Genomic DNA, 56,025 nt, shown 5'->3' with positions numbered 1-56,025 from the left:
TGGCGGGCGAAAGCGAGACCATCGCGGCGGCCAACATGCAGCGGCGCATCCGCGGGCTGGTCGAGACCGCGGGCGGACAGGTCTTCTCGTCGCAGTTGCTGATGAAGTCGGAGGGCGACACGGCGGACCGGCGCATCGAGCTGCAACTTGTGTTCGAAGGCCGGATGGAGGCCGTCCAGGCGGCCCTGTTCGAGATCGAGACCGGTGCGCCGTTCGGCTTCGTCGACGAACTGGCCCTGGCGCCGGCGCGCAGCGAACAGGTCGGCGATCCGGCGGAGGCCGGCCGCGTTCTGCGCACCACGCTGACGGTCAGCGCCTACTGGCGGAAACCGTCATGAGCCGGGGCCGCCACCCGCTGCCGGCGCTGTCGGTCGTGGTCCTGCTGGCCGCGATGATCCCGGCCGCACCCGGCTGGGCGATCTCGATCGAGACGCTGACCCTCGATGGCCTGTCGGCGACGCGCGACCGGCCGCTGTTCGTGCCGAGCCGGCGGCCACCGCCGCCGCCGCCTCCCGCGGTCGTCGCGCCGCCGCCGGTCGCCGTGCTGCCGGCCGATCCGGGCCCGCCCGCGCCGGAGCCGGTGGTGCCGCCGACCGCCGTGCTGACCGGCGTGATTGTCGGCGGCGAGACCCGCATAGCCGTGTTTCGCGGCGATGACGGCAAGCCGCTGACCGTGCGCCAGGGCGAGGAGATCCAGGGCTGGACGGTCGCCGAGATCCAGGCGCGCTCGATCACGCTCGAGCAGAATGGCGAGCAGCTGGAACTGGCCCTGAAGCCTCCGGGCGAGGCGCCATAGCGCGGCGCGGGACCGCGCCGGTCCCCAGTCAGTCGATCGGCGGGGCGACGAGGCGCCGGTAGAGGTGCCAGGTCGTATGCCCGAGCACCGGCAGGGTCAGCAGCAGACCGAGAAAGCCCGGCAGGATCGAAAGGGCCAGCAGCGCGACCACCACGGCCGCCCAGGTCAGCATGGGCACCGGATTGGTGGTGACGGTGCGGACGCTCGTGATCATCGCGGTGATGAAGTCGAGATCCCGGTCGAGCAGGAGCGGAAAGGCCACCACGGTGAGCGAGAAGAGCACCACGGAGAGCACCGCGCCGACGGCATGGCCGACCGCGAGGAACATCAGCCCCTCCGGCGTGGTCAGCACCACGTCGAGGAATTCGTGCAACGATGCGAAGGACTTGAAGCCCAGGAACAAGGCCAGCAGCATGCGCACCTGGTACATCCAGACCAGGAACACGAACAGCGTGACGAAGGCCATCCAGCCGAGCTCGCGCCGGTGCTGGTCGTAGACGACGCCGAGCACGGACCCGAACGAAAGGGCCGTTCCCGCCTCGCGGCGCCGGCTGACCTCGTAGAGCCCGACGGCCACGAAGGGGCCGATCAGGGCGAAGCCGGCCGCGATCGGATAGGGCAGCCAGCCGATGCCGAAGGCGAAGGCCGCGGTGACGATGCCGATCCCGCCGAAGGCATAGATCGCCCCGAAGAACAGCCCGTAGAGCGGCGCCGCCTGGAAGTCGCGCAGGCCGAGCGCGAGGGCTTCGAAAATGTCGGACAATGCGATCCTGCGCACGATCGGGTCGCGCCGGATCGGTCCGGCCTCGCTTTCGCCGGGTACATCGGACATGGCGGGCCCCTCCCGTGACGCTGCCTCCGGCGCCACTGTCGGCCTTCGCGCGGCACCCGGCAAGTCCGGGTCGATCGGGACGGCAAGACTACGCAAGACCGGCCCGACGGCGACGGGACCGCACGCAAAAAAGAACCGGGGCTTTCGCCCCGGTCGAGTTTGCCTCCGCTGGGAGGGATGGTCGGGGCACCCGGCACCGGCCTGGGAGGGGTTGCGGTACCGGGTCCCGTCAGATCTCGGGTCTCACTCGGCGGCGAGACGGCCGGTGTCGCCGAGCGCGCCCGAGGCCTTGATCTCGTCGATCGCCTTGGGGTCGAACTTCAGCACCTGCGTCAGGACCTCCTCGGTGTGCTCGCCGAGCAGCGGCGAACGCACGACCTCGGTCGGGCTGTCCGACAGCTTGATCGGGTTGCCGACCGACAGATACTTGCCGCGCACGGGGTGATCGACCTCGACGATGGTGCCGGTGGCGCGCAGCGACTCGTCCTCGGCCAATTCCTTCATCGACAGGATCGGGCCGCAGGGGATGTCGTACTGGTTCAGGATCTCCATGGCCTCGAACTTGGTCTTGGACATGGTCCAATGCTCGATGCGCTCGAAGATCTGGTTGAGCCGCGGCAGGCGCGCCTTCGGCTTGGCGAAGAGCGGATCGGTCTTCCAGCCGGGTTCGCCGATCACGTCGCAGATCGCCTCCCAGACCGGGGCCTGGGTGATGAAGTAGATGTAGGCGTTCGGGTCGGTCTCCCAGCCCTTGCACTTCAGGATGCGGCCCGGCTGGCCGCCGCCCGAATCGTTGCCGGCGCGCGGCACCGCATCGCCGAACGGGATGCCCTCGCCGAACTGGCTGTATTCCTCGAGCGGGCCGTGGTCGAGGCGCTGCTGGTCGCGCAGCTTGACGCGGCACAGGTTGAGAACGCCGTCCTGCATCGCGCAGGTGACCTTCTGGCCGCGGCCGGTATGGGTGCGCTGGTAGAGCGCCGTCACGATGCCGAGGGCGAGATGCAGGCCGGTGCCGCTGTCACCGATCTGGGCGCCGGTGACCAGCGGCAGGCCGTCGCGGAAGCCGGTCGTCGAGGCCGAGCCGCCGGTGCACTGGGCGACGTTCTCGTAGACCTTGCAATCCTCGTAGGGGCCCGGGCCGAAGCCCTTGATCGAGGCCACGATCATGCGCGGATTGAGTTCCTGGATGCGTTCCCAGGTGAAGCCCATGCGGTCGAGCACGCCGGGGGCGAAGTTCTCGACCATCACGTCGCAGGTCTTGACCATCTCCTCCAGGACGCGCTTGCCCTGCGGGTTCTTGGTGTCGAGCGTGATCGAACGCTTGTTGTGGTTCAGCATCGTGAAATAGAGGCTGTCCGCACCGGGCACGTCGATCAGCTGGCCGCGGGTGATGTCGCCGGAGCCGGGCCGCTCGACCTTGATCACGTCGGCGCCGAACCAGGCCAGCAGCTGCGTGCAGGTCGGACCCGACTGCACATGGGTGAAATCCAGAATCTTGACGCCTTCCAGGGCTTTGACCATGGGAACCTCCCGGTTCGTGTCGCTGTCGGTAGGGCCGAGGCTCTTCGGCCTCGTTGCGGCCGCCTCATCTGACATAAGGTATACCACCCATGTCGGAACGGCCAGGGACGAAGACCGGCGCCCGATTGTCTCAGGCGGGCCGGTATGGGCGGACGGGTCGCCCGCCCGTCGGCGCGTCGGCGCCGGAACCGGGCAGTCGGCCGGGTCGCGCCGTGCGGCGACCCGGCCGTTGCGTCACTTGTACATGGTCTGGTTCTTGGTGCCCGGCGCGTACTCGTTCGGGTCGACCCAGATGTTGACCACCGCCGAGCGGCCGGTGCGGGCGATCGCCTCGCGGGCGCGGCGCAGGGCCGGCTGGATCTCGGAGGCCTCGCGGACCTCCTCGCCATGGTTGCCGAGCATGTGGGCGAACTTGGAGAATTCCACGTCGCCGAGCTTGTTGCCGACATTGCCGCGCTGCTCGCCATATTTGGCGATCTGGCCGTAGCGGATCTGGTTCATGGCCGAGTTGTTGCCGATCACGGCCAGATAGGGCGCGTTGAACCGGTCGCAGCTCTCCATGTCGAAGGCGGTCATCGAGAAGGCGCCGTCGCCGTAGTAGCAGAGCACTTCCTTGTTCGGATTGGCCAGCTTGGCGGCCAGCGCGAAGCCGGTGCCGACGCCGAGTGAGCCGAGCGCACCCGGATCCATCCACTGGCCGGGGCCGCGCGGACGCACCGCCTGGGCCGAGATGGTGACCACGTCGCCGCCGTCGCCGATATAGATGGTGTCCTCGCCGAGGAACTCGTTCAGTTCGTAGGCGACCCGGTAGGGATGGATCGGGCTCTGGTCCGACTTCAGAAGCGGGAGCACCTTCTGGTAGGCGACCTCTTCCTGCTCGGCGAGCATCTTCATCCACTGCTGCCGCGCCTGGCGCTTGTCGTTCTTGATCCGGCCCGAGCAGGCCTCGAGCACCGCCTTGCAGACCGCGCCCGGATCGCCGGCGATGCCGAGATCGATATCGCGGTTCTTGCCGACCATGTTGTAGCCCTGGTCGATCTGAACGAGCGTCGGCACGTTGATGCGCTTGCCGTAGCCCATGCGGAAGTCGAACGGGGTGCCGATGATGACGACCACGTCGGCCTTGGAGAAGGCCAGCGTGCGGGTGCGGTCGAAATGGTGGGGGTCGCCGGGCGGCAGCAGGCCGCGCGAGGCGCCGTTGAAGTAGCCCGGGATGTCGAGGCCGCGGATCAGCGCGATGGCCTCGTCCTGGCCGCGGGCGGCCCAGACCTGCTGACCGAACAGGATCGCCGGACGCTCGGCATTGACCAGGATGTCGGCGAGCCGCTCGATGTCGGCCGGGTCGCCGATCGAGCGGACCGAGGCGCGGTAGTGGCCGGGCTTCGGCAGGACGGCGCGCTCGTTGGGGATTTCCCGGTCGAGCACGTCGCGCGGGATTTCCAGATAGGACGGTCCGTAGGCGCCGGCGAAGCATTCGCGCGCGGCCATGGAGACCATGTCGGCGATGCGCTCGGTCGACATGACCGTCGAGGCGAACTTGGTGATCGGCTTCATCATGTCGACATGGGGCAGGTCCTGCAGGCCCTGCATCTTCCACTGCGACAGGGCCGACTGGCCGCCGATATGCAGCACCGGGCTCTCGGACCGGAACGCGGTGGCGACGCCGGTGACCGCATTGGTGCAGCCCGGGCCGGCGGTGGTGACGACGCAGCCGAGCTTGCCGGTCTGGCGGGCATAGCCGTCGGCCGCATGGGCGGCAACCTGCTCGTGGCGCACGTCGACGATGCGGATGCCCTCGTCGAGGCAGCCGTCATAGATGTCGATGATGTGGCCGCCGCACAGCGTGAAGATCGTGTCGACGCCCTCGGCCTTCAGCGCCTTGGCGACCAGATGGCCGCCCGAGATGACGCTGCCGTCCTTGGTCTTGGCCTTCAGGGTGTCGTCGGCCGTGGACATGCCGACCGCGGTCGGCATCGTAGCGATGGTGGCCATGAGCGTTCTTCCTCCGATATGTCGTGCCGGCCCGCCTTCTTGTCGGTCGGGTCCCTGGCGGCGCTCAAGTCTGGTCAGGAGCGACTTCCCCCGCTTCCGTCGCACCGGCTCGCGGGGCGACCTGTCCCCTTCGGGGATCGGCGGCAGGGGCGTCACTTTGCCGCTTCCGAGGCGTTTTGTGGCATGCCAGATGCCAAGTGTCAACGAAGGCTGTGCGAAATGCATTGCAGCAATGTTTGTGCATTGCAGAAACGCATGGTCAGGCTTGCGGCATCCCGGCTGGCTCGGTGGTATCTGGCATGCCAATATTCAGCATGTTCACGACGACGCCGCCTGAACCGACGCCGTCCAACAGGAGCCGAACGCCATGTCGACCATTGCCACCCTGGGCTATCGTCATCCGTCGCTCGCCGACCGCGCGGTCGCGGGTTTCCATGCCTTCCTCAAGGCGATCGCCGCCGCCGACCAGCGCACCGGCCGGACCGTGCCGTTCGGCCTCTGATCGGCCCGTTCTCTGTTCCGCCCGTCCTCCCCGGGCAGACGACCGCAATCTTCTTCCTCCCCGACTTGATGGCCTCGGACAGTGTGTCTCACTGTCCGGGGCTTTTCTTTGCCCGAACCGACGATAAGGTCCGGGACCGACATGGGAATCCGTGATTTCGACGGCTTCGGCGGGCGACCGTGCCGGCGCCTGTGGTGCCTGATATTGTGAAAATGCATATCAGACATGCAAAAATAGACATGCCACCAAAACTGCGCGCAGCGCCGGGGCCTTAAGGCCCCGCGCACCCGGCTCGGCACTCCAATCGTTTGAATTTTTCCAGGACCGGATTGCGGTCGGCGTCTCCGACCCCATTGCAACGCTGGCATACATCATACCAAGATGCCGCCGAGCGGACGGCAGAAGACCGTCCAGCACCAGAACAAATCGACAAACACGAGGGACGGACATGCCCATATCGGCACAGGGAGAGGCCGCGTCCGCGCGCGTCAGCGACGGATTCCGGTGGACCCAACTCGTCATCGGCGTGGTCTGCATGACCATGATCGCCAACCTTCAGTATGGTTGGACCTTCTTCGTACCCGACATCCAGAAGCAGTTCGGCTGGAACCGCGATGCGATCCAGTGGGCCTTCACGCTGTTCGTGCTGTTCGAGACCTGGCTGGTGCCGGTCGAAGGCTGGTTCGTCGACAAATACGGCCCGCGGGTCGTCGTGGTCTTCGGCGGCGTGCTCTGCGCCGTCGGCTGGGTGATCAATTCCTATGCGACCACGCTGACCATGTTCTATGTCGGCCAGGTCGTCGCCGGCATCGGTGCGGGCGGCGTCTACGGCACCTGCGTCGGCAACGCGCTGAAGTGGTTCCCGGACAAGCGCGGCCTCGCCGCCGGCATCACGGCCGCCGGCTTCGGCGCCGGCTCCGCGCTGACGGTCGCCCCGATCCAGGCGATGATCGCCGACAAGGGCTTCCAGGCGGCGTTCTTCTCCTTCGGCATCGGCCAGGGCGTCATCGTGGTGATCATGGCGATGTTCCTCCTGTCGCCGAAGGCCGGCCAGGTGCCGCCGCCGGTGGTCAACGCCGCCGTCGTGCAGACCCGCCGCAACTATTCGCCGGCCGAGGTGCTGCGCCAGCCGATCTTCTGGCTGATGTATTTCATGTTCGTCATCGTCGGCGCCGGCGGCCTGATGGTCACCGCCAACCTGAAGCCGATCGCCGCCGACCTGCATATCGACAAGACCCCGGTCACCCTGATGGGTGTCACCATGGCGGCCGTGACCTTCGCGGCGACGCTCGACCGCATTCTGAACGGCCTGACCCGTCCCTTCTTCGGCTGGGTCTCGGACAAGATCGGCCGCGAGAACACGATGTTCATCGCCTTCGGCATGGAAGGCATCGGCATCTACCTGCTCTATCTCTGGGGCCACGATCCGGTCTGGTTCGTGCTCCTGTCGGGCTTTGTGTTCTTCGCCTGGGGCGAGATCTACTCGCTGTTCCCGTCGACCTGCACGGATACCTTCGGCTCGAAATTCGCCGCCACCAATGCCGGCCTGCTCTATACCGCCAAGGGGACGGCCGCCCTGCTGGTACCCTTCGCCAATGCCATGCAGCAGAGCCACGGCACCTGGGATGCGGTCTTCCTGATCGCCGCCGGCGCCAACATCCTGGCCTCGCTCCTGGCGATCGCCGTGCTGAAGCCCTGGCGGGCGGGCGTCATCCGCAAGGGGCAGGCCGAAATGGGTCCGATCGGCGCCGCCGCCTGATCGCCGTCCCGGCATGAAGGTCCCCGGAAGCCCGTCGTCCTCCGGACGGCGGGCTTTCGTGCCTGCTGGCTTTCGTGCCTGCGGGGCTCCTGCCCTGCGTCGAGCCCCGCGACTGCGGTCGCGCCGGACGGTCCGTCCCTTCTGTCAGCCATGAGAATACCTGATGGCGTGGCCGCCACGGGCGGTATGCGCCGTCCCCGGCGGTACATGCCCATGTCCGGCCGATTGCCTCGACTTCGCGACGACTTGCCGCGGTGCAGCAACGAAAGTGCGACAAAGCGGCACTTCCAGGCTTGACTTTGCGCGTATCTGGCATGCCAAATGCCAATCGATCATCACCAAGAGCCCGGAACGGGACCTTGTCCCGAATTCGGCGGATCGCTCGACCCATAGCGCCGAGTCATGCCTCGGCCGCCTCGAGGGAGGAACATCATGAACATGCAGCCGAAACTGTCCGATGCGCAGAACGCGACCGTCCGCGCCGTGCTCGACCAGGTGAAGGCCTCCGGCCGCACCGCGCTGACCGCTCCGGAAGGCAAGGTCGTGTGCGACGCCTACGGCATCGCGGTGCCGCAGGAAGGCGTCGCCACGTCAGCCGACGAGGCCGTCGCGCTGGCGACCCGGATGGGCCTGCCGGTCGTCCTGAAGATCGTCTCGCCCGACATCCTGCACAAGACCGAGGCCGGCGGCGTGCTGGTCGGCGTCAAGTCGGCCGAGGAAGTCCGCGCCGGCTACGACAGGATTCTCGCCAACGCCAAGGCCTACAAGGCCGACGCCCGCATCGACGGCATCCAGGTGCAGCAGATGCTGACCGGCGGCACCGAGGTGATCATCGGCTCGATCACCGACGGCTCCTTCGGCAAGCTGGTCGCCTTCGGCCTCGGCGGCGTGCTGGTCGAGGTCCTCAAGGACATCACCTTCCGCCTGGCGCCGGCCACCAAGGCCGATGCGCTCTCGATGCTCGACGGCATCCAGGCGGCCGAGATGCTGCACGGCGTGCGCGGCGGCGATCCGGTCGACCGCGAGGCGCTGTCCGACATGATCGTGCGCGTGTCGCAGCTGGTCACCGACTTCCCCGAAATCGTCGAGCTCGACCTCAACCCGGTCTTCGCGACCAAGTCCGGCGCCATCGCGGCCGACGTGCGCATCGTGGTCGATTTCGATCCGGCCCCGGCGCGGCATCGTCCGAGCCAGGACGAGATCGTCACGTCGATGAACCGGATCATGAAGCCGGAAGCCGTGGCGGTGATCGGCGCCTCCTCGGAGGACGGCAAGATCGGCAACTCCGTGATGAAGAACCTCATCAACGGCGGCTACAAGGGCCAGATCTACCCGATCCATCCGAAGGCCGACGAGATCCTCGGCTACAAGGCCTACCGGTCGGTCAAGGACGTGCCGGGCGTCATCGACGCCGCCGTCTTCGCCATTCCGGCCAAGTTCGTCGCCGCCGCCCTGATCGAATGCGGCGAGAAGGCCATCCCGGGCGCCGTCCTGATCCCGTCGGGCTTTGCCGAGACCGGCAACGAGGAAGGCCAGCGCGAGATCCAGGAGATCGGGCGCAAGTACAACATCCGCCTGATGGGGCCGAACATCTACGGCTTCTACTACACGCCGGCCAATCTCTGCGCGACCTTCTGCACCGCCTATGACGTGAAGGGCTCCGCCGCCCTGTCGTCCCAGTCGGGCGGCATCGGCATGGCGATCATCGGCTTCTCGCGCTCGGCCAAGATGGGCGTCTCGGCGATCGTCGGCCTCGGCAACAAGTCGGACCTCGACGAGGACGATCTGCTCACCTTCTTCGAGCAGGACGACAACACCAAGATCATCGCGCAGCATTGCGAGGATCTGAAGGACGGCCGCTCCTTCGCGGAGGTCGCACGCCGCGTCTCCAAGAAGAAGCCGGTCGTGGTGCTCAAGGCCGGCCGCACCTCGGCGGGCGCCAAGGCCGCCTCGTCGCATACCGGCGCGCTCGCCGGCAACGACAAGATCTACGAGGACGTGTTCAAGCAGGTCGGCGTCATCCGCGCCCGCTCCCTGCGCCAGCTGCTCGAATTCGCCCGCGGCGTGCCGGTCATGCCGACCCCGAAGGGCGAGAACGTGGTCATCATCACCGGTGCCGGCGGCTCGGGCGTGCTGCTCTCCGACGCCTGCGTCGACAACGGCTTGCAGCTCATGTCGATGCCGGACGATCTGGACGCGGCCTTCCGCAAGTTCATCCCGCCCTTCGGCGCGGCCGGCAACCCGGTCGACATCACCGGCGGCGAGCCGCCGACCACCTACAAGAACACCATCAAGCTCGGCCTGCAGGACGACCGGATCCACTCGATCATCCTGGGCTACTGGCACACGATCATCACCCCGCCGATGGTCTTCGCGAAGCTCGTCGTCGAGGTGAAGGAGGAGATGAAGGCGCTCGGCATCGAGAAGCCGATCGTCGCCTCGCTCGCCGGCGACGTGCAGGTCGAGGAAGCGGCCGAATATCTCTACGCCCATGGCGTGCCGGCCTATGCCTACTCGACCGAGCTGCCGGTCGAGGTGCTGGGCGCCAAGTACAAGTGGGCCCGCGGCGCCGGTCTGCTCTGAGCCCTGACGGTTGGCCGGACGCTCCGAAAGCGGCGTCCGGTCGCCGGGCCGGAACTAGGTGGCAGCGGCGGATCGGGTTCAGTCGCCGCAACTGCCGCCGTCACCGCTCCCGCAGTCGCCACCGCCGCCGTCTCCGCAATCGCTGCCGCCGCCCCAGCCATCGCTCCAAACGCCCGTGCCCGTGCCGACACCGTTCCAGAGCGCGACGGCCACGGCGACAAGCGCCAGAAAGATCAGGAAATCGGTCGAGAGCGTCACGGCGAGGTCACTCCGCGCCGGCCGAAGCCGCGGGTTGCAGGTCCGGTCATCGGCGGCGCCGGAGGGGCGGGCGTCCGCTGCCAGGTCTCGGCTTCGGTCGCGGGCTCGGTCTCGGAGTGGAACCAGCCGTAGCGGAGGGCAGCCCAGCCGAGGCCGAACAGGATCAGGGCGAAGTTCAGTCCAAACTGGAGATAAAGGACCGGCAGCCGGGTCGGCAGCGACGTCACCGCGAGATCGGGCGCGACCAGGCCGGCATCGCCGCGCGAGCGCCACATCTGCTGCGGCCGGGCGCCCTCGTGCGGCACATACATCTGGTAGGTCTCGATCTCTCCGCCGGCGACCGGGCGATACGAGACCGTGCAATCGAGCTTCTGCGTCGAGCGCCGGCCCGCCCGGCACGCGGTCTCGACGATGACCAGATCGTCGGCCGCGATCCAGCCGCCGCGCGCCGTCCAGATCCGGAGCGTGTTCCATTGGACCACGAATCCGACGCTCACCACCACCGTGAGTGCCAGAAGGAACTTGTGAAAAGGGGCCATCGAAACCTCGTCGCCGCGCCATCCTGACGCGCGAGGATTTCAGCTTCGATGAAGATCCGACCACCGGCACGCGCATCGTGACGGCTTGGTTGACCGAAGGATAATGCCGGTCCGTCGCGTCCGGCAGGGGAGGATCGCAACGATGAACATCCACGAATACCAGGCCAAGGCGGTGCTGAAGGCATTCGGCGTGCCGGTGCCGACCGGCTATCCGGTGCTCGCAGCCGGGGAGGCCGGTTCGGCCGCGGCGCAGCTCGGCGGGCCGATCTGGGTCGTCAAGGCACAGATCCATGCCGGCGGGCGCGGCAAGGGCAGCTTCAAGGAGGCGGCCGCAGGCGAGAAGGGCGGCGTCCGGCTCGCCAAATCGGCCGCCGAGGCGGAGGCCTACGTGCACCAGATGCTCGGCAACACGCTGGTCACCGTGCAGACCGGCCCGGCCGGCAAGCAGGTCAACCGGCTCTATATCGAGGAGGGCTCCGCGATCGAGAAGGAGTTCTACCTCTCCATGCTGGTCGATCGCGCCACCGCGCGCGTCGCCTTCGTGGTCTCGACCGAAGGCGGCATGAATATCGAGGATGTCGCCCACGACACGCCCGAGAAGATCGTGACCTTCTCGGTCGATCCGGCGACCGGCATCCTGCCGCAGCACGGCCGGCGCGTCGCCGATGCGCTGAAGCTCTCCGGCGACCTTGCGAAACAGGCCGAGCGCCTGGTGGCGAAGCTCTACGCGGCCTTCGTCGCCAAGGACATGAGCATGCTGGAGATCAACCCGCTGATCGTCACCAAGGACGGCCAGCTGCGCTGCCTCGACGCCAAGATCGCCTTCGACGGCAACGCGATCTACCGCCATCCCGACATCGCCGCGCTGCGCGACGAGACCGAGGAGGACGCCAAGGAGATCGAGGCCTCCAAATACGATCTCAACTACATCACCCTCGACGGCACTATCGGCTGCATGGTCAATGGCGCCGGCCTCGCCATGGCGACCATGGACATCATCAAGCTCTACGGCGCCGCGCCGGCCAACTTTCTCGACGTGGGCGGCGGCGCGACCAAGGAGAAGGTGACGGCGGCGTTCAAGATCATCACCGCCGACCCGAACGTGAAGGGCATCCTGGTCAACATCTTCGGCGGCATCATGCGCTGCGACGTGATCGCCGAGGGGGTGATCGCCGCCGTGCGCGATGTCGGCCTGGCCGTGCCGCTGGTGGTGCGCCTCGAAGGCACCAATGTCGATCTCGGCAAGACGATCATCCGCGAGTCCGGCCTCAACGTGATCCCCGCCGACGATCTCGACGACGCCGCGCAGAAGATCGTTGCCGCCGTCGGCGGTGCCGCCGTTGCCACCGAGGGAGCCCACTGATGTCCGTCCTGATCCATTCCGAGACCCGGGTCATCACCCAGGGCTTCACCGGCAAGACCGGCACCTTCCATTCCGAACAGGCGCTCGCCTACGGCACCCGTCTGGTCGGAGGCACCTCGCCCGGCAAGGGCGGCTCGACCCATCTCGGCCTGCCGGTCTTCGACACCGTCGCCGAGGCCAAGGCCCGGACCGGGGCCGATGCCAGCGTCATCTACGTGCCGCCGCCCGGCGCCGCCGACGCCATCTGCGAGGCGATCGACGCCGAGATCGAGCTGATCGTCTGCATCACCGAGGGCATCCCGGTGCTCGACATGGTCAAGGTCAAGCGCGCGCTGACCGGCTCCAAATCGCGCCTGGTCGGGCCGAACTGCCCGGGTGTGATGACCGCCGGCGAATGCAAGATCGGCATCATGCCGGGCAACATCTTCAAGCGCGGCTCGGTCGGCATCGTGTCGCGCTCCGGCACGCTGACCTACGAGGCGGTGTTCCAGACCACCCGCGAGGGGCTCGGCCAGACGACCGCGGTCGGCATCGGCGGCGATCCGGTCAAGGGGACGGAATTCATCGACGTGCTCGAACTGTTCCTGGCCGATCCGAAGACCGAGTCGATCATCATGATCGGCGAGATCGGCGGCTCCGCCGAAGAGGACGCGGCCCAGTTCCTGAAGGACGAGGCGCGCCGCGGCCGCTGGAAGCCGACGGTCGGCTTCATCGCCGGCCGCACCGCGCCTCCGGGCCGCCGCATGGGCCATGCCGGCGCGATCATCGCCGGCGGCAAGGGCGGCGCGGAAGACAAGATCGCCGCCATGGAAGAGGCCGGCATCCGCGTCTCGCCGTCGCCGGCGCGGCTCGGCCGGACGCTGGTCGAGCTTCTGGCCGAAGGTGCCAGGAAGGCTTCGTGACGAAACCGGTCCGGGGCGCCGATTTCGGTCGCGCCCCGGCCGCCATGACTTGAAACGGGGGACGGCATTCCTTCTGGTGCCCATTCAACATGACGCACCCAATTTAGGCAGATCTTGCAACAATGCATGATGACGGCACCTCGGCTTCCCGGTACCACCTTTGACGGATACGGGATGCGCGGGGCCGGCGCCTCGCCTCATGGATGGAGGACGACATGAATCGGCCCCTCGGGAAGACCGCCGAAATCGGCGCCACCTCCGCTCCGAGCCTGGTGGAATTCTGCCGCAGGCGGCTTGAGGAATGCCGCTCGCGCGTGCGCAACGAGCCCAAGTACAATCCGGTCAGCCAGCTCGCCTTCGAACTGTCGCGCCAGCTCGAATCCGGCGATATCAGCCGCCGGGACCTGTTCGCCCTGGCCGACGATCTGTGCCGGGAAAGCCTGACCGCCCGGGCCGAGCGCCTCGCCGCCCATGTCGGACCGGTCGATCTCACCGAGAACCGCCGGCGCCTGAAGGCCGCGATCCTGCGCCTGATCGGCGACGGGCCGGTCACCCCGGAGGCGCTCAACCGGCTGGCGCGCCGCACCCTCGGCATCGTCTTCACGGCGCATCCGACCTTTCTTCTGTCGACGCCGCTGCGCAAGACCCTGGCGTCGATCGCCTCGGGCGCGGCGGAAACCGTGCCGGCCGGCCTGATCGGCCCGGACAAGCGCATCACGCTGACCGACGAGCACGAGGCCGCGATGGCGGCGCTCGACCGGGCCAAGACCGCGCTCAACGAATTCGCCGGCGCCTCGATCGAGCTTTTGCGCGAGCGCGGCTATGCCGACTGGCGCCACGCCCGGATCGGCTATGTCGGTCTCGGCACCTGGGTCGGCTACGATCTCGACGGCCGCACCGACATCCGCTGGGTCGATTCCTTCCGCTTCCGGCTGATCGAGAAGATCCGCCAGATCGGCCGCTACGAGCAGGAACTGATCCGCATCGCCGAGCTGAGCCAGGACGAGCCGCAGGTCGCCGACGACCTGGAGGCGCTCGCCTCGCGCCTGTCCTGGACGCGGGCGGCGACCGAACGGGCGCTGGCCGGCTTCTCGGTCGACAAGCTCGACCCGGCCGCCGTCGCGGCGGCGGCCAACAGCATGACCGGCGACCACCCCAACAAGGCGGTCCGGATCGCCCCCTTCGTGAAGGACCTGCAGCGCATCGCCGACCGCGCCTCCGACGCCACCGCGGTGCGGCTGGTGGCGCTCCTCAGCGAGATGGAATCGCTCTCCTTCGGCGTCGGCGAGGTGCATCTGCGCATCAACGCCACCCAGCTGCACAATGCGCTGCGCCACCATCTGCATCTCGACTCGGACGACCATTTCAATGGCCGCTCGATGATCGAACGGCTCGGCGCGCTGATGCGCGATTCCAAGCCGCTGGCGATCAATTTCGGCTCGATCGACATCGAGACCAAGACGGCGATGCGGCAGTTCCTGCTTGCCGCGCAGATCCTCAAGCATATCGACGCGGATTCCACGGTCCGCTTCCTGATCGCCGAATGCGAGACGCCGGCGACCGTGCTGTGCGCCTCCTATTTCGCCCGGCTGTTCAACATCGCCGACAAGCTCGACGTGTCGCCGCTGTTCGAGACCCCGAAGGCGCTCGAGGGCGCGGCGCGTTTCTTCGACGTGATGTTCGAGAACGAGCAGTATCGCGAGCAGGTGCGCCGGCGCGGCCGGCTGGCGATCCAGACCGGCTTCTCGGATGCCGGCCGCTTCATGGGCCAGATCACCGCCGTCCTGGCCATCGAGCGGGTGCACGGCCATCTGGCGCGCGCGGTCGAGCGGCACGGGCTGCAGGATGTCGAGGTTCTGGTCTTCGACACCCACGGCGAGAGCGCCGGCCGCGGCGCCCATCCGGCCGGTTTCGAGGACCGCGCCTATTATGTCATGAGCCCCTGGGCCCGGCGCCAGTTCGCCGACCGCGGCCTCAGGCTCTACCACGAGGTCTCGTTCCAGGGTGGTGACGGCTACACCCATTTCCAGACGCCGGAACTGTCGCTGGCGACGATCACGCGTCTGGTCGAGGCCGACGCCTACTGGGTCGACCGGGCCGACAAGGACCTGCTCTACGCCCACACCAACTTCTCGCTCGACTTCTTCCGCCGGCTCGCCGCCTACCACGACACCATGCTGGAGGATCGCTCCTATCACCGGGCGCTCGGGTCCTTCGCGCAGGGGCTCCTGAACGAGACCGGCTCGCGCAAGTCGCGCCGCCAGTTCGACGTTTCCGGCGGTGAGGTGCACCAGATCCGGCGCATCCGCGCCATCCCGCACAATGCGATGCTGCAGCAGCTCGGCTATCCGGTGAATGTGGTCGCCGGCTTCGGCACCGCCGTGAAGGGCGACGAGGACCGCTTCGCCGAGACCTACGCATCCTCCGACCGGCTGCGCCGGCTGACCGGGCTGGTCGTCCACGTGAAGCGCCTGGCCTCGATCAAGTGCCTGTCCGCCTTCGCCAATCTCTACGACCCGGCCTTCTGGTCCTCGCGCCCCTATCCGGAGGCCGAGCAGCATCTGGCGGAGCCCTGCCTGTACATCGCCCAGCTGCTGCAGAATGACGATCGCGAGGTGGCGCTCAACGCGCTCGCCGTCTCGATGCGGCTCGACGCGATCCATCTGCACCGGCTCTTCGCCATGGTCGGGCTGAAGGTCGACGACCAGGCGGTCGACGAGCGCGACCGGATCGCGCTCCTGCAGGCCCTGCGGCTGGCCCTGCTGCAGCACCTGTTCCTGATGGCCGCCCGCGTGCCGCGCTTCTCGACGCGCAACGATGTCAGCCGCGAGGACATCATGGAGCTGGTCTTCAGCCTGCGCATCCCGGAGGCGATCGCCATGCTGCGCGATACCTATCCGGTCAACGCGACCGATATCGGCAGCTACCCCCTCGACGAGCCGCGCACCTATCCGGAGGATCGCGTCTCGCACTATGCCGACATCACCGAGGGCATGATCGACCCGATGGAGGCCGTCTATAAGGTCATCCTGTCGATCGGTACCGCGATCGCGCTCGAATTCGGTGCCCATGGCTGAACCGAGCCGCCCCGCGACCAAGGATCCCGGCGGCAAGGCGCGGCGTCCGCTCGACAGGGCGGCCGCCTTCGGTTACGTTTGAATCTGGGATGCCAGGAGCTGCCATGCCCGGCGCCTCCGGCCATTGTGCCGTCCGGCGGATTGCTCCGCGGGACGGGTTCCGATCGACCCCGATGGCGCAACGTCGGCATCCGGGGTGCGTGGTCACTACGATCTGACACCGGGCCGGCGCCCGTGCCAGAATTGGGTTCGTGGTGAAACCTGTCGGCGGGTGCCGTCGCCCGCTCGCCGGCGAGCATAAAAGAATGAAGGCGGAGCGCCTTTGTCGTGTCCGATCGGATGCCGGGTGCTCCAGGCTTTTGAGGAAACGCCCGTGAAATCGCCCGTGCGCTGGCCAGCCCCCGAGACCCCGGCCCCCGATCTCGTCATCGAACGCTTCGCTCCGGAGCAGACCTACAAGACCAAGGTCTATGTGGCGCTGAAGCAGGCCATCGCCAACATGGACATCTATTCGTCGCCCGAACCGAAATGGATCGACGAGCGGCAGCTGTCCGAGCGGCTCGGCGTCAGCCGAACGCCGGTGCGCGAGGCGGTCGCGATGCTGGAGCAGGAGGGCTTCGTCAAGTCGCTTCCGCGCCGGGGCATCATGGTGCTGCGCAAGACCCAGCGCGAAGTGGTCGAGATGATCCAGGCCTGGGCGGCGCTGGAAAGCATGGCGGCGCGACTGGCCGTCGTCAACGCCACCGACGACGAGCTGAAGGGTCTGCGCAAGCTGTTCGAGGGTTTCGACGACAGCCACAAGCCGTCCGAACATCTCGGCGACTATTCGAGTGCCAACATCGTCTTCCATCAGACGATCATCCGCATCTCCGGCTCGAAGCTGCTCGGCGAGATGACCGACAATCTGCTGCTGCATGTTCGCGGCATCCGCCAGTTGACCATTGGCCGCGACGACCGCATCGGCCGGTCGATGCAGGATCATCTCGGCATCATCGAGGCGCTGGAGAAGCGCGATCCGGACCTCGCCGAGCGCCTGTCGCGCGAGCATACGCTCGGGCTGGCCGCCTATGTGGCGGCGCACGGGCAGGAAATTTTCGACTGACACGGGTCGACGCCGGCCGCTAGCGGCGCCCGGTTCCCGATCCTACGGGTTCCGAGCACACGGGTTCCGATCGCGGCTCCCGCACGCCACGCCTCGCGCCGGCCGGGGGCGGATCGCTCTGTCGGTCAGAAATCGACCGCGATGCCCTTCTTCTCCCAGTCGCCGTAGCGGACCGGTTCCGGGCCCTTGCGGCCGTTCAGCTCACGTGGGCCGGGATCGGCCGCTTCCGCCGCAGCGGCGCGCCGACGCTCCTCGGCTTCGAGCAGCGCACGCTGGGCCGCCGGCGGCAGGTCTTCGAAGCGGGCCCGCGGCGCGGCGGCGGCGGGCTCAGCGATGGGGGCGGTCGGGTCGGGCATCGGGAACCTATCGGACGGTCGGGCGTCTGGGGAGCGGAGGACGGATCGGGCGTGTCGGCTTCGGCAGGCGGCCCGGGCAAGTCCCGGCCGCGCCGCTTGCGGTGGACGGGGTCGGTTCCCATCATATAGAGCGTTGGGGGCCGCTTGCCATCCGCCGAAGGTCGCCGCCGAACCGGCAGCCGATCCTGGGCTTCCGGCGCCGTGTCGCCCGATGCCGCCACGTCTCACGAGGACCGACGCTCGATGAACTATTTCCGCACCGCTCTCCTGCTCGCAGCGATGACCGCGCTGTTCATGGGCGTCGGATACCTGGTCGGCGGCAAGACCGGCATGCTGGTCGCCTTCGTGGCGGCGCTGGGCATGAACCTGTTCAGCTACTGGAACTCGGGCAGCATGGTGCTCTCCATGCACAATGCGCAGGAGGTCGACATGTCGACCGCGCCCGAGCTGGTCGGCATGATCCAGCAATTGGCCCACAACGCCAATCTGCCCATGCCGCGCGTCTACCTGATCCACGAGGACCAGCCCAACGCCTTCGCGACCGGCCGCAATCCGGAAAATGCCGCGGTGGCGGCGACGACCGGCCTGCTCAATTCGCTCACCGCCGAGGAAGTCGCCGGCGTCATGGCGCATGAACTGGCGCATATCAAGAATCACGACACGCTGATCATGACGATCACCGCGACCATCGCGGGCGCCATCTCGATGCTGGCCAATTTCGGCATGTTCTTCGGCGGCAACCGCGACAACAATGGCGGGACCCACTGGATCGGCGCGATTCTGGCGGCCGTGGTCGCCCCCTTCGCGGCGATGATCGTCCAGATGGCGATCAGCCGGACCCGGGAATATGCCGCCGACCGGCTCGGCGCCGAGATCTGCGGCCGGCCGGTCTGGCTCGCCTCGGCCCTGCAGAAGATCGCCGGCGAGGCTGCCCATATCCCTAACCAGCATGCCGAGGCCAATCCGGCGACGGCCCATATGTTCATCATCAACCCGCTGACCGGTCAGGGCATGGACAACCTGTTTTCGACGCATCCGAATACCGAGAACCGCATCGCCGCCCTGGTCGAGCTCGACCGCCAGATGGGTGGCGGCGGCCATGGCGGCGGCGGGGGCGGCTCCATGCGCGGCTCGCCGGCACCGTCGGCCGGCGCGCCCGGCCGCGACCCGCGTGGTCCCTGGGGCGGCAAGTCGGCCGAGGCTGACGGCGGCGCCTTCGGCGGCGCCCGCTTCCCGACGGCGGGCGGCAGCCGCGGGCGCTCGTCCGTACCGCCGGTCGGTGGCGGCACGCGCCGGGGCCCCTGGGCATGAGCCGCGCGCCCGAGACGCGTGACCGTCCGAGAGGTTCCTTTCGCCCGAAAGCTCACGGCAAGCCGGTGGGATTGCCGCCGATCCCCGGACTGGCCGCACGGCGTGCGGCCACCGATCTGATCGGCCGCGTGCTCGACGGCGGCCGTCCGCTCGATCTGGAACTCGACACGATGGCGGCCCAGGGCGCGTTCCGCGGCCTGGAGCCGCGCGACCGGGCGCTGGTGCGCGCGCTGGTCGGCACCACCCTGCGCCGGCTCGGCCAGATCGACCACGCCCTCTCGCGCCTGATCGACAAGCCGCTGCCCGAGAAGGCCGCGCGCGCCCGCGCCATCCTGCGCATCGGCGCGGCCCAGCTCCTGTTCATGGATGTTCCCGACCACGCCGCCGTCTCGCTGGCGGTCGATCTTGCCGGCGAGGACCGGCTCGGCCGCCCCTGGAAGGGGCTGATCAACGGCGTGTTGCGCGGTCTCGCCCGGCGCCGCGACGAGATCCTTGAGAGCCAGGATCCCGAGCGCCTGAACACGCCCGACTGGCTGTTGCGGCGCTGGATCGTGAACTATGGCGCCGAACGCGCCCAGGCCATCGCGACCATGCATGCGGCCGAACCGACCCTCGACCTGTCCGTGAAGGGCGATCCGGCCGGTTGGGCGGAACGGCTCGACGGCACCGTTCTGCCGACCGGAACGGTCCGGCGCACCGCCGGCGGTGCGGTCGAGCAACTGGACGGCTTCGAGGACGGGGAGTGGTGGGTGCAGGATGCCGCCGCGGCCCTGCCGGCGCGCCTCATCGGCGACGTCGCCGGGCGGCGGGTCGCCGATCTCTGCGCGGCGCCCGGCGGCAAGACCGCCGCGCTGGCGCTGGCCGGCGCCAAGGTCACGGCCGTCGACATCTCGGCGGAACGGCTGAAGCGCCTCGACCAGAATCTCGCCCGCCTGAAGCTCGCCGGTGTCGAGACGGTCGTCGCCGATCTGACCGGATGGGACCCGGCCGAGCCCTACGACGCCGTCCTTCTCGACGCGCCCTGTTCGGCGACGGGCACCATCCGCCGGCATCCGGACGTGGCCTATCTGAAGGATGAAGCGGATATCGCGGTGCTCGCCGCCACCCAGGCGGCGATCCTCGGCCGGGCGGCCGACTGGGTGAAGCCCGGCGGGGTACTGGTCTACTGCACCTGTTCGCTCGAACCGGAGGAGGGCGAGGCCCAGATCGCCGCCTTCCTGGCTGCCCATCCCGAATACCGGCGCCGACCGATCGAGGCGCAGGAAATCGGCGGTCTCGCCGAGTGCATCACCGCGAACGGCGACATGCGCACCTTGCCGTGCCATCTGGCGGCCGAGGACCTTCGTCTCGGCGGGCTCGACGGCTTCTTCGCCGCGCGACTGATGCGGGTGGCCTGACCCCGTCCGGACCTGCGGGACCGGCGCCTTCGACGCCGGTCTCGGAATTATCTGCATGTTCGCAATCGCGGATCCGCCTGAATGGTCTTGTGTGCAACCGATCCGCAGCGATTGCGCGATCTGGTCCCGCGCCACTAGACTGCACTTTCGTCGGTGGCGGGCAGGCACTTCGATTCGACACCTTCGGCGGGGCTGCCCGGATGGTCTGGGCCATCCCGTGCGGGCCGCGGCAATGCGAAACTCCGGATCGTCGCGGCATGGGCAAGGCCCCGCCGCGCGATCCCGGTCAGTTCTATGGGGGAAATGGTCCGACCATGCGGGCCGGGGACACAGCGCTTCGGGTCGCCGCCGCCGTTCTCATCGCGCGCGAAGCTGGCCGCCGGTCGCTCGCCGCGGCAGTCGCGCTGGCGCGGGGCGCCGGGCGTCCGTTCGAGCCGGCCGCCGATCGGCTGGTGATCGCCCCGCCCGACATCCGCACCGCGGATCCGACGGTCGCCGACGATATCCTGGCCGGCCGCTTCATCTTCTCCGGACAGATGGTCGAGACCTTCGGCCAATCGCCCTTCGTCGCGCCGCCGGTATCGGCCGAGTGGGAACGGGTGCTGCATGGGTTCGGCTGGCTGCGCCATCTGCGCGCTGCCGGCGGGCCGGAGGTGCATGACGAGGCCCGGGCGCTGATCGAGGCATGGCTGCGTCAGGGCCTGCGCAACCCGGTCGCCTGGGAGCCCGATGTGGCGGGACGGCGCCTGATTTCCTTCCTGGCACAGTCGCCGATGCTGCTCGACGGCTGCAGCGCTGCCTTTTATCGGCGCTTCATGGCGGTGATCGGCCTGCATGCCCGTCGATTGCGCAATGCCTTCGAGCGGGTTCCGCCCGGCCTCGGCCGACTGCGGATCGCGGTGGCGCTGGTTGCGGTGGCGGTGGCGGTGGACAGTTTCCGGCCGCGCGTGAAGGCGGCGATGAAGCGGCTCGACGACGAACTCGCCCGCCAGATCTTTCCCGACGGCGGCCATGTCGGGCGCAATCCCGCGGCCATTCTCGATATCCTGGTGGACCTGCTGCCGCTGCGCCAAGCCCATGCGGCGCGCGGGATTCCGGTCTCCTCCGGGGTGATGAACGCGATCGACCGGATGATGCACCTGCTGCGCTTCTTCCGGCACGGCGACGGCGCGCTGGCCCTGTTCAACGGCGCGGGCGTGACGCCGGTCAGCCTGGTCGCCTCGGTCCTGGTCCATGACGACGCGCTCGGCCGCCCGCCCGGCAATGCGCCCTATTCCGGCTATCAGCGGCTGGAGGCCGACCGCACCGTGGTGATCGTCGACTGCGGCAGGCCGCCGCCGCCCGACTACGCCCGGGACGCGCATGCGGGACCGCTCGCCTTCGAGTTCTCGAGCGGGCGCAACCGCTTCGTGGTCAATTGCGGTGCGCCGCCGCGGACCGGCGATCCGTGGCGCGACATCGCGCGGCGGACTGCGGCCCATTCCACCGTGACGGTCGCGGACGCCATTGCCGGACGCTTTGCCGATGGGGTCCTCGAACGCATGGCCGGGCGGGTCCTGATCGCCGGTGCGCAGCGCGTCGAGATCGACCGGCAGGAGCATGAGGGCGCCGTGGCGGTGATCGCCCGGCACGATGCCTGGCTGGTTCCGTTCGGTCTGATTCACGAGCGTACGCTCCGGCTCGCTCCGGCGGGAGATCGCCTCGACGGGCGCGACCGGCTGATCGAGGAGGGGCCCCGGCGCAGCGGTCACGCGCCTTTCGCCATCCGGTTCCATCTGCACCCGTCGATCCAGGCGACCCCGCTCGAGGGCGGGCCGATCATGCTCGCCGCGCCCGACGGCGAGACCTGGGAGTTCCATGTCGACGGCCCCGCCGCCTCGGTCGAGGACTCGGTCTATCTCGCCGATCCGCACGGGGCCCGGCGCAGCCTGCAGCTTGTCGTCACCGGCAGGGCGCCGGCCGAAATCCGCTGGACCTTCCTGCGCGCCGCGGAACCGCACGGCGCGCGGCGGCGCACCTGAGGCAGCCGGCCGCCATCCGGCTTTCGCCGGGTTTGCCCCCTGTCGGTTTCGTGCTATCGGGCGCGCAATTCCCGTCATTCCCGGGGTTTCCCGGCCTGTCCGAGGTTCGCCATGTCCGTTGCGCCCAAGTCCATCGCCGCGCCCGATCAGGTCGCCGTCCGTCGCGCCCTGCTGTCGGTTTCCGACAAGACCGGCCTGATCGATCTGGCGACGGCGCTCGCCGCCCGCGGCGTCGAACTGATCTCCACCGGTGGCACCGCCAAGGCGATCGCGGCGGCCGGCCTCGCCGTCAAGGACGTGTCCGAGGTGACCGGTTTCCCCGAGATCATGGACGGGCGCGTCAAGACGCTGCATCCCGGGGTCCATGGCGGCCTGCTCGGCATCCGCGACGACGAGGGCCATGCCGCCGCCATGGCCGAGCATGGCATCGGGGCGATCGACCTCCTGGTCGTCAATCTCTATCCGTTCCAGGAGACGATCGCGCGGACCGGCGACTGGGCGACCGCGATCGAGAATATCGATATCGGCGGGCCGGCCATGATCCGCGCGGCGGCCAAGAACCATGCCTATGTGGCGGTGGTGGTCGACCCGGCGCAATATGCGGACGTGCTTGCGGCGATCGAGGCCGGCGGCGGGACGACGACCCTGCGCCTGCGCAAGAAGCTGGCGCTCGCCGCCTATGGCCGGACCGCCACCTATGACGCGGCGGTCTCCAATTGGCTCGCCGACCAGCTCGGCGAACCGAACCCGCGCTATCGCGCGATCGGCGGCGAACTGGTCGAGGTGATGCGCTACGGCGAGAACCCGCACCAGCTCGCGGCTTTCTACCGGACCGGCGAGAAGCGCTTCGGCGTCACCACGGCCGTCCAGCTGCAGGGCAAGACGCTCTCCTACAACAACATCAACGATACCGACGCGGCCTATGAGCTGGTCGCGGAATTCGACCCGAAGCGGACCGCTGCGGTCGCCATCATCAAGCATGCCAATCCGTGCGGCGTGGCGGAGGCGAAGACCCTGAAGGACGCCTATCTGAAGGCGCTGGCCTGCGATCCGGTGTCCGCCTTCGGCGGCATCGTGGCGCTGAACCGGACGCTCGACGCCGAAGCCGCCGAGGAGATCGTCAAGATCTTCACCGAGGTGATCATCGCCCCCGATGCCACCGACGAGGCCAAGGCGATCGTGGCGGCGAAGAAGAATCTCCGCCTTCTGCTGGCCGGCGGCCTGCCCAAGCCGGCCGAGATGGGGCTGACGGTGAAGACGGTCGCCGGCGGCTTCCTGGCCCAGACGCGCGACTACGGCACGGTCGACGACATCGACCTGGAGGTGAAGACCCGGCGCCAGCCGACCGGCAACGAAGAGAAGGACATGGCCTTCGCGTTCCGGGTGGTCAAGCACGTCAAGTCGAACGCCATCGTGTTCGTCAAGGACGGCGCCACGGTCGGCATTGGTGCGGGCCAGATGAGCCGGGTCGATTCCGCCCGCATCGCCGTCTCCAAGGCGACCGAGGCCGCCAAGGCCGCCGGGTCGGACCGGCCGCTGACGGACGGGTCGGTCGCGGCGTCCGATGCCTTCTTCCCCTTTGCCGACGGGCTGGAGACGATCGTCGCCGCCGGCGCGACCGCGGTCATCCAGCCGGGTGGCTCGATGCGCGACAACGAGGTGATCGAGGCGGCCGACAAGGCCGGCATCGCCATGGCCTTCACGGGCATGCGCCACTTCCGCCATTGAGGCCGATCCGGACCGTCCCATGCCGTCGTTCGCGCGGTGGCTGGCGTGGCGGCAACTGTCAGGCTATCGTTTGTGGGTCCAAGTGCCGAAACGCGGGGAACTCCGCCCAGGACGGTGCGTTACCCATGGACAGGAAACGATCTCGACAGGAGCCTCTCATGCGTGTTCTTTTCGCTGCCGCGGCGCTCGCGGCCTCGATCGCGATGACTTCGGCCGCGTCGGCCCATTCCGAACGGACCCTGACCGGTGCGGCCATCGGCGGCGGCGTCGGCGCGGTGGTTGCCGGCCCGCCCGGTGCGATCGTCGGCGGCGCGATCGGCGCCTATGTGGGCGGCCCGCGCATTCGCGGTCACAAGCACTGCTATTGGCGCCATCATCGCAAGCATTGCTACTGGCACTGAGCCGGCAGGCCGTCCGGTCGGAGACGACCGAACCGGCGGTTCCATATGGCTGTGACGACCGACCGGGGCCCCTGCGCCCCGGTTTTATTTTCAGCAGGGTCCAGTCCCTGCCGCCGATGGTCGGGCCGGATCCCGACCGATGCTACGTCCGCCGCGCCGCGGTGCCGGCAAGGAGCCAGAGGCCGACGGCGAAGAAGGCGAGCAGGACCGAGGCGCCGGCGCGCTGGCTTTCCGAGATGTCGGTGACGAAGGCGACGGCCAGAGGGCCTGCGAAGCTCGTCACCTTGCCGGACAGCGCGAACAATCCGTAGAACTGGCCGATCCGCTCGGCCGGGGCCAGATGAGCGAGCAGCGTGCGCGAGCCGGCCTGCATCGGGCCCGAGACCAGGCCGATCACGCAGCCGAGCGCCACATAGAGCCGCTCGGGCGTGGAGGCGAACAGCCCGTCGCCCGGGACCGGGCCGGCGGCGGGCAGCACGAACAGGATGTGACCGCCGTCGATCGAGACGATCAGAATCGTGGCGGCGATCAGGACCGTGAGGGCGCCGGCGACCACGGCCTTCGAGCCGAGCCGGTCGTCGAGGCGGCCGCCGAGCCAGGCGCCGATCGTGCCGGTGATTGTCAACAGGATGCCGAAGATGCCGATTTCGATCGTCGTCCAGCCGAACACGCCGGCCGCGTAGATGCCGCCGAAGGCGAACAGGGCGGCGAGGCCGTCGGTATAGATCATGTTGGCGATCAGGAAGCGCATCAGGTTGCGCTCCTCGCGGCGCAGGGCGGCGAGCGTGACGCGCAGTCCGGCGAGGCCGCGCCGGATCGCCGTCCGCAAACGGAGCCCGGTCGAGGGCCGGTCGGGCGTGAACAGCAGCATCGGCAGGACGAAGACGAAGAACCAGACGGCGGAGAGCGGGCCGGTCGCCCGGTCGCCGGCGCCGGTGGCCGGATCGAGCCCGAACAGCGGCAGGAAGCCGAGCAGGGTGCGGCCGGTCTCCGGGCTGGCCGACAGGAAGCCCAGCGTCAGCACCAGGCTGATGAGCCCGCCGACATAGCCGCAGGCCCAGCCGAGGCCGGAGAGGCGGCCGAGCCGTTCCTTTGGCACCAGCCCGGGCATCATGGCATTGTTGAAGACGGTCGCGAATTCCGCCCCGATGGTGCCGATCGCGAAGCCGATCAGGCCGATCGCGACCGCGCCCGGTGTGCCCGGCACCGCCCACCAGAGCGCGGTGGCGCCGACCGCCATCATGAGCCCGAAGGCCATCACCCACGGCTTGCGGCGGCCGCTGGCATCGGCGACGGCGCCGAGCACCGGCGACATCAATGCGATGACCAGCCCGGCCGCCGCGGTCGCATAGCCCCACAGCGCCTGGCCGTCGGCAGCCGAGGCGGCGATGCGGGCGGCGAAGAAGGGACCGAACACGAAGGTCGTGACCAGCGTGAAGAAGGGCTGCATCGACCAGTCGAACAGCGCCCAGCCGGCGATGCCGGCCGGGCCGGCATGTCGTGATGGGGCGCGATCGCCATCGGCCTCCGCGGCAGCCATCGGGGCGGGTTGGGTCACGTCGGCTACTCCGGAAGGTCGTCGAGACGGGTGATGCGGCCTTGCCCGTCCAGGGCGGCGCGGCCGGCGAGTTCTGCCATGGCGGCGCGCGGCAGGCGATAGGCCGGCGGATGGGCGAGGCCCATTTCCCGGGCGACCAGAATGCCGAGCACGAGGATCGCGTCGACCCGATCGAGCACCAGGGCGGCGGGCGCGGCGCCGGCGCGGATCAGTTCGAGCATGATCGAGCTCGACGAGGACGAGCCGCGGGTCTCCGGCACCAGCAGGACGGTGCCGGCGACGCACTGCCCGTGCTCGGGATGGCGGATGTCGGTGATCCGGCCGGTCACCGGATCGACACCGCCCCAGAAGCTGAGCGGTTCGGTCAGGTGCAGGATCGGTCCGGAGACGGCCGGGCCGGGGACCAGGACGGTGGCGACCGGCGTGTCGGTCATGCCCAGGCCCCCTCGTCGCGCCTCAGGCGGCCGGCGACGGCGGTCTCGACGCAGTCGGCGAGCGAACCGTAGAGCGTCGCCCAGCCGGTATTGCCGGGGGCGTAGTGGGCGAATTTGCCGGAATTGGTCATCAGCACTTTCGGCCGGTCGAAGGTCGCCTCCGGCAGGATCGGGGCGACCACCACGCAGGTGTCGACGATCGGCACCACGCCGGCCGCCTCCAGGGTCGCGGCGCGGCCCTCCTCCTGCAGCACCTGCCAGACGAAGCGGCTGGTGCAGGCATAGATCGGCAGCCGGGCACGGCGGCCGGCGAGACCGCGTTCCAGCGCGGCGAGTTCCTCGAAGGAGAGATGCGGGCTGCCGATCGCGATGGCGTCCGGCTCGGCGGCCCGGTCGGCGGTGGTCAGACGGTCGCGCGCCTCGCGCACCAGCGCCGGCGTCACCACGATGGTCTCGGCCGGCTCGAGGCCGCCGAGCGCGGCCGCGAGGCTCGGCGCCTCCGGGGTCGATCCGACGATATGGAACAGGGCGACCGCGCCCGACGAGGCGGCCGCCGCCCCGAAGGCCTTCAGCCGGTCCTCGTCGACACCCGGCGGCAGGCCGGCCACGACCGGCACCGCCTCGCCGCAAAGGCTGCCGACCAGGCTGCCGAGCACCGGGTAGAAGGCCTCCTCGGCCTTCAGCCGTTCGGACAGACCGGACACGTCGAAGACGACGCGGCCGATGCGGTTGCGGTCGAGATGCAGCCCGGTCTCGGGCGCGAAGCCGGTCAGGGCGCAGCAAATGTCGAGAAAGTCGCCGAGCCGGTTGGTGCGCGCGCCGAGCACCGAGTTGGCGAAGGCGACCGCGTTCGATTCGCCCCAGGCGACATGGTCGCCGAGCCCCGGACGGTGCCCGGCCTGATAGGGCGCACAGGTCCAGGTCGGCCGGCAGCCGAGTGCTTCGTAGGCGGCGACCATGCGCTCGGCCATCCGCTGCTGATGGGGGGCGAAGCGGACGCGGCCGGCATGAATCAGGTCGAGCGCGCCGACATTGAGGGTGGTCGGGATGGCCACCTGTCCGCCTCCCGCAACCAGCGTCTCGGCGAACAGCACGCCCGCATCGCCATGGAACAGGCAGCCGTCGATATGGGCGGACACCACGGGCACCAGGCGATCGGTGCCGAGCAGCCGGGCCGTCTCGGCCAGGATGCGCGCGGCGGTTGCCGCGGCCGGCCCGCGGGTGCCGGCGAGATGGGGGGCGAGGTCGGTCTCGATCGACAGGGGGTGACTCGCGGTCAGGGAGGCATGGTGCGACGGGCGGCATCCATCCTGGCCTCGCGCCGGAAGGTGGGCAAGAGCGAACTCGGGGCTTGCTGTAACTGTAAACCCGCAAGCAGCCGAAGTGCGAAAATGTAAACAAATAAAAACAGAAAAATCAAAAATGCCACACAGGATCCCACTAACAGTGAGTAACAATGCCTAATATTGAACGTCCATCGATCACAAATCATTGTTCAACAGAACCGGATACCGTAAGATGTCGACGGTTTAATATATACGAATGTGATCAAATATGGAGGCTAGAATGAATAGACTGTCCACTTTCTTGGTCACTGCGGCCGCGGCGATGATCCTCTCCGACGCGGCTGGGGCGGTCGATCTCTTCACGAAGACGGCGTCGGCGACCCCCGCCTGCGCGGCGGCCCGCTTCGGCGGCTTCTATGCCGGCGTGAATGCCGGCGGCATGGTTCAGAAAAGCGACTTCACAGATGTCGACTATTTCTGGTACGGCGGTACGAAGTCTTACAGCGCGCAGGGTGCGACGGCCGGTGTTCAGGCTGGCTACAACTACGTATTCTGCAATACGCTCGTCGGCTTTGAAGTCGACGCCAACTGGGCGAATGCCAGCAGCAAGAAGAACTTTACCACCTATTCCACTCAGTCGTCGTCGATCGATTGGTTCGGAACCGCTCGACTGCGGGCCGGATTCGCCGTCGACAATTTCCTGCTCTACGGAACGGGCGGTCTGGCCTGGGGCGATATCAAGAGTGGCTGGGATTTCAACAAGACCTACTGGTTTCCTGATGCCGATTTCAAGAAACTCAATACTCTCGGCGTGGGCTGGGTCGCCGGTGCTGGCATCGAGTACGCTGTGACCGACAAGATCTCCATCAAGGCGGAAGGTCTTTACATGGATCTCGGCAGTAAGACGGGCCGAACCAACCCCTATGACGTCACCTACAAGTTGGACGTAGCCACGACCGCGGCGGTCGCCCGTCTCGGTGTCAACGTCCGCTACTGAGAAGTCTGATGGGTTTTGGGCGTTGGCGGTGTGGCAAGGCCTCCCGGTCAGGGTCGGCCATCCGAGTGCTCGACGCAGTGGGATGGCCGGTACGGTCCCGAAAGATGTCGGTTCGTCTCCGTCTCAACGCCTGACGCTTCAGCGCGGAAATTCAATGGAGGTTCACTTGAAACATTTCGTCAATTTCGCCGTCCTGGCGGGAATGTTCGGCTTCGTCGGCAGCGCGAGTGCCGCCGATCTGCTGGCCCCGGCGCGGGCCCCGGTGGCGGCGCCGTCGGTTTCCGGGGCTTGCGCGGCGGCGCGCTTCTCGGGGTTCTATGCGGGCGTCAATGCCGGCGGCGTGCAGCATGCCAGCACCTGGACCGATGTCGACTACGACTGGTACGGCGGCAGCATGGCCCACAAAGAAACCGGCGGAACGGCCGGCGTGCAGGTCGGTTACAACTACACCTTCTGCAACACGCTCGTCGGCGCCGAGGCCGACCTGAACTGGAGCGGCACGAAGGCGAAGACCGGCTATGAAAGCGGCTACGTCACGATCGCCAAGAAGATGGAGGCTTTCGGTACGGCACGGCTGCGCGCCGGCGCGGTGCTCGACCAGTCCCTGTTCTACATGACCGGCGGTCTGGCCTGGGCGAAGACCGCCTATTCCTGGGCCGAAACCGGCGATCCGGACGACAGCTGGAAGAATATCGGCTCCAGCCGCATGGGTTGGGTCGCGGGCGCCGGCATCGAGCATGCCCTGACCGATCGGATCTCGGTCAAGGTCGAAGGTCTTTACATGGACCTCGGCAAGGACTCGGCCAAGAACGCCTATGGCTACACGATGCAGGTCGCGACCAAGGCCACGGTCGGCCGGATCGGGCTCAACTACCGGTTCTGACCGGGGTGCCGACAGTGCCGCCTAGTGGTTCGATCGAGACGGATGGTTCCCATCCGTCGCGTGAATCCGAACCACTAACTCTTTGACCACTAGGCTCGGCCGCTGCGCTGACCGAAAGCCGATGGCCCCCGCCTTTGCGGCATATCCGGCTTGACGGCATCGGAGAAAACCCTTACTGCGAAGATAGTAACATGTTACTGTCTTCGCAGTGGAGTTTCCCGTGTCCGAGAAGTCGAAATTCGGCCTGTCCTGTGCGCTCGTCACCCCGTTCGCCGAGAGCGGCGCGGTCGATCTGCCGCGGCTCGCTTTCCATGCGCGCCGGGTCATCGAACGCGGCTGCGACACCGTCACGCTTTACGGCACGACCGGCGAGGGCGCGGCGATCGGGCTCCTGGAGCGCGAGCGCATGGCCGGTGCGGTCGTGGCGGGCGGCGTCGAACCCGGCCGTCTCTATGCCGGCGTCGCTTCGGCGGTGCTGGATGATGCGATCACGCAGGGGCGCATCGCGCTCGATCTCGGCATGCGCGGCCTGCTCGTGGCGCCGCCCTTCTATTTCAAGAATGTCGACGACGAGGCGCTGTATCGCTGGTTCTCGGCCTTCATCGAGGGCCTCGGCGCGGCGGCGCGCGGCATCGTGCTCTACCACATCCCGTTCATGACCTCGGTCGGCCTCTCGGTCGAGCTGGTCGGCCGGCTCAAGACCGCCTTCCCGGGCGTGATCGCGGCCGTCAAGGATTCCGCCTCCAACTGGGAGGGCACACAGGCCTTCCTGGCGGCGCATCCCGATCTGCACATCCTGGTCGGCGACGAGCGCCTGCTGGCCCGCGCCGTGCGCGCCGGGGCGAGCGGTTCGATCTGCGGCTTCGCCAATTTCGCGCCCGAGATGTTGCGCCCGGTCATCTATGGCGGCGCCGACAATCCGGACGTGAACCGGATCGTCGATGCAGTCGTCAAGCATCCGGTGATGGCCGCCACCAAGGCGCTGGTCGGGCATGTCTACCAGGATACCGGCTACGGCCCGATGCGTCCGCCGCTCAGGGCGCTGACTCCGGCCGAGCGTGCCGAACTGGTCGCGGCCTTCGACGGCATTCTGGCCAAGGCGGCCGCATGACAAGCCCGCGGCCGGCCCGGGAGGGCGGCGAGCCGAAGCTGCGCGATCTCGCCTATGCGAGCTTCACGCAGCGGCTGCTCGCCCGCGAGATCAAGCCCGGCCAGTTCGTGTCGCAGCGCGAACTGGTCGAGATCACCGGCCTGCCGCTCGGCGCGATCCGCGAACTGATCCCGCGGCTGGAGGCGGAGGGGCTGATCACCACCGTGCCGCAGCGCGGCATGCAGGTCGCCCATGTCGACATCGACCTGATCCGCAACGCCTTCCAATTCCGGCTGTTCCTGGAGCGTGAGGCGACGGCGCTGTTCGCCGCCGCGGCGAGCACCGATCTGGTCGCCGCGCTGCGTCGTGCGCATGAGGAGATCGTCGCCCGAGCCAAGGCCGGCGGCGATCCGGATCTGGTCCGCGATGCCGAAGAGGTCGACCGACGGCTGCATCAGACCATCATCGACCATCTCGACAATGCGATCGTCTCGCAGGCCTACCGGGTCAACTGGATCAAGATCAAGCTGATCCGGCGCGACGAGACCCGGCTCTACGAGAACCTGATCGTGCCGGTCATGGCCGACCACCTGAAAGTGATCGCCGCCATCGAGGCGCGCGATCCGGCCGCCGCCGCGGCCGCGATTTCCGACCACATCACCAATGCCCGCAACAGGGCGCTGGATCTCTGATCGCGATCCGGGCCACCATGCCCGACACGAGGCAAAGCCGCACGAGACGGCCGCCGAAAAGGGAGGTTTCACATGGCACGAGAATTCAGGCTTTCCCGCCGCAGCATCATGGCCGGCAGCGCGGCCGTCGGCGCCGGGCTGTTCATGCCGGCGATCGCGCGTGCGGCCCCGACGGTGATCCGCTGGGGCGATCTGCTGCCGGCCAATCACCCGCAGGTGCGCATGCTGGAGCGCATCGCCGCCGAGGTGAAGGACAAGACCGGTGGCCGGCTCGAAATCCAGACCTTCCCGGGCGGCCAGCTCGGCACCGGCAAGGACATGATGGAGGCGGTCGGCTCCGGCGCCCTGACGGCGACCACCGACGGCGCGGCCGCGCTCGGCGCCTTCCTGCCGCAGCTCTCGGTGATCGAGGCGCCCTATCTGTGGCGCGACGCGGCCCATATGGCCAAGCTCGGCGCAACGCCGCTGTTCCGGCAGATGAACGAACAACTGGTCGCCAAGCGCGGCATGCGCATGCTGGCGGTGACCTATTACGGCAAGCGCCACATCACGACCGGGTCGAAGGCCGTCAAGTCGGCTGCCGACATGGCCGGCTTCAAGTTGCGCGTTCCGCCCGTCGACACCTTCCGCGCCATGGCCGAGGCCTGGGGCGCGAAGGCGACGCCGATCGCCTTCAACGAACTCTATCTGGCGCTGAGCCAGGGCGCGGTCGACGGCCAGGAGAACCCGCTGCCGACCATCGCCAGCGCCAAGCTGAACGAGGTGCAGAAATATCTCGTGCTGACCGGCCACATCATCACGCCGCGTTTGGTCATCTTCAACGAGGACTTCCTGAAGAGCCTCGCGGCGGCCGATCGGGCGGCGCTCGATGCTGCCATCGCGGCGGCGGTCGCCTGGCAGGATAAGGAACTGGCCGGCCAGGAGGCCTCGCTGGTCGACACGCTGAAGAGCGGCGGCATGACGGTGATCGAGCCGGACATGGACAGCTTCCGCAAGCCGGTCCTGGCGCAGGTGCCGCCGAAATTCGAGGAGAAGTGGGGCAAGGGCGTCTTCGACGGCCTGCTCGCGCTCTGATCGGTCCTGCCACCGCCGCATCCGCGGCCTGACCCGGACGACGGCCCGCCACCGTCCGGGACCCGTGGCATGCGTCCGCGCGACACTCGTCCGCACGCCACTTTTCCGCACGACAGCCGGCCCGGGCTCAGATCCGCGCCGGTCCCCACCCACGCCCCCGCACCCTTGCCCCATCGAAGGGAGCCGCCATGCGCCTCCTCGTCCGCGCCGTGGATCGCCTCGTCGAGGCGGCCGCCGTGGTGTTGCTTCTGTCTCTGCTCGCCGCCGTGGTGCTGGGCGTGGTCTTCCGCCAGCTCGGTGATCCGCTGGCCTGGTCGGACGAGGTGGCGCAGTACCTGCTGGTCTGGACCGGCTTCGTCGGCTGGGTGATCGGCACGCGCCGCAACGGCCATATCCGCATTGACGTCTTCTCCAGCCGCCTTCCGATCGTGCTGCAGCGGACGCTGGAGGTCGTGACCCAGGCCGGCGTCGTCGCCCTCGGCGTCGGCATGGCGGTGCACGGCTACACGCTGATCGGCCGGACCTGGGACGTGGAGGCCGTCAGCCTGCCGGTGCCGACCGCGATCCTCTACGTGCCGCTGCCCTTCGCAGGCGCCGTGGTCGCCCTGCAGGCGCTGGCCGACCTCTTCGATGCCTTGGCCGGCCGGGCGCGGCGCGCCCAGGCCTCCGCGGAGGCGCTGTCATGACCGCGATGATGTTCGGCATCCTGGCGGTCTGGTTCGCCGCGCTGCTGATGGGCGTGCCGCTCTATGCCTCGATGGGCCTGGCCGCCTATGCCTTCGTCTATCTCGGTGGCTTCACGGCCTCGATCGTGCCGCAGAAAATCGCCCAGGCGGCCAATTCCTTCCCGCTCCTGGCCGCGCCGCTGTTCATCCTGATGGGCAACATCCTGAACTCGGCCGGCATCACCGAGCGCATCTTCGGCTTCGCCACCGTCTGCGTCGGCTGGCTGCGCGGCGGCCTGTGCCACGCCAACATCCTGGCCTCGGTGATCTTCGCCGGCATGTCCGGCTCGGCGGTGGCCGATGCCGGCGGCGTCGGCACGCTCGAGATCAAGGCCATGAAGGACGAGGGCTACGATCCGGAGACCGCCGCGGCGATCACGGCGGCCTCGGCGACCATCGGGCCGATCATCCCGCCCTCGCTGCCGATGGTGGTCTACGGCGTCTCGGCCGATGTCTCGATCGGCGGCCTGTTCCTGGCCGGCGTCATTCCGGGCCTCCTGATGGCCGTGGCGCTGATGCTGATGGTCTCCGAGGTCGCCCGCCGCCGCAACCTGCCGCGCCATCCCTTTCCGAGCCTCGGCGCGGTCTGGCACGCTTACCGGCGGGCCCACTGGGCGCTGATGACCCCGGTCATCCTGTTCGGCGGCATGATGGGCGGCCTGTTCACGCCGACCGAGGCGGCCGGCGTGGCGACCGTCTACGCCCTGTTTCTCGGCCTCGTCGTCTACCGCGATTTCCGCCTGTCCGACCTGCCGCGCATTGTCGTCGAGACGGTCGAAACGACCGGTATCGTGCTGGCGCTGGTGATGACCGCCGGAGCGCTCGCCTGGTGCCTGTCGATCTCGCGCATCCCGCAGACGGCCGGTCCGATGATCGTCGATCTCGTCGGCAATCCGATGATGTTCCTGCTGGTCGTCAACATCCTGCTGCTGGTCGTCGGCTGCTTCATGGAGGCGCTCGCCGCCATGCTGATCCTGATCCCGATCCTGACGCCGGCGGCGGCGCAGTTCGGCATCGACCCGATCCAGTTCGGCCTGATCTTCGTCCTCAACCTGATGATCGGCACGGTGACGCCGCCGGTCGGGGTGGTGCTGTTCGTCACCTGCCGGGTCGCCAATATCAGCTTCGAGGCGATGAGCCGCGCCATCGTCCCCTGGCTGATCCCGCTGATCGCCGTGCTGGCGGCGGTCACCTTCTGGCCGCCGCTGACGACATGGCTGCCGCGCCTGGTGCTCGGGCACTGAGCGGGGCGCGGGTTGGCCCTTGACGATGACGGTCGGCTCGTCCCATCTCGGGCGGACGAGCCGAGGACCATCGCCGATGACCAGCCCCTTCGCGCCGCAGCCGCGCCGCCGTTCCGTTCCCGTCTCCGTCGGCGGGATCGTGGTCGGCGGCTCGGCGCCGATCGTCGTCCAGTCGATGACCAACACCGACACGGCCGACATCGAGGCGACCACCGCCCAGGTGGCGGATCTCGCCCGCGCCGGCTCCGAACTGGTGCGCATCACGGTCGATCGCGACGAGGCCGCCGCCGCCGTGCCGCATATCCGCGATCGGCTCGCCCGCCGCGGCATCCGCGTGCCGCTGGTCGGCGACTTCCACTATATCGGCCATACGCTGCTGGCCGACCATCCGGCCTGCGCCGAGGCGCTCGACAAGTATCGGATCAATCCCGGCAATGTCGGCTTCAAGGACAAGCGCGACGGGCAGTTCGGCGCCATCGTCGAGAAGGCGCTCCAATACGGCAAGCCGGTCCGGATCGGCGTCAACTGGGGCTCGCTCGACCAGGACCTGCTGACCCGGTTGATGGACGAGAATGCCGCCGCCGGTAGCCCGCGGACGGCGCGCGAGGTGATGCACGAGGCGATCGTCCAGTCGGGCCTCCTGTCCGCCGCGCGCGCCGAGGAAATCGGCCTGCCGCGCGACCGGATCATCATCTCCGCCAAGGTCAGCCAGGTGCAGGATCTGATCGCCGTCTACGGCGAACTCGCCCGGCGCTGCGACTATGCCCTGCATCTCGGCCTGACCGAGGCCGGCATGGGCTCCAAGGGCCTGGTCGCCTCCTCGGCCGCCATGGGCATCCTGCTGCAGCAGGGCATCGGCGACACGATCCGCTATTCGCTGACCCCGGAACCGGGCGGCGACCGCACCCGCGAGGTCGTCGCCGCGCAGGAACTGCTGCAGACGATGGGCTTCCGCGCCTTCATCCCGATCGTCGCCGCCTGCCCGGGCTGCGGGCGGACCACCTCGACCGTGTTCCAGGAACTCGCCCGCGACATCCAGGACCACATCCGCCGGTCGATGCCGGCCTGGCGCGAGAAATATCCCGGCGTCGAGGCGCTCAACCTCGCCGTGATGGGTTGCATCGTCAACGGGCCGGGCGAATCCAAGCATGCCGATATCGGCATCTCGCTGCCCGGTACCGGCGAGACCCCGTCGGCGCCGGTCTTCATCGACGGCAAGAAGGCCATGACGCTGCGCGGCCCCGGCATCGCCGAGGCCTTCACGCGCATCGTCGAGGACTATGTCGAGCGGCGCTTCGGCTCGGGAGCCAAGGCGGCGGAGTAGCGATTGGTATAGCTTCTGATTGTCTATATTGACTAAAAATTACTATAGATTGTATTCTCCTGGCGTTGAGCCCGGAGGCAGCCGATATGCCGATTCTGATTTTCGCTATCATTTTCGGAATTCTGGGTGCCGGCATCGCCTCGGGTAAAGGCAGGAATCCCCTGATTTGGTTCGTGGTCTGCACGCTGTTTCCGGCGATCGGGCTGATCATTCTCCTGTTCCAGTCGAACTTGAAGGCCGATCTGGCGAAGCAGTTGCAGGCGCAGCGGCGGCAGGAGCAAGCCGATCTCAAGGAATGCCCCAGATGTGCCGAAACGGTGAAGTTGCGTGCCACGGTCTGCCGGCACTGCGGCCACATCTTCGAGCCTGCGAGCGAATCGAACGCACCAAGCGACATGCCGGACTCTGACGGCCCGTCGACGAAGAGCGACCGGCCGCTGCTCGCGCCGCCGCCCCTTCCGGTTTCGGAGCCTGAGATCGTCCGCGATGCAACCGGAATGTACCATGTCGACGGGAAGATCACGCGCGATCTGTCGACCGCGAAGGCGATCGCCAAGGCGGCACAAAGGCGCGGCTGAGATCGCGCAAGCCGCTGTCGCACGCCCTCGCCGCATCAACCATGCCGGCCCGCCGTCCGGCCGCGTCCTCTTGTCGCCGCGGGGCCTGCGCTTTACATGGGGGGAGCCCGTCGGGTCGCGCCGGCCGGCCCGTCTCTCCCGTGAAGCGCCGCCCCAGGGATCGTCCATGCAGCCCCTCGTCAAGGTTCTGATTTTCGCGATCGATATCTATTGGTGGATCGTCATCCTCGCGGTGGTCTTCTCCTGGCTCTATGCCTTCAACATCGTCAATTCGCGCAATCAGTTGGTCGATACGATCAGCAACTTCCTCTACCGGGCGACCGAACCGCTGTTCGCGCGCATCCGGCGGTTCCTGCCCAATCTCGGCGGCATCGACATCGCGCCGATCCTGGTCATCCTCGGCCTCTACCTGATCCGCGAATACCTGATCTACCTGTTCCGCTTCGTGCCGTGAGCGGCGCCGGCGACGCGGTCAAGGCCGAGACGGGTGCGGTGCGACTGCGCGTCCGGCTGACCCCGCGCGCCGGTCGCGATAAGGTCGGCGCGTTCGAAGTGCTGTCGAGCGGAGAGACCGTGCTCGCCGTCCATGTCCGGGCCATCCCCGAGAAGGGGGCCGCCAACGTGGCGCTGGAGGGACTGGTCGCCAAGTCGCTCGGCGTCGCGAAGAGCAAGGTCGCGGTCGTTTCGGGGCCGACGTCCCGCACGAAGATCCTTCGTATCGAGGGTGATCCGTCCGAGCTCTCCGCCGCCATCGAACGACTGGTCGATCACGGTTGAGTTCTGGTATACCAAATACCAGTCATCTCGAACGATCGCAGGGATGAGGCTGCCGGAGCCCGCACGGGCCCGGCCGACGGATTTTGCGCCCGACGCGGCCCGGTGCCGTGCGCGGCCGATGGGGGAGAGGTTCATGACGGCACAGATCATCGACGGCAAGGCCCAGGCCGAGGCGCTGCGCGCGGCGGTCGCCGGCGAGGTGGCGCGGCTCAAGGCCGACCACGGTTTCGTGCCCGGTCTGGCGGTGGTGCTGGTCGGCGAGGATCCGGCCAGCAAGGTCTATGTCAGCTCGAAGGCCAAGCAGACGGTCGAGGTCGGCATGAACTCGATCGAGCACAAGCTCGACGTGGCCACGACCGAGGCCGATCTGCTCGCCCTGATCGGAAAGCTCAATGCCGATCCGGCGGTGGACGGCATCCTGGTTCAGCTGCCGCTGCCCAAGCACATCGATTCCGCCAAGGTCCTGGAGGCGATCGCGCCCGAAAAGGATGTCGACGGCTTCCACGTCGTCAATGTCGGCAAGCTCGCCACCGGCCAGTGGAGCCTGGTGCCGTGCACGCCCTATGGCTCGATGATCCTCCTGCGGGCGACCCTCGGCAAGCTCGCCGGCAAGGAGGCGGTCGTGGTCGGCCGCTCCAACATCGTCGGCAAGCCGATGGCGCAACTGCTCCTGAAGGCCAACTGCACGGTCACCATCGCCCATTCCCGCACTCAGGACCTGCCGGCGGTGTGCCGCCGCGCCGACATCCTGGTCGCCGCGGTCGGCATTCCGGAATTCGTCAAGGGCGACTGGGTCAAGCCGGGTGCGACGGTGATCGATGTCGGCATCAACCGCGTCCCGGCACCGGAGAAGGGCGAGGGCAAGACCAAGCTGGTCGGCGATGTCGACTATGCGGCGGCGGCCGAAGTCGCCGGCGCGATCACGCCGGTGCCGGGCGGCGTCGGGCCGATGACCATCGCGACCCTGCTCGGCAACACCCTGATCGCCGCCTGCCAGCGCCGCGGCCTCGCCGCCCCGGCCTATTTCGCCGAGATCGACCGGGATCTGTTCCGCTGACGATGTAGGGTTCGGAAAGACGGGTCGGGTGCGTTCGGCGCTCCGGCCCGTCCCCGGCCTCAATCCAGCGCGCGCGCCTCGTCCGGCAGCATGATCGGGATGCCGTCGCGGATCGGGTAGGCGAGCCGGGCGGCGCGCGAGATCAGTTCCTGGCGCTCGGCGTCGTATTCGAGCGTGGTCTTGGTCAGCGGACAGACCAGGAGCTCCAGGAGCTTCGGGTCGATCCGGCCTTTCTGGCGGTCTTCGACGGGGCGCTTTTCGGTCATGGGCTCTACTGCAGCGGGCTGCGCGGCCGGCCCGGCTCGCCGGTCAGGGTTCGCTCGGTCAATGCGATCAGCATCTCGGCGCGCGTCTTCAGGTCGGTGGCCTGCAGAAGCGCCTGCTTTTCGGCCGGGCCGTAGGGCGCCATCATCGACAGCGTGTTGACCAGCGCCTCGGTCGGCGCCTGATCGAAGCTGGCCCAGTCGGCCTCCAGATTGTTGGCCTCCAGATAGGCGCGGAACACGCTCATCAGCGCCTTGCGGTCGACCTCGGCCTCGCCGCGATTGGCCTCGAAATCCTCGGCGAAGGGCTCGGTCGCGATGCGCACCTGGCGATAGGGCGTGGTGGTCGCCAATTCTTCCGAGACCGAGAAGCGGACGATCCCCGACAGGGTCAGCAGGATGCGACCGTCGCCGGTCTCGGCGAACTGCGTGATCCGGCCAAGACAGCCGACGTCGCACAGCGCCGGCCGGCCGGTGAGATCGACCGACCCATGGTCGAAGCGCGGCTGGACCATACCGATGATCCGGTCGCCGCGCAGGGCCGCGTCGACCATGGCCAGGTAGCGCGGTTCGAAGATGTTGAGCGGCAACTGCCCGCGCGGCAGCAGCAGCGCGGCCGGCAGCGGGAAGACCGGCACCACGACCGGGATGTCGTCCGGGCCGCGATAGGTCCGGTTGCCTGCCAGCGTCATGGTTGCCTCCCTCATGGTCAAACTCTGATACTTGCGTCCTGCAAATGTCAGAGTTTGGCCACGCAATGAAAAAGTGAGCGGTTCGGAGTCACGAGACGGAACGGAACCATCCGTCTCGATCGAACCCCTTGGCGGCCGCTCCGGCCTGCGATGGCGCGGTTCGGACCATGCGAACCCGTTCGCGCCGGAGACAAGGTCCGCCGGTTCGATGGCCTCCTCAGGCGAACAGCACCGAGGAGAGGCGGCGCCGGCCGTAGAGGGTCATCTCGTCCTTCGGACCCCAGGCATCGAAGAACTGCAGCAACTGCTTGCGTGCGGCTTCCTCGTTCCAGTCCCGCTTACGACGGACGATCTCGACCAGATGATCGACCGCCGCCTCGCGCTTGTCGTGGGCGTTGAGGATCAGGGCGAGATTGAAGCGCGCGTCGTGATCGTTGGCGTCGCTGGCGAGGCGCGCCTCCAGTTCCAGGGAATCGCCGAGCTTGGCCGATTGCTCGGCCAGTTCGAGCTGGGCCCGGGCGGCGGCGACCGCCGGATCCGATTGCTTGGCCGCCGGGACGGTCGCGATCAGGGCGCGGGCCTCGTCGAATTCCTTGGCGGCCACGAGCGTGCGGACCAGACCGGCGAGACCGGCCAGATTGTCGGGCTCCATCTCGCGCACGGCGGCGAAGAGATCGGCCGCGCCCTGCAGGTCGCCCGCCGCCAGCGCCGCTTCGGCCTCGGCCAGAAGCGTCTCGGCATCGGACGGGCCGACCGGTCCGGCGATGCGTTCGATGAAGCTCTGGATCTGGCTCTCCGGCACGGCGCCCATGAAGCCGTCGAGCGGCTGGCCGTTCTTGAACGCGATCACGGCCGGGATCGAGCGGATGCCCAGCTGGCCGGCGACCTCCGGATGGTGGTCGATGTTCATCTTGACCAGCCGCACCTTGCCCTTGGCATTGCGCACGACCTTCTCGATGACCGGCGTCAGCTGCTTGCAGGGGCCGCACCACTCGGCCCAGAAATCGACCAGCACGGGGACCTGGCGCGAGGCCTCGATCACGTCACGCATGAAGTCGCGCGTCGTGGTCTCCTTGATGAGATCGTCGCCCTTGGCGGCGGGGGCCGGCATGGCGCCGCCGACCGGAGGGACCGGGGCTGCGCCGAAGGACGCGGTCACACCTCCCGAAGCCGGGCGGCCGGCAGGCGCCGCGCCAGCTGCCGGTTGGGCCTCTGCCGGCTGGGCCGCGGGGCGGCCGCTGAACTGGTTGCCGAAGGAGAAGCTGGGTCCGCTCATGGTCCTGTCCCGTCGCCAGGGCGCTGTCGCGCCCAATCCATACCAACCGGCGCTGTCGCGCCCAATCCATACCGACCGGCGCGTCAGCGCCGTGTCCATTCGCCTTGGCGTCCCGCGCGCCCCGATCCATGACGATCGGGGCCAGGGGATGCCTGCCGGCCGCATCCGGTGCCGTCGGTCGCTCCAGCCCGCCGCCGTCGCCATGCCCGGCTCCGATCCGGCGGCTCGTCTGGCGGCCGAGGGCGTCCCGCCCGGTCCCCGGGCAGCCTCGGTCGCGCAATAACATGGTGACGAACCTTCGTCATGGCAATTCCGGCGCGCGCGGGAACCGCACTCAATCGGTCGCGGCAGCCTCGAGGGCGTCGAGATCGAGCTTGCCGTGCGACACCGCGACGACCTGCGGATCATGTCCGGTCGCGCGGATGAAGGCGAGCAGGTCCTCACGCCGGATCGATGTGGTCGCGGTATTCTCCAGCGGATGATAGTTCAGAATCTCGTGGTCGAGCATCGGCTGATCGAGGACCACGGTGACGCGGCCCTGCGTATCGTTGATCAGCCCGAAGGGCGTGACCGAGCCTGGGATGACGCCGAGCAGTTCCATCAGCAGCTCGGGCTTGCCGAATGTGACGCGGCCGGATGCACCGATCTTCTCATGGATCTTCTTCAGATCGATGGCCGCGTCCGCCTCGGCGACGACCAGGAAGACGCGATCCTTCTTGTCCTTCAGGAACAGGTTCTTGGTGTGCCCGCCGGGAATGCTTCCCTTGCCCTGCCGGCTCTCGGCCACGGTGAAGAAGGCCTCGTGCTCGACGGTCTCGGTCTTGATGCCGAGGTCGTCAAAGCGGCGCATCAGGTCGGCGCGGGTCAGGGGCATGGGGGGCTCATGATTGAAGGAAAGTTTGGGAACGGTGCGATCGTCGCCAGGAGCCGACGGATGGTTCGGGTTCGTCCCGAACGGCCGGACCGCGAGCCGTCGATCGGGACAGGCTGACGCATCGTGACGATTGCATCGCGGTCCGACCTGATCTAGCAGGCCCGTCGTGGTCCGTCGATTGGGGGCACGGTCCTGGTGGCACATCCAATGCGGGCAGATCAAAGGGCCTGTACGCCAGAATTTAGATCGCCGCGATGGCATGCTAGAAATCGGTGATCAAGTGTCCGCGGTCTCGCGGCGGAGTGTGACGCGCCAATGACGCTGGTCAGCCGACACTATCGAAACGTCTGCCTCACGCCGCTCCATCCGGCGCCCGATCCGGCATGGTTGTTCGCCTATGCGGCCTATGACGACACCGGGGCGGCGATCGAGGACCTGCGCTTTCGGCGCGGGCACCGTCAGTCGCAGGTCGACCCGGTTCCCACCGAAGAGCCCTCCAGGCTGGACGGCGACCATCTCTTCGCCGGCATCCTGTTCAACCACTACGGCCACTTCCTGCTGGAGGGATTGACCCGCCTGTGGGCTCTGCGCCGGGCGGCTCCGGATCGGACGATCCTATGGCTGCGCCACCATGGCAGACCGATGCGGTCGTGGCATGGCCAGATCTTCGCGTTGTTCGGCATCGACCAGGCCCGTTTCCGGTTCGTCGAGGGAGCGACGCGCATCGACAGGCTGGAGGTTCCGGAGTCGGGCTGGATCAGCCCGACCCACTCCGCGCCGGAGTATTTCGATGCGATCCGGCTGCGCTGCGGCACCCCGGTCACGCCCGGCCGAAAGGTTTGGCTGTCGCGCAGTCGCCTGGCCGACAATCAGGGGCGCATTCTTGGAGAAGCCGAGCTCGAAGCGGTCCTGCGGCGCCGCGGCTGGGACATCGTGCATCCCGAGACGCTGAGCGTGGCGGAGCAGATCGACCGGCTCGACGGCGCCGAGCATATCGCCGGCTTCGAGGGGTCAGCCTTCCATACCCTGCTGTTCATGGACGTTCCCGGCAGGGTACAGATTTTCGCCCGCCGCCGTCCGGCCAGCCGGCACTTCGGAATTATCGCCGAGCAGAAGGGCTTCGCCCAGGCCCTGCACTATCCGGCACTCGACTATGTCTCGGGCGCGGCCGCCCGCGTCGTCTCCCGCCTGGTCGACCCGGACGAGGTGCTGGCATGTCTGGTGCCCTGACCCGACCGGCCTGCCGTCCGGGCGCCCTTCGTCTTGCACCAACGCGAAAAAGGCCGGGGAACCCCCGGCCTCTCGCGGCATCGAGCAGAAGGAGCGGCCCGGATCAGGCCGACTTCTTGTCCTGCTTCTCGACGATGCGGGCCGCCTTGCCGGTCAGGCCGCGCAGGTAATAGAGCTTCGCGCGGCGGACCTTGCCGCGGCGGACCACGTCGACGGACTCGACCAGGGGGGTGTAGACCGGGAAGACGCGCTCCACGCCCTCGCCGTAGGAGATCTTGCGCACCGTGAAGCTCTCGTTGAGCCCCGAACCCGAACGGGCGATGCAGACGCCCTCGTAGGCCTGCACGCGGGTGCGGTTGCCTTCGACGACCTTGACGTTGACGCGGACGGTATCGCCGGGGGCGAAGTCCGGGATCGAGCGCTTCTCGGCGATGGCCGCCATCTGCTCGGCTTCGAGTTGATCGATGATGTTCATGGGTGCACCTGTTCCGAAATCGGCGTTGCCTATACTCGATGTCGAGCCGCTTGTCATGTCCCCGTCGCGTCAATCGCGGGAACGCGACCGTCGCGGCCGGTTCGTCTCGTCCGCCCGTCGCCGGGCTTGGTAGTCCGTCCAGAGGTCCGGCCGGCGCTCGGCGGTCAGCCGCTCCGCCGCCTCGCGGCGCCAGCGCGCAATCCTGCCGTGGTCGCCGGAGGTCAGGACCTCCGGGATCGTCCGCTCTTCCCAGACCTGCGGCCGGGTATAGTGCGGATATTCCAGGAGCCCGGCCTCGAAGCTCTCCTCCGTGCCGGACTCCGTCTTGCCCATCACACCCGGCAGCAGCCGGACGACCGCATCGAGCAGCACCAGCGCCGCCGGCTCGCCGCCGGACAGGACATAGTCGCCGACCGAAACCTCGGTCAGCCCGCGTCCCTCGATGACCCGCTCGTCGACCCCCTCGAAACGGCCGCAGACGATCACCGCCCCCGGTCCGGCCGCGAGATCGCGGACGAATTCCTGCCGGAGCGGTCGGCCGCGCGGGCTCATCAGGAGCCGCGGGCGCGGATCATCCGGTTCGGCCGCCCGGTCCAGCGCGCGGGCGACGATGTCGGCCCGCATCACCATGCCGGGACCGCCGCCCGCCGGCGTGTCGTCCACGCTGCGATGCCGGTCCTCGGCGGCGTCGCGGATATCCGCCACGTCGAGCGACCAGAGCCCCTTGGCCAGCGCCTTGCCGGAGAGCGCGACCCCGAGCGGGCCCGGGAACATCTCCGGATAGAGCGTCAGCACCGTGGCGCGGAAGCCGCTCAAGGCTCCGATCCCCCGGCCGTATCGGGCGAGCCCGCGGGCACGGCATCCGCCGCGTCCCCGGAGGTCTTGCGACCCTTCCGCCGGCGTCCGGGCCGCCGCTTCAGGCTGCCGGCCTCGACACCTTCCGCAGCGCCCGACGCCTCCGCCGCCGCGGCGGCCTCGTCGTCCGGTTCGGCACCCGCGAACAGGCCCTCCGGCGGCTCGATCACGACCCGCCCTCCGGCCACGTCCACCACCGGCGCGAAAGCCCTGGTGAAGGGCAGGTAGACGGTCGATCCCGCCGGCGGCTGGATTTCCAGAAGGTCGCCCGCCCCGAAATCCGGTACCGCCAGGATCGTGCCGTAGAGCGTGCCGTCGGCACCTTCGGCCCGGAGCCCGATCAGATCGGCCTGGTAGAAGGTCTCCTCGTCCTCCGGCGCCGGCAGGGCGTCGCGGTCGACGAAAAGGCGCGTCCCGTTCAGTTCCTCGGCACGGTTGCGGTCGGCAACCTCGCGGAACTTCACGATCAGCACCGTGTCGGCCGGACGCTGGCGCTCGACCGTGAGGGCGATGCGCCCGTCCTCGGAGGCGAGCGGACCGTAATCCGCGATCGCCTCCGGCGGCTCGGTGAAGGATTTGACCCGCACGTCGCCCCGAATGCCGTGGGCGGCACCGATCTGCCCGACGAGGATGCGCTTCGGCGCCATGGCTCAGGCTGCTCCCGGACGGACGGATCAGCGGATCACGCCGCGGCGGCTTCGGCCTTCTTGGCCTTCTCGGCGGCGCGCTCCTGGGCCTTCTTGCCCGGGACGGCCTTCTCGGGATTGTTGCGGGCTTCGCGCGTGGCGATGCCGGCATCGGCGAGGAAGCGCAGGACGCGGTCGGTCGGCTGGGCGCCGACGCTCAGCCAATGCTTGATGCGCTCGGGCACCAGGCTGACGCGGTCGGTCGAATCCTTGGCCAGCATCGGGTTGTAGGTGCCGACCTTCTCGATGAAGCGGCCGTCGCGCGGGTTGCGGGCATCGGTCACGACGATGCGATAGTAGGGACGCTTCTTGGTGCCGCCGCGGGCGAGCCGGATCTTCAGGGACATCGTAGACCTTTCCGTTCGAAGTCTTGAGGCTGGGATCGAGGCGCCCCGGAGGCCGGGGCGGTTTTGCGGGTGGGGTCGGCTACTTTTTCTTGCCGAGCCCCGGAAGAGTGGGGAAACCGCCGGGTCCCTTCGGACCGGGGAAGCCCATGCCGGGCGGCAGGCCGAGCCCGCCGGGCGGCATGGGCGGCAGGCCGCCGCCGCCGCCAAAACCGGGCGGCATGTCGGGCAGCTTGCCGGATTTGGCGAGCCGTTCGAGCTCAGCCGGATCCATCTGTGGAGCGCCGCCGCCCATGCCGAGCATGCTGCCGAGGCCGCCGAGCATGCCGCCCTTCTTCTTGCCGAGCATCTTCATCATGTCGGCCATCTGGCGGTGCTGCTTGAGGAGGCGGTTGATGTCCTCCACGCGCGTGCCCGAGCCGGCCGCGACGCGGCGCTTGCGCGAGGCGTTGAGCAATTCGGGCTTGCGCCGCTCCTTCGAGGTCATCGACGAGATGATCGCGATCTGGCGCTTGACGATCCGGTCGTCGACCTTGTCGAGTTCCTTGCTCATCTTGCCCATGCCGGGCAGCAGGGCCATCATGCCCTTCATGCCGCCCATCTTCTCCATCTGGCGCAGCTGCTCGGCGAGATCGTCCAGGTCGAACAGACCCTTCTGCATCCGCTGGGCGGCCTTGGCGGCCTTCTGGACGTCGATCTCCTGGGCGGCGCGCTCGACCAGCGCGACGATGTCGCCCATGCCGAGGATGCGACCGGCGATGCGGGCGGGATCGAAATCCTCCAGCGCATCGGCCTTTTCGCCGACGCCGATCAGCTTGATCGGTTTGCCGGTGACCGCGCGCATCGACAGCGCCGCACCGCCGCGGCCGTCGCCGTCCATGCGGGTCAGCACGATGCCGGTCAGCCCGACGCGCTCGTCGAAGGACTTGGCCAGATTGACGGCGTCCTGGCCGGTCAGCGCGTCGGCGACGAGCAGGATCTCGTGCGGCTTGGCGACCCGCTTGATCTCGGCCATCTCGAGCATCAGCTGCTCGTCGATATGGATGCGGCCGGCGGTGTCGAGGATGACCACGTCGTAGCCGCCGAGCCGGCCGGCCGTCATGGCGCGCTCGGCGATCTGGGTCGGCGACTGGCCGGCCACGATCGGCAGCGTGTCCACGTCGTTCTGGGCGCCGAGCACCCGCAGCTGCTCCTGCGCGGCCGGGCGGCGCGTATCGAGCGAGGCGAGCAGCACCTTGCGACGCGACCGCGCGGTCAGCCGCAGGCCGATCTTGGCCGTGGTGGTCGTCTTGCCCGAGCCCTGCAGACCGACCATCATGATCGCGACCGGGGCCGGGGCTTCGAGGTCGATCGGCCGGGCATCCGAGCCGAGCATGTCCACGAGCGTGTCGTGGACGATCTTGATCACCTGCTGGCCTGGCGTGACCGAGCGGATCACCTCCTGGCCGACGGCGCGGGCACGCACCTTGTCGGTGAAGGAGCGCACGACGTCGAGCGCCACGTCCGCCTCGAGCAGCGCACGGCGCACCTCGCGCATGGCCGCGTTGACGTCTTCCTCCGTCAGCGCGCCGCGCCGGGTCAGCTTGTCCAGGATGCCGGACAGGCGTTCCGAAAGGCTCTCGAACATGCGTCTCGCTCTTCACTCAGGCCGCCCGAGGGCGACGGGTTGATCCCGATCGCTCTCAGATAGGGTCTCGTCCTGGATGCCGACAGACCGGACCGGGCATGAAACCCGTCTCCGGAACCGATGCCGCCAAACGGAAACGCGCCCGCGGGCGCAACGCGCTGGCGGGCGTGGACCTCCGGGATCAAGTCCCGGTCGGCGGATCGTCGTCGAAATCTCGGCGAGACCGCGGGTCCATACGCGCAAAGGCGGCGGGGGTCAAGGATCGCGATCGGATTCGGTCCTCGCGGCCGGCCGCGCGACCGGATAGACAGGGCGGCGAACCGAGACCGAACCCATGACCGATACCCCCGCCTTGCCCGCCGCCGTCGCCGAACCCTGTCCGCATTGCGGCAAGCCGGCGGCCTTGTGCGTCTGCGACTTCGTCGAGCCGGTCGAGACCCGGGTCAGGCTCGCCATCCTGCAGCATCCGCAGGAGCAGGACGTGACGCTCGGCTCGGCGCGGCTGGCCGTCCGGCATTTCGTCGGCGGCATCTTCAAGGTCGGGCTGTCCTGGCCGAGCCTGTCCAAGGCGGTCGGGCGCGAGGTCGACGTGAAGCGTTGGGCGGTGATGCATCTCGGCTCGGTCGATACCGAGGCCTTCCCGCCCGGCCGCGATCTGGTCGTGGTCGACAAGGACGGCAAGCCGGTCCCGGACCAGGCGGCGGCCCTGAAGGGGATCGAGGGCGTCGTCGCCTTCGACGGCAGCTGGAGCCAGGCCAAGACGCTGTGGTGGCGCAATCCCTGGGTCTTGAAGGCGCGGCGGCTGGTGATCCGCCCGGCGCAGCCCTCGCTCTACGGCAAGCTGCGCAAGGAGCCGCGCCGCGAGGGGCTGTCGACCCTGGAGGCGGTCGCCTTCGTGATCAGCCGGCTCGAAGGCAAGCCGGAGATCGAGAAGGCGATGCTGTCGAGCTTCCGGCGCATGCTGCAGCGCTACCGGGATTCGCTGCCGCCGCCTCAGGAGAAGAGCCGGAAGCGCCGGCCCGGCTCGCCGGCCTCCGCGCCGTCGGCCGCCCCGGCATCCGGGCCCGGATCGTCCGGCGGCGGCGCGAATACGTAGGACGCCGCCGATTTCGCGGCCTCGGCGCGCGCGGCCTCCGGCTTGGGGACGTCGGCCTTCGGGGCCTCCGGCTTGACGGTCTCGCCGCGCGGCGGCTCGGACCGCGTCTCGCCCGACGCCTTGGGCAGGATCACCACCTTGTCGGAGGCCACGACGGTCGGCTTGGCCGGCTCGGCGGCGCTGGTGCCGGCGGATGCGGTCGGGCCGGTCGGCTTGGCCGGTTCCGGCTTCGCCTCGATCAGCGCCGGCTCGGACTTGCGCTCCGGCGCGCCGGACTTGGCCTTTTCGCGTGCGGGCGCTGCGGACGGGGGCGTGGCGGCGGAAGCCGAGGGGGAAGACGGCGCGGGGCGGCCCGGGTCCGGTGGCAGCAGTTCGGCACGACTCGGTTCTGTCGCGGGCGGCGCCTTTTCCGGCTCGGCTTCCGCGGCCGTCGGCATGGGGGCCGGGCGGGCCGGCTCCGGGCGCGCCTGTTCGACCGAAAGCAGGCTTGCGGTCTCGTCGCCGCTGTCGTCGGCCTCGTCGAACGGATCGGTCACCGGGCCGCCCAGGAGATCGGCCGGCACCTTCCATTCGAAGGCATCGAGCCGGCCGGTGACCGGCGAGACCGGGGCCCAGCGTTCGGCGACGAACCCGTCGGCGATCCAGGAAGGATCACGCGGCGCGCGCGCGGCCCGGGCGCGCCAGCCGCGCACCTTGCCGGAGGCGCCGTGTTCGGCTTCCTCGATCTCGGCCATGATCAGGCAGGCGCGCCGGGTCGGCGCCGGCTGCATGACCGGCTTCAGGGCCGCACGGGCGGCGGAGACGTTGCGCGCCTCCAACTCGGCGCGGGCGAGCGCGAAGGCGCATTCGGTGTGATGGGCACGCACCCGGATCAGATCCTTGATGCGGGCGAGCCGGTCCTGCGCGCTGTCGCCGGGCCGCAGATGCGCATAGGCGTCGGCGAGATCTGGATGCGGCTCCTGTCGCCAGGTCGTCTCGATGACGCGCGCGGCACGCTTGATGTCGCCGGCCCGCGCCATCAGGCGGGCGGCGACCACCGCCGCCGGTACCAGCTCGGGCGCCAAGCCATGCGCCTCCATGGCGAAGTTGCGGGCGAGATCCGGCTCGCCCATCTCGATCTCCAGGGCGCGCGCGGTCAGCACCACGGCGCGCAGCCGCTTGGCGCGCGGCTTGTCGACGATTTTGTGGCGGGCATTGCGGTCTAGGGTCGCCAGCGCGCCGTCCCAGTCCCGGTCCTGGGACTGAAATTCGAGCAGCGCCTGACCGGCCCAGCCGACGCGCGGGGCGAGCGTGTTGGCCTCCTCGGCGAAATGGCGCGCGGCGGTCGCGTCGTTGTAGCGGCCGGCCTCGACATAGAGGCCGCGCAGGCCGAGGAGCCGGGTCTCGGGATCCTCCAGCATACGCTCGAAGGCCTCGTGGGCGGCGGCGCGGTCGCCGGAGAGCTGGGCCGCCTGGGCCTCCAGGAGCAACGCCAGCGGCTCGGCGCCGAGCACGCGGCGCGCCTCCTGGGCGAGCCGGCCGGCGGTCGAGGGATCGCCGGCACCGACCGCGATCATGCCCTGGCTCAAGGCCCGCCAGCCGCGTTCGCGCTTGCGCCGGGTGAAGAAGGAGCCGACCGCGCCGGGCGTCCGGACGAGACCGCGCAGCAGGGCGAAGACGGCCAGCACCGCCGCCGTGAAGGCGACGATGGCGATCGCCACCACCATGGTGGAGGTTTTCATCTCCACCCCCTGCCAGACGAGCGTCAGTTCGCCCGGATGGTCGGCGAGCCAGGAGAAGCCGAAGGCGAGCGCCAGGAGAGCGGCGAGGAAGACGAGGACGCGGATCATCGCGATAAACTCACTGGCCGGGCTGCACGAGCTTGGAAAGGACCGAGGCGGTCGAGGCGGCGAGCGCCTTGTCGACGGCGACGCGGGCTTCGAGCCCGGCCGCCCAGTCGGCCGAGACCTTGCGGCCGGTCTCGGGCAGGGCGCGCCATTCGGCGAGCGCCCCGGCCAGATCGCGCGCCTTGAGCCGGTCTTCGAGACGGGCGACGCGGGCTTCCGGCCCGTCGCCGCCGATCTCGCCGACCTTGCGGATCGAGACGGCCTGACCGGCATTGGCGAGCAGTTTGTCCATCAGGCCGCCGGTCTCCGCCGGGGCGGTCGCCTGCAGGATGCGCTTGGCGACCGCGCCGTAGCGGTCGACCAGCACGGCACTGGTCGGCACCCCGGTCGCGGCGAGCGGTTCCAGCACCGCGAGGTCGACCGCGCCGCGCGCCAGCGTCCTGGCGGTGGCGAGTTCGGTCGCGAAAGGACGGCCGTCGTCGACCGCGGCGCGCAGGGCGCCGAGCGACAATGCCAGCACCGCGTCGGTGCGGGCATCGGCGCCGCGCCGGGCGAAGCCCTCGATCTCGCCGATCCGGTCGCTGAAGCCGTTGAAGCGGGCCTCGACGGCGGCCGTCCGGGCCGCCGCGGCGTCCAGGCCCTTGCCGATCTGGCCGAGGCGGCCGTCGAGATCGCCGGCGCGCCGTTCGGCCTCCGCCGAGCGGACCGTCAGGGCCTCGACCTGGCGGCGGGCCTCGACGAGCCCGGTACCGTTGGCCTCGACCGCCTTGCCGAGATCGGCGAGGCGGGCCATGTCGGCAGAGATCGTTTCGATGCGCCGGCGGGTTTCCTCGAAACCGGCGACGCGCGCGAACAGCACATCGACGGTTTTCTTCAGATCCTCGTAGCCGGTCAGCCGTTTGGCCGTCTCGCCGGCCGCCGTTTCGAGCGCTTCGAGCCGGCGTGCCGATCGGCCGAGCGTCTCGGCGAGGCCGGACACCTTGGCCTCCAGCGCCGTGTCCCCGGCCGCGACCCTGTCGGCGAGGCCTCGGATCTCGGCCGTCAGCCTCTCGGCCGCGGCGCGCTCGCCGGCATCGAGCCGGGCGGTCAGCGCCTCGGTACGGCCGGCGACGCCCTTGATCTCGGCGGCGAGCGCCTGACGCTGCGCCGTCAGCGCCTGCTCGAAGCCGCCACGGGCAACGGCGATGTCGGCCAGGAACTTGCGCTCCAGCTCGTCCAGGCGAGCCGGATCGGCACCCGGTGCGGTGCCTGACGCGACCGGTGTCCCGGACGAGGCACCGGAAGGGGCGCCCGACGGGGCGGCGCTGCGCAGGCCCTGCAGGTCCTTCTGCAGCGCCTCGACCTGCTTCCCGCGGTCGGCCGCCAGCTGTTCGAGGGCGGCGAGGCGCCTCGCGAGATCGGCCGGGACGGCGGCGGCGGCCGGCGGGACCGGCGCGGCCAGCCGCTTCTCGGCCTCGGAAAGACGCGTCTCTAAGCCGGCGACGCGGGCACGGTCCAGGCTGGCGGCAGGCGAATTGTCCGGCCAGCTGCCGCCGATCGCCAAGACGAGCGAGCCGCCGATGCCGATCAGGCCGCCGGCCGCCGCGGCGGCGGCGAGGCGCAGGTCGAAGCCCGAACGGGCGGGGACCGGTAGGGGCCCATCGGGCCTTGCACCGACGGCGGCGGGGTCGGCCTCCGCGGCTTCGGCGAGAGGCGTGGCGGGGCGGGAATCGCTGGATGACATCGAAAGTCCGTGCTCTGCCCCCGGCATCTCGCCCGAGGGCGAAGCGGCCGGGATGGGATCGGAGGGGGCGTCGGGTGGCGTCATGGCTGCATCGGAAGACTGGGAAGCTGCGAGGGCGGCCGAATCGGAAACCGGCGCGGAGAGAGCCGTGGGCGTAGCGAGGGACGCCGGTTCTATGACGGCCGCGGGCGTCGAGAGGCTGGCTGCCGCGGCACGGCCCGAGGCCGTCGATGCCGCCGTGGCGCCCTCGACGAGCGGGACGGCCGGTCCGGTTACCGATGCCTGGGAGACTGCAGACGCCTGCGCACTGGCAAAGGCCTGTACGGCGCCGGGGGGTGCCGCTTCCGGGGGAGATGCCGCTTCCGGCGTTCCGGTCCGGGATTGAGACGGGCCGTTGCGGCCGCGGCCCTGCCCGTCGGGTCGACCGGAGCGCGTCTTGCCGTCCCTTGCCATCAGCGTTCCTCCCCGGCCGCGCAGCGCTCATGGCGATCGTTCGATCGCGGCGACAAAGCTATCGCGGCGACGAAGCTATCGCGGCGATCGTGGCGAGATCGTGAGGGCCGGCCGGCGCCGGTCCCGACTCATGCCGACAAGGTTTCCAAAATCGCCTCGGCGGTCGGGCGCGGGGCGATCTCGATCCGGCGAAAGCCGAGGCCCGCCAAAGGCTCCGCCGCCGCCGCCGAGATGGCATGGACGACAACATGCCTCAGGTCGGGGACGGGTCGCAACTCAGTCAGGCAACTGACTAAGATCTCGGCTGTGCGCCGGGAATGGATCAGGATGGCGTCGATTCGCCCCGCGCTGAGTTCGGCCGCGGCGGCATCCGGCAGACGGGCGGCCGCCTCAGCCCGGTAGACCTCGACCAGATCGACTGCGAAGCCGGCCGCGCGCAACTGGCCGTCCAGGTCGCCGGAGCGATCGCGTCCGGCGGCATAGAGGATGGACCCGGCTTCGGGCGGCAGGCCGGCGGCGATCAGCGCGGCGAGATCGGCGGCGTTCCCGGCGGCCGAGCGCACATCCGTGCCGCCGAGCCGGGCGGCGGCGGCCGCGGTCGCGTCGCCGACGCAGAAGACGGGCCGGGCGGCCAGCATCGGCCAGTCCGGGCGCGCCGCGAGGGCTTCGAGCGCCCGGGCGCTGGTCACCGCGATGGCGGCGAGGTCTTCGGTCCGGATCGTCGTGGCCGGGTCGAGGACGATCGCGAGCAGCGGCGCGACGATCGCCTCATGGCCGCGCCGCATCAGGGCCGCAGCCGTCTTCTGCGCCTCCGGTTCGGGGCGGACGACCAGGACCCGCATCGCGCTCTCGCCCCTCTCAGCCGAAGAAGTCCGGCCCTCCGACCGCCTTCAGGGCCTGTCCGGCCTCCGCGCCGATGCGCGCCGCGTCGGCGGTGGCGCCCTGACGCGCGACGGCATGGGCCTCGCTGCCGTCCGTCTTCAGGATCAGGCCGTCGAAATGCAGTTCGTCAGCCTCGATTCGGGCAAGGCCGGCGATCGGCGTGCGGCAGGAGCCGTCCAGGGCGGCCAGGAAGGCGCGCTCGGCCGCCAGGCAGAGGCCCGTCTGCGGGTCGTCAAGATGGGCGACCAGCGCATCGGTCGCCGCGTCGCCGACCCGGCTTTCGATGCAGATCGCGCCCTGGCCGACGGCGGGCAGGAAGGTGTCGGTCTCGATCACCTGGCTGACCACATGGCCGAGCCCGAGCCGCTTCAGTCCGGCATGGGCGAGCAGCGTCGCGTCGGCGACGCCGGATTGCAGCTTGGTCAGCCGGGTCTGTACGTTGCCGCGGAACTCGACCACCTTGAGGTCGGGCCGGAGCCGCATGACCATGGCGCGACGGCGCAGCGACGAGGTTCCGACCACCGCTCCGGCCGGCATCTCGGCGAGGCTGCGGTAGACCGGCGACACGAAGGCGTCGCGCACGTCTTCGCGCGGCAGGAAGGCCGTGATCGCCAGCCCGTCCGGCAGGAGGGTCGGCATGTCCTTCGAGGAATGCACGGCGAGGTCGATCGAACCGTCGAGCAGCGCCTCCTCGATCTCCTTGGTGAACAATCCCTTGCCGCCGGCTTCCGACAGCGGCCGATCGAGGATGCGGTCGCCCGAGGTCTTGATGACGACGATCTCATAGGCGTCTTCCGGAGCGCCGGTTGCCGCCATCAGCCGAGCCCGCGTCTCGTAGGCCTGCGCCAAGGCGAGTGCGCTGCCGCGTGTCCCGATCCGCCACAGTTTGGATTGCACGTGAAGACCACCGTCTGTTAAAGCCGGGCGCGCCGCCCCCTGGAGCGCCTGACGCCGGTCCGCTCCGCGGGCGGTGGAACCGGCATCGGGCAAGCCCCATATCGAGACTTGTCTTTAGCCGAAGGCCGCCGCACGCGCCATCGGGCGTTCATCCGAAAACCGGCCGGACGGCGCGCACCGAAACCGCGTCGGCGGGCTCCGGCTCCGTCCTGCGCCGCGCGGCGTCTTGCGCCCCGAAGCGCCTACCGGGTAGCTCCATCGCCATGCTGATCCTCGGAATCGAAACGAGTTGTGACGAGACGGCCGCCGCCGTGGTCGCCCGCGACGCCGAAGGACGCGGGCGCATCCTGTCGAACGTGGTCCATTCCCAGCTCGACGAACACGCGCCCTTCGGCGGCGTCGTGCCGGAAATCGCCGCCCGCGCCCATGTCGAGGCGCTCGACGGCATCGTCGCGCACGCCTTGGTGGAAGCCGGCATCGGCTTCGCGGATCTCGACGGCGTCGCGGCGACCGCCGGCCCGGGCCTGATCGGCGGCGTCCTGGTCGGGCTGATGAGCGCCAAGGGCATCGCCCTGGTGCACGGCCTGCCGCTTCTCGCCGTCAACCATCTGGAAGGCCATGCGCTGACCGCACGGCTGACCGACGGCATCGCCTTTCCGTATCTGCTTCTGCTGGTCTCCGGCGGCCACACCCAGTTCGTCGCCGTGGAGGCGCTCGGCCGCTACCGCCGGCTCGGCACAACCATCGACGATGCCCTCGGCGAGGCCTTCGACAAGACCGCCAAGTTGCTCGGCCTTGCCTATCCGGGCGGCCCGGCGGTCGAACGGGCGGCGCTGGACGGCGACCCCACCCGTTTCACGCTGCCGCGGCCGCTGCTCGGCCGGGACAGCCTGGACTTCTCGCTGTCGGGCCTGAAGACCGCGGTCCGGCAGGTTGCCCAGGCCGCCGCGCCGCTCACCGACCGGGACGTTGCCGATATCGCGGCCGCCTTCCAGGCGACCGTCGCCGAGATCGTCGCCATCAAGGCGCGTCGGGCGCTTGCCGCCTTCTCGGCGCAGACCGGCGTGGCCGCGCCCGTCCTGGTCGTCGCCGGCGGGGTCGCGGCCAACAAGGCGATCGGGACCGCCCTGCGCGCGGTCGCCGAGGCGGTCGGCGCAGGCCTCGTGGTGCCGCCCGCCCGGCTGTGCACCGACAACGGCGCCATGATCGCCTGGGCCGGCGCGGAACGGCTGGCGGCCGGCCTCGTCGACGGGCTCGATGCCCCGGCTCGGGCGCGCTGGCCCCTCGATGCCGATGCCGTGCCGAAGCTCGGCTCCGGCCAGCACGGAGCCAAGGCATGAGCGGGATCAGGGTCGGCGTCTTCGGCGGCGGCGCCTGGGGTACCGCCCTGGCGCTGGTGGCCGCGCGGGCGGGTCGGACCGTCACCCTCTGGGCGCGCGACCCGGATGTGGTCGCCGAACTCGGTTCTGCCGGCACCAATGCGAAATTTCTGCCCGGCATCCGGCTCGATCCCCGCTTCGGCGCGACCGGCGACCTCGCCGCGGCGGCGGCGGCCGACATCCTGATCGCCGCGGTTCCGGCCCAGGCGACCCGAGGCCTGCTGCGCGATCTTGCCGCCCATGTCCGGCCGGGCGTGCCGGTGCTGGTTGCCGCCAAGGGGATCGAGCGCGGCACCGACGCCCTGATGACCGAGATCGTCGCGGCCGAACTGCCGGGCCGGCCGGCCGCGGTGCTGTCCGGCCCGAGCTTTGCCGACGACGTGGCGCGCGGGCTGCCGACGGCGCTGACCGTCGCGGCGGCGGATGGCGACCTTGCCGAGCGTCTTTCGGCCGCGCTGGTCTCGCCGAGCTTCCGGCCCTATGCGGCGACCGACGTGGTCGGCGTGCAGGTCGGCGGCGCGCTCAAGAACGTCATCGCGATCGCGTCCGGCATCGTGGTCGGCCGCGGTCTCGGCGCCAGCGCGCAGGCCGCGCTGACCGCGCGCGGCTTCGCCGAACTCGGCCGTCTCGCCCGAGCGCTCGGGGCCGAGCCGGAGACGCTGATGGGCCTGTCCGGCCTCGGCGACCTGGTCCTGTCGGCGACCTCCCGGCAGTCGCGCAACTTCTCCCTCGGCATCGGCATCGGCGAGGGGCGCCCGGTCGCGGCCCTCACCGGCACCGGCGCCAAGCTCGCCGAGGGCGCCTTCACGGCCTCGGTCGCGCTCGATCTCGCGCAACGCCATGGGGTCGACCTGCCGATCACCGGTGCGGTGGCGGCGGTGCTGGCCGGCCGGCTGTCGGTCGATGCGGCCGTCGAGGGCTTGATGACGCGGCCGCTCCGGCGCGAGGGCACCTGAACCGCCCGACCAGGGCAGCCGCACCGGGGCAGCCGCACAGGGACCGGCGGACGGAAACCGCCATCCTGCGCGGCTATCCCGCCTTCTTTGCGTCGGGACGATTCCGTTTGCGGGCGACTGGCCTTATGGTCGCTCGCCGAAACCCGATCGGAGATCCTTGATCCATGCTGTTTCTCGCCATCTGCCGCGACAAGCCCGGCCACCTGCAGCTTCGGCTCGATACCCGCGAGACCCATGTCGCCTGGCTGAAGGGCCTCGGCGCGACGCTGAAGCTGGCTGGTCCGTTCCTGGACGATGCCGCCGAGACCATGTCGGGCTCGCTCGTGGTGATC

At 69.2% G+C, this 56,025-nt stretch carries 53 protein-coding genes (2 of these 53 cut by a window edge); 31 read left to right on the top strand and 22 right to left on the bottom strand.

Annotation, left to right across the window (positions count from 1 at the left end; genetic code table 11):
* Together gspM and KL771_RS09150 are read left to right on the top strand one after the other, a co-directional pair.
* Positions 1-338, top strand: partial view of a type II secretion system protein GspM gene (gene gspM / locus KL771_RS09155; protein WP_261968236.1) — the 3' portion only. The gene continues 238 nt to the left of window position 1, outside the view; the window shows 338 of its 576 coding nt (coding positions 239-576); its start codon lies off the left edge, out of view; it ends in the stop codon at positions 336-338.
* Positions 335-796 carry a hypothetical protein gene (locus KL771_RS09150; protein ID WP_261968235.1) on the top strand — a complete coding sequence of 154 codons (462 nt, stop codon included), beginning with the start codon at positions 335-337 and terminating at the stop codon, positions 794-796. The genes gspM and KL771_RS09150 overlap by 4 nt, the downstream gene beginning before the upstream one ends.
* 28 nt (positions 797-824) lie before the next feature.
* On the opposite strand, the gene KL771_RS09145 is transcribed toward KL771_RS09150, so the two are convergent.
* From KL771_RS09145 to KL771_RS09135, 3 genes are all read right to left on the bottom strand, one after another.
* Positions 825-1,628 carry a DUF2189 domain-containing protein gene (locus KL771_RS09145; protein WP_261968234.1) on the bottom strand — a complete coding sequence of 268 codons (804 nt, stop codon included), beginning with the start codon at positions 1,626-1,628 and terminating at the stop codon, positions 825-827.
* Positions 1,629-1,871: 243 nt separating this feature from the next.
* Complete coding sequence (gene frc, locus KL771_RS09140) at positions 1,872-3,149, bottom strand: formyl-CoA transferase (RefSeq protein ID WP_054359797.1); 1,278 nt, start codon at positions 3,147-3,149, stop codon at positions 1,872-1,874.
* Positions 3,150-3,383: 234 nt separating this feature from the next.
* A complete protein-coding gene (locus KL771_RS09135) occupies positions 3,384-5,141 on the bottom strand; it encodes a thiamine pyrophosphate-binding protein (RefSeq protein ID WP_261968233.1) in 1,758 nt (585 codons plus the stop codon).
* A 367-nt stretch (positions 5,142-5,508) separates the two neighbouring features.
* Here KL771_RS09135 and KL771_RS09130 point away from each other — a divergent pair, with 367 nt between their 5' ends.
* From KL771_RS09130 to KL771_RS09120, 3 genes are all read left to right on the top strand, one after another.
* Positions 5,509-5,643 carry a hypothetical protein gene (locus KL771_RS09130; protein WP_261968232.1) on the top strand — a complete coding sequence of 45 codons (135 nt, stop codon included), beginning with the start codon at positions 5,509-5,511 and terminating at the stop codon, positions 5,641-5,643.
* 448 nt (positions 5,644-6,091) lie between these two features.
* Positions 6,092-7,402, top strand: coding sequence for an oxalate/formate MFS antiporter (gene oxlT / locus KL771_RS09125; RefSeq protein ID WP_261968231.1), 1,311 nt, complete (start codon positions 6,092-6,094; stop codon positions 7,400-7,402).
* A gap of 438 nt (positions 7,403-7,840) precedes the next feature.
* On the top strand, positions 7,841-9,985 hold the full coding sequence (locus tag KL771_RS09120; protein ID WP_261968533.1) for an acetate--CoA ligase family protein: 2,145 nt from the start codon (positions 7,841-7,843) through the stop codon (positions 9,983-9,985).
* A 78-nt stretch (positions 9,986-10,063) separates the two neighbouring features.
* Here KL771_RS09120 and KL771_RS09115 read toward each other — a convergent pair whose 3' ends face one another.
* Complete coding sequence (locus tag KL771_RS09115; RefSeq protein ID WP_261968230.1) at positions 10,064-10,243, bottom strand: hypothetical protein; 180 nt, start codon at positions 10,241-10,243, stop codon at positions 10,064-10,066.
* Entirely contained in the window at positions 10,240-10,782 is a 543-nt protein-coding gene (locus KL771_RS09110) for a hypothetical protein (protein WP_261968229.1), read from the bottom strand. The genes KL771_RS09115 and KL771_RS09110 overlap by 4 nt, the downstream gene beginning before the upstream one ends.
* A gap of 142 nt (positions 10,783-10,924) precedes the next feature.
* Between KL771_RS09110 and sucC the strand changes: the two genes are divergently transcribed.
* The 4 genes from sucC to KL771_RS09090 all read left to right on the top strand — a co-directional run bounded on the left by sucC (position 10,925) and on the right by KL771_RS09090 (position 17,226).
* Positions 10,925-12,145, top strand: a complete 1,221-nt coding sequence (gene sucC, locus KL771_RS09105; RefSeq protein WP_261968228.1) for an ADP-forming succinate--CoA ligase subunit beta — start codon at positions 10,925-10,927, stop codon at positions 12,143-12,145.
* Entirely contained in the window at positions 12,145-13,047 is a 903-nt protein-coding gene (gene sucD, locus KL771_RS09100; protein WP_261968227.1) for a succinate--CoA ligase subunit alpha, read from the top strand. The genes sucC and sucD overlap by 1 nt, the downstream gene beginning before the upstream one ends.
* A gap of 215 nt (positions 13,048-13,262) precedes the next feature.
* Positions 13,263-16,124, top strand: a complete 2,862-nt coding sequence (locus KL771_RS09095) for a phosphoenolpyruvate carboxylase (RefSeq protein WP_261968226.1) — start codon at positions 13,263-13,265, stop codon at positions 16,122-16,124.
* Between the two features lie 373 nt (positions 16,125-16,497).
* Positions 16,498-17,226, top strand: a complete 729-nt coding sequence (locus KL771_RS09090) for a GntR family transcriptional regulator (protein ID WP_054359803.1) — start codon at positions 16,498-16,500, stop codon at positions 17,224-17,226.
* A 125-nt stretch (positions 17,227-17,351) separates the two neighbouring features.
* Here the strand turns inward: KL771_RS09090 and KL771_RS09085 are convergent, their stop codons facing one another.
* Positions 17,352-17,582, bottom strand: coding sequence for a DUF1674 domain-containing protein (locus tag KL771_RS09085; RefSeq protein ID WP_261968225.1), 231 nt, complete (start codon positions 17,580-17,582; stop codon positions 17,352-17,354).
* 243 nt (positions 17,583-17,825) lie between these two features.
* Here KL771_RS09085 and htpX point away from each other — a divergent pair, with 243 nt between their 5' ends.
* The 5 genes from htpX (at position 17,826) to KL771_RS09060 (ending at position 24,440) form a co-directional block, all read left to right on the top strand.
* Positions 17,826-18,893: a zinc metalloprotease HtpX gene (gene htpX / locus KL771_RS09080; RefSeq protein WP_261968224.1), complete on the top strand. Its 1,068-nt coding sequence runs from the start codon at positions 17,826-17,828 to the stop codon at positions 18,891-18,893.
* Positions 18,894-18,958: 65 nt separating this feature from the next.
* Complete coding sequence (rsmB, locus tag KL771_RS09075) at positions 18,959-20,290, top strand: 16S rRNA (cytosine(967)-C(5))-methyltransferase RsmB (RefSeq protein ID WP_261968223.1); 1,332 nt, start codon at positions 18,959-18,961, stop codon at positions 20,288-20,290.
* A gap of 257 nt (positions 20,291-20,547) precedes the next feature.
* On the top strand, positions 20,548-22,311 hold the full coding sequence (locus KL771_RS09070) for a heparinase II/III family protein (RefSeq protein ID WP_261968222.1): 1,764 nt from the start codon (positions 20,548-20,550) through the stop codon (positions 22,309-22,311).
* A gap of 111 nt (positions 22,312-22,422) precedes the next feature.
* Positions 22,423-24,039, top strand: a complete 1,617-nt coding sequence (purH, locus tag KL771_RS09065) for a bifunctional phosphoribosylaminoimidazolecarboxamide formyltransferase/IMP cyclohydrolase (protein ID WP_261968221.1) — start codon at positions 22,423-22,425, stop codon at positions 24,037-24,039.
* A gap of 158 nt (positions 24,040-24,197) precedes the next feature.
* The gene (locus tag KL771_RS09060; RefSeq protein ID WP_261968220.1) at positions 24,198-24,440 is read left to right on the top strand and encodes a hypothetical protein; all 243 of its coding nucleotides are present in this window, start codon (positions 24,198-24,200) and stop codon (positions 24,438-24,440) included.
* 142 nt (positions 24,441-24,582) lie between these two features.
* Here the strand turns inward: KL771_RS09060 and KL771_RS09055 are convergent, their stop codons facing one another.
* From KL771_RS09055 to KL771_RS09045, 3 genes are read right to left on the bottom strand one after another with little or no spacing between them, the layout of a single operon-like run.
* Positions 24,583-25,980 carry an MFS transporter gene (locus KL771_RS09055; protein ID WP_261968532.1) on the bottom strand — a complete coding sequence of 466 codons (1,398 nt, stop codon included), beginning with the start codon at positions 25,978-25,980 and terminating at the stop codon, positions 24,583-24,585.
* 23 nt (positions 25,981-26,003) lie between these two features.
* On the bottom strand, positions 26,004-26,432 hold the full coding sequence (locus KL771_RS09050; RefSeq protein WP_261968219.1) for an aconitase X swivel domain-containing protein: 429 nt from the start codon (positions 26,430-26,432) through the stop codon (positions 26,004-26,006).
* Positions 26,429-27,688, bottom strand: coding sequence for an aconitase X catalytic domain-containing protein (locus tag KL771_RS09045; protein WP_261968531.1), 1,260 nt, complete (start codon positions 27,686-27,688; stop codon positions 26,429-26,431). Before KL771_RS09045 ends, KL771_RS09050 begins: the two co-directional genes overlap by 4 nt.
* A 310-nt stretch (positions 27,689-27,998) precedes the next feature.
* Here KL771_RS09045 and KL771_RS09040 point away from each other — a divergent pair, with 310 nt between their 5' ends.
* The 12 genes from KL771_RS09040 (at position 27,999) to folD (ending at position 38,159) form a co-directional block, all read left to right on the top strand.
* Positions 27,999-28,715 carry an outer membrane protein gene (locus tag KL771_RS09040; RefSeq protein WP_261968218.1) on the top strand — a complete coding sequence of 239 codons (717 nt, stop codon included), beginning with the start codon at positions 27,999-28,001 and terminating at the stop codon, positions 28,713-28,715.
* Between the two features lie 166 nt (positions 28,716-28,881).
* Positions 28,882-29,598, top strand: coding sequence for an outer membrane protein (locus KL771_RS09035; RefSeq protein WP_261968217.1), 717 nt, complete (start codon positions 28,882-28,884; stop codon positions 29,596-29,598).
* 220 nt (positions 29,599-29,818) lie between these two features.
* Positions 29,819-30,709 (top strand): dihydrodipicolinate synthase family protein, encoded by an 891-nt coding sequence (locus tag KL771_RS09030; RefSeq protein WP_261968216.1) that lies wholly within the window; start codon positions 29,819-29,821, stop codon positions 30,707-30,709.
* Positions 30,706-31,380 carry a GntR family transcriptional regulator gene (locus tag KL771_RS09025; protein ID WP_261968215.1) on the top strand — a complete coding sequence of 225 codons (675 nt, stop codon included), beginning with the start codon at positions 30,706-30,708 and terminating at the stop codon, positions 31,378-31,380. The genes KL771_RS09030 and KL771_RS09025 overlap by 4 nt, the downstream gene beginning before the upstream one ends.
* A 72-nt stretch (positions 31,381-31,452) precedes the next feature.
* On the top strand, positions 31,453-32,454 hold the full coding sequence (locus tag KL771_RS09020; RefSeq protein WP_261968214.1) for a sialic acid TRAP transporter substrate-binding protein SiaP: 1,002 nt from the start codon (positions 31,453-31,455) through the stop codon (positions 32,452-32,454).
* Between the two features lie 188 nt (positions 32,455-32,642).
* Positions 32,643-33,140 (top strand): TRAP transporter small permease, encoded by a 498-nt coding sequence (locus KL771_RS09015; RefSeq protein WP_261968213.1) that lies wholly within the window; start codon positions 32,643-32,645, stop codon positions 33,138-33,140.
* Positions 33,137-34,423: a TRAP transporter large permease gene (locus KL771_RS09010; RefSeq protein ID WP_261968212.1), complete on the top strand. Its 1,287-nt coding sequence runs from the start codon at positions 33,137-33,139 to the stop codon at positions 34,421-34,423. Before KL771_RS09015 ends, KL771_RS09010 begins: the two co-directional genes overlap by 4 nt.
* Positions 34,424-34,499: 76 nt before the next feature.
* Positions 34,500-35,747, top strand: a complete 1,248-nt coding sequence (gene ispG / locus KL771_RS09005; RefSeq protein WP_261968211.1) for a flavodoxin-dependent (E)-4-hydroxy-3-methylbut-2-enyl-diphosphate synthase — start codon at positions 34,500-34,502, stop codon at positions 35,745-35,747.
* 86 nt (positions 35,748-35,833) lie between these two features.
* Positions 35,834-36,325: a zinc ribbon domain-containing protein gene (locus KL771_RS09000; protein ID WP_261968210.1), complete on the top strand. Its 492-nt coding sequence runs from the start codon at positions 35,834-35,836 to the stop codon at positions 36,323-36,325.
* A 166-nt stretch (positions 36,326-36,491) separates the two neighbouring features.
* A complete protein-coding gene (locus tag KL771_RS08995; RefSeq protein WP_261968209.1) occupies positions 36,492-36,779 on the top strand; it encodes a YggT family protein in 288 nt (95 codons plus the stop codon).
* Positions 36,776-37,102 (top strand): DUF167 family protein, encoded by a 327-nt coding sequence (locus KL771_RS08990; protein WP_261968208.1) that lies wholly within the window; start codon positions 36,776-36,778, stop codon positions 37,100-37,102. The genes KL771_RS08995 and KL771_RS08990 overlap by 4 nt, the downstream gene beginning before the upstream one ends.
* 133 nt (positions 37,103-37,235) lie before the next feature.
* Positions 37,236-38,159, top strand: a complete 924-nt coding sequence (gene folD, locus KL771_RS08985; protein WP_261968207.1) for a bifunctional methylenetetrahydrofolate dehydrogenase/methenyltetrahydrofolate cyclohydrolase FolD — start codon at positions 37,236-37,238, stop codon at positions 38,157-38,159.
* Between the two features lie 59 nt (positions 38,160-38,218).
* Here the strand turns inward: folD and KL771_RS08980 are convergent, their stop codons facing one another.
* The 4 genes from KL771_RS08980 to KL771_RS08965 form a co-directional block, all read right to left on the bottom strand.
* Complete coding sequence (locus KL771_RS08980) at positions 38,219-38,425, bottom strand: Trm112 family protein (protein WP_140940012.1); 207 nt, start codon at positions 38,423-38,425, stop codon at positions 38,219-38,221.
* A gap of 5 nt (positions 38,426-38,430) precedes the next feature.
* Positions 38,431-39,108 carry an LON peptidase substrate-binding domain-containing protein gene (locus KL771_RS08975; protein WP_261968530.1) on the bottom strand — a complete coding sequence of 226 codons (678 nt, stop codon included), beginning with the start codon at positions 39,106-39,108 and terminating at the stop codon, positions 38,431-38,433.
* A gap of 223 nt (positions 39,109-39,331) precedes the next feature.
* Entirely contained in the window at positions 39,332-40,390 is a 1,059-nt protein-coding gene (trxA, locus tag KL771_RS08970; protein WP_390866569.1) for a thioredoxin, read from the bottom strand.
* Between the two features lie 334 nt (positions 40,391-40,724).
* Positions 40,725-41,264: a prolyl-tRNA synthetase associated domain-containing protein gene (locus tag KL771_RS08965; protein WP_261968206.1), complete on the bottom strand. Its 540-nt coding sequence runs from the start codon at positions 41,262-41,264 to the stop codon at positions 40,725-40,727.
* Between the two features lie 315 nt (positions 41,265-41,579).
* Between KL771_RS08965 and KL771_RS08960 the strand changes: the two genes are divergently transcribed.
* A complete protein-coding gene (locus KL771_RS08960; RefSeq protein WP_261968205.1) occupies positions 41,580-42,494 on the top strand; it encodes a glycosyltransferase family 61 protein in 915 nt (304 codons plus the stop codon).
* Between the two features lie 103 nt (positions 42,495-42,597).
* On the opposite strand, the gene rplS is transcribed toward KL771_RS08960, so the two are convergent.
* The 5 genes from rplS to ffh form a co-directional block, all read right to left on the bottom strand.
* Entirely contained in the window at positions 42,598-42,969 is a 372-nt protein-coding gene (gene rplS, locus KL771_RS08955) for a 50S ribosomal protein L19 (RefSeq protein ID WP_054359823.1), read from the bottom strand.
* A 69-nt stretch (positions 42,970-43,038) separates the two neighbouring features.
* Positions 43,039-43,743: a tRNA (guanosine(37)-N1)-methyltransferase TrmD gene (trmD, locus tag KL771_RS08950; protein ID WP_261968528.1), complete on the bottom strand. Its 705-nt coding sequence runs from the start codon at positions 43,741-43,743 to the stop codon at positions 43,039-43,041.
* Between the two features lie 38 nt (positions 43,744-43,781).
* Entirely contained in the window at positions 43,782-44,471 is a 690-nt protein-coding gene (gene rimM, locus KL771_RS08945) for a ribosome maturation factor RimM (protein WP_261968204.1), read from the bottom strand.
* A 35-nt stretch (positions 44,472-44,506) separates the two neighbouring features.
* Positions 44,507-44,857 (bottom strand): 30S ribosomal protein S16, encoded by a 351-nt coding sequence (gene rpsP, locus KL771_RS08940; protein ID WP_054359825.1) that lies wholly within the window; start codon positions 44,855-44,857, stop codon positions 44,507-44,509.
* A 79-nt stretch (positions 44,858-44,936) separates the two neighbouring features.
* Positions 44,937-46,481, bottom strand: a complete 1,545-nt coding sequence (ffh, locus tag KL771_RS08935) for a signal recognition particle protein (RefSeq protein ID WP_261968203.1) — start codon at positions 46,479-46,481, stop codon at positions 44,937-44,939.
* Positions 46,482-46,815: 334 nt separating this feature from the next.
* On the opposite strand from ffh, the gene KL771_RS08930 reads away from it, so the two are divergent.
* Entirely contained in the window at positions 46,816-47,577 is a 762-nt protein-coding gene (locus tag KL771_RS08930) for a tRNA-uridine aminocarboxypropyltransferase (RefSeq protein ID WP_261968202.1), read from the top strand.
* On the opposite strand, the gene KL771_RS08925 is transcribed toward KL771_RS08930, so the two are convergent.
* The 4 genes from KL771_RS08925 to hemC form a co-directional block, all read right to left on the bottom strand.
* On the bottom strand, positions 47,475-49,406 hold the full coding sequence (locus tag KL771_RS08925; protein WP_261968201.1) for a heme biosynthesis protein HemY: 1,932 nt from the start codon (positions 49,404-49,406) through the stop codon (positions 47,475-47,477). The two genes, KL771_RS08930 and KL771_RS08925, sit on opposite strands and share 103 nt — an antisense overlap.
* 10 nt (positions 49,407-49,416) lie before the next feature.
* A complete protein-coding gene (locus KL771_RS08920) occupies positions 49,417-51,126 on the bottom strand; it encodes a hypothetical protein (protein WP_261968200.1) in 1,710 nt (569 codons plus the stop codon).
* Between the two features lie 581 nt (positions 51,127-51,707).
* Positions 51,708-52,421 carry a uroporphyrinogen-III synthase gene (locus tag KL771_RS08915; RefSeq protein ID WP_261968199.1) on the bottom strand — a complete coding sequence of 238 codons (714 nt, stop codon included), beginning with the start codon at positions 52,419-52,421 and terminating at the stop codon, positions 51,708-51,710.
* A 16-nt stretch (positions 52,422-52,437) separates the two neighbouring features.
* Positions 52,438-53,358: a hydroxymethylbilane synthase gene (hemC, locus tag KL771_RS08910; protein ID WP_261968198.1), complete on the bottom strand. Its 921-nt coding sequence runs from the start codon at positions 53,356-53,358 to the stop codon at positions 52,438-52,440.
* A 263-nt stretch (positions 53,359-53,621) separates the two neighbouring features.
* Between hemC and tsaD the strand changes: the two genes are divergently transcribed.
* From tsaD to KL771_RS08895, 3 genes are all read left to right on the top strand, one after another.
* On the top strand, positions 53,622-54,698 hold the full coding sequence (tsaD, locus tag KL771_RS08905) for a tRNA (adenosine(37)-N6)-threonylcarbamoyltransferase complex transferase subunit TsaD (RefSeq protein ID WP_261968197.1): 1,077 nt from the start codon (positions 53,622-53,624) through the stop codon (positions 54,696-54,698).
* Complete coding sequence (locus KL771_RS08900; protein ID WP_261968196.1) at positions 54,695-55,693, top strand: NAD(P)H-dependent glycerol-3-phosphate dehydrogenase; 999 nt, start codon at positions 54,695-54,697, stop codon at positions 55,691-55,693. Before tsaD ends, KL771_RS08900 begins: the two co-directional genes overlap by 4 nt.
* A gap of 164 nt (positions 55,694-55,857) precedes the next feature.
* Positions 55,858-56,025: the 5' portion of a YciI family protein gene (locus KL771_RS08895; RefSeq protein WP_261968195.1), read on the top strand. Its footprint extends 123 nt past the window's final position; the window shows 168 of its 291 coding nt (coding positions 1-168); it begins with the start codon at positions 55,858-55,860; its stop codon lies beyond the right edge, outside the window.

Source organism: Prosthecodimorpha staleyi (assembly GCF_018729455.1).
Lineage (GTDB): Bacteria > Pseudomonadota > Alphaproteobacteria > Rhizobiales > Ancalomicrobiaceae > Prosthecodimorpha > Prosthecodimorpha staleyi.
Note: the sequence above shows the minus strand (reverse complement) of the source record. Positions and strands in the feature narration are given on the sequence as shown.

Coding starts and splice junctions, on each gene's coding strand:
- KL771_RS09150 (WP_261968235.1), top strand. CDS start 335: ATGAGCCGGGGCCGCCACCCGCTGCCGGCGCTGTCGGTCGTGGTCCTG.
- KL771_RS09145 (WP_261968234.1), bottom strand. CDS start 1,628: ATGTCCGATGTACCCGGCGAAAGCGAGGCCGGACCGATCCGGCGCGAC.
- frc (WP_054359797.1), bottom strand. CDS start 3,149: ATGGTCAAAGCCCTGGAAGGCGTCAAGATTCTGGATTTCACCCATGTG.
- KL771_RS09135 (WP_261968233.1), bottom strand. CDS start 5,141: ATGGCCACCATCGCTACGATGCCGACCGCGGTCGGCATGTCCACGGCC.
- KL771_RS09130 (WP_261968232.1), top strand. CDS start 5,509: ATGTCGACCATTGCCACCCTGGGCTATCGTCATCCGTCGCTCGCCGAC.
- oxlT (WP_261968231.1), top strand. CDS start 6,092: ATGCCCATATCGGCACAGGGAGAGGCCGCGTCCGCGCGCGTCAGCGAC.
- KL771_RS09120 (WP_261968533.1), top strand. CDS start 7,841: ATGCAGCCGAAACTGTCCGATGCGCAGAACGCGACCGTCCGCGCCGTG.
- KL771_RS09110 (WP_261968229.1), bottom strand. CDS start 10,782: ATGGCCCCTTTTCACAAGTTCCTTCTGGCACTCACGGTGGTGGTGAGC.
- sucC (WP_261968228.1), top strand. CDS start 10,925: ATGAACATCCACGAATACCAGGCCAAGGCGGTGCTGAAGGCATTCGGC.
- sucD (WP_261968227.1), top strand. CDS start 12,145: ATGTCCGTCCTGATCCATTCCGAGACCCGGGTCATCACCCAGGGCTTC.
- KL771_RS09095 (WP_261968226.1), top strand. CDS start 13,263: ATGAATCGGCCCCTCGGGAAGACCGCCGAAATCGGCGCCACCTCCGCT.
- KL771_RS09085 (WP_261968225.1), bottom strand. CDS start 17,582: ATGCCCGACCCGACCGCCCCCATCGCTGAGCCCGCCGCCGCCGCGCCG.
- htpX (WP_261968224.1), top strand. CDS start 17,826: ATGAACTATTTCCGCACCGCTCTCCTGCTCGCAGCGATGACCGCGCTG.
- KL771_RS09070 (WP_261968222.1), top strand. CDS start 20,548: ATGGGCAAGGCCCCGCCGCGCGATCCCGGTCAGTTCTATGGGGGAAAT.
- purH (WP_261968221.1), top strand. CDS start 22,423: ATGTCCGTTGCGCCCAAGTCCATCGCCGCGCCCGATCAGGTCGCCGTC.
- KL771_RS09060 (WP_261968220.1), top strand. CDS start 24,198: ATGCGTGTTCTTTTCGCTGCCGCGGCGCTCGCGGCCTCGATCGCGATG.
- KL771_RS09055 (WP_261968532.1), bottom strand. CDS start 25,980: ATGGCTGCCGCGGAGGCCGATGGCGATCGCGCCCCATCACGACATGCC.
- KL771_RS09050 (WP_261968219.1), bottom strand. CDS start 26,432: ATGACCGACACGCCGGTCGCCACCGTCCTGGTCCCCGGCCCGGCCGTC.
- KL771_RS09040 (WP_261968218.1), top strand. CDS start 27,999: ATGAATAGACTGTCCACTTTCTTGGTCACTGCGGCCGCGGCGATGATC.
- KL771_RS09025 (WP_261968215.1), top strand. CDS start 30,706: ATGACAAGCCCGCGGCCGGCCCGGGAGGGCGGCGAGCCGAAGCTGCGC.
- KL771_RS09020 (WP_261968214.1), top strand. CDS start 31,453: ATGGCACGAGAATTCAGGCTTTCCCGCCGCAGCATCATGGCCGGCAGC.
- KL771_RS09015 (WP_261968213.1), top strand. CDS start 32,643: ATGCGCCTCCTCGTCCGCGCCGTGGATCGCCTCGTCGAGGCGGCCGCC.
- KL771_RS09010 (WP_261968212.1), top strand. CDS start 33,137: ATGACCGCGATGATGTTCGGCATCCTGGCGGTCTGGTTCGCCGCGCTG.
- ispG (WP_261968211.1), top strand. CDS start 34,500: ATGACCAGCCCCTTCGCGCCGCAGCCGCGCCGCCGTTCCGTTCCCGTC.
- KL771_RS09000 (WP_261968210.1), top strand. CDS start 35,834: ATGCCGATTCTGATTTTCGCTATCATTTTCGGAATTCTGGGTGCCGGC.
- KL771_RS08995 (WP_261968209.1), top strand. CDS start 36,492: ATGCAGCCCCTCGTCAAGGTTCTGATTTTCGCGATCGATATCTATTGG.
- folD (WP_261968207.1), top strand. CDS start 37,236: ATGACGGCACAGATCATCGACGGCAAGGCCCAGGCCGAGGCGCTGCGC.
- KL771_RS08980 (WP_140940012.1), bottom strand. CDS start 38,425: ATGACCGAAAAGCGCCCCGTCGAAGACCGCCAGAAAGGCCGGATCGAC.
- trxA (WP_390866569.1), bottom strand. CDS start 40,390: ATGAGCGGACCCAGCTTCTCCTTCGGCAACCAGTTCAGCGGCCGCCCC.
- KL771_RS08965 (WP_261968206.1), bottom strand. CDS start 41,264: ATGCCCCTGACCCGCGCCGACCTGATGCGCCGCTTTGACGACCTCGGC.
- KL771_RS08960 (WP_261968205.1), top strand. CDS start 41,580: ATGACGCTGGTCAGCCGACACTATCGAAACGTCTGCCTCACGCCGCTC.
- rplS (WP_054359823.1), bottom strand. CDS start 42,969: ATGAACATCATCGATCAACTCGAAGCCGAGCAGATGGCGGCCATCGCC.
- trmD (WP_261968528.1), bottom strand. CDS start 43,743: ATGTTCCCGGGCCCGCTCGGGGTCGCGCTCTCCGGCAAGGCGCTGGCC.
- rimM (WP_261968204.1), bottom strand. CDS start 44,471: ATGGCGCCGAAGCGCATCCTCGTCGGGCAGATCGGTGCCGCCCACGGC.
- rpsP (WP_054359825.1), bottom strand. CDS start 44,857: ATGTCCCTGAAGATCCGGCTCGCCCGCGGCGGCACCAAGAAGCGTCCC.
- ffh (WP_261968203.1), bottom strand. CDS start 46,481: ATGTTCGAGAGCCTTTCGGAACGCCTGTCCGGCATCCTGGACAAGCTG.
- KL771_RS08930 (WP_261968202.1), top strand. CDS start 46,816: ATGACCGATACCCCCGCCTTGCCCGCCGCCGTCGCCGAACCCTGTCCG.
- KL771_RS08925 (WP_261968201.1), bottom strand. CDS start 49,406: ATGATCCGCGTCCTCGTCTTCCTCGCCGCTCTCCTGGCGCTCGCCTTC.
- KL771_RS08920 (WP_261968200.1), bottom strand. CDS start 51,126: ATGTCATCCAGCGATTCCCGCCCCGCCACGCCTCTCGCCGAAGCCGCG.
- KL771_RS08915 (WP_261968199.1), bottom strand. CDS start 52,421: ATGCGGGTCCTGGTCGTCCGCCCCGAACCGGAGGCGCAGAAGACGGCT.
- tsaD (WP_261968197.1), top strand. CDS start 53,622: ATGCTGATCCTCGGAATCGAAACGAGTTGTGACGAGACGGCCGCCGCC.
- KL771_RS08900 (WP_261968196.1), top strand. CDS start 54,695: ATGAGCGGGATCAGGGTCGGCGTCTTCGGCGGCGGCGCCTGGGGTACC.